This is a genomic window from Flagellimonas baculiformis (genome assembly GCF_033441575.1).
Lineage (GTDB): Bacteria > Bacteroidota > Bacteroidia > Flavobacteriales > Flavobacteriaceae > Flagellimonas > Flagellimonas baculiformis.
Genome location: NZ_JAUZVW010000013.1, coordinates 1 through 57,671, shown reverse-complemented (window position 1 = coordinate 57,671; position 57,671 = coordinate 1). Strand labels below are relative to the sequence as shown.

At 45.0% G+C, this 57,671-nt stretch carries 46 protein-coding genes (1 of these 46 running past the window's edge); 26 read left to right on the top strand and 20 right to left on the bottom strand.

The window, feature by feature from the left end; all coding sequences use genetic code 11:
• The 8 genes from SD450_RS16245 to SD450_RS16210 form a co-directional block, all read left to right on the top strand.
• Positions 1-1,179 carry the final stretch of a SusC/RagA family TonB-linked outer membrane protein gene (locus SD450_RS16245; protein ID WP_318345506.1) on the top strand. Its footprint begins 1,944 nt before the window's first position, so 1,179 of the gene's 3,123 nt are visible here — the last part of the coding sequence; the start codon falls outside the window, past its left edge; the stop codon is at positions 1,177-1,179.
• 10 nt (positions 1,180-1,189) lie between these two features.
• A complete protein-coding gene (locus SD450_RS16240) occupies positions 1,190-2,701 on the top strand; it encodes a RagB/SusD family nutrient uptake outer membrane protein (protein WP_318345505.1) in 1,512 nt (503 codons plus the stop codon).
• Positions 2,702-2,725: 24 nt separating this feature from the next.
• Positions 2,726-3,586: a hypothetical protein gene (locus SD450_RS16235; protein ID WP_318345504.1), complete on the top strand. Its 861-nt coding sequence runs from the start codon at positions 2,726-2,728 to the stop codon at positions 3,584-3,586.
• Positions 3,587-3,757: 171 nt separating this feature from the next.
• Positions 3,758-5,215: a glycoside hydrolase family 30 protein gene (locus SD450_RS16230; protein WP_318345503.1), complete on the top strand. Its 1,458-nt coding sequence runs from the start codon at positions 3,758-3,760 to the stop codon at positions 5,213-5,215.
• Positions 5,216-5,225: 10 nt separating this feature from the next.
• Positions 5,226-6,962, top strand: coding sequence for a cellulase family glycosylhydrolase (locus SD450_RS16225; protein WP_318345502.1), 1,737 nt, complete (start codon positions 5,226-5,228; stop codon positions 6,960-6,962).
• Between the two features lie 42 nt (positions 6,963-7,004).
• Positions 7,005-8,321, top strand: a complete 1,317-nt coding sequence (locus SD450_RS16220; RefSeq protein WP_318345501.1) for a glycoside hydrolase family 16 protein — start codon at positions 7,005-7,007, stop codon at positions 8,319-8,321.
• A 208-nt stretch (positions 8,322-8,529) separates the two neighbouring features.
• Positions 8,530-8,865 carry a hypothetical protein gene (locus SD450_RS16215; RefSeq protein ID WP_318345500.1) on the top strand — a complete coding sequence of 112 codons (336 nt, stop codon included), beginning with the start codon at positions 8,530-8,532 and terminating at the stop codon, positions 8,863-8,865.
• A 278-nt stretch (positions 8,866-9,143) separates the two neighbouring features.
• Positions 9,144-9,365: a hypothetical protein gene (locus SD450_RS16210; RefSeq protein ID WP_318345499.1), complete on the top strand. Its 222-nt coding sequence runs from the start codon at positions 9,144-9,146 to the stop codon at positions 9,363-9,365.
• Between the two features lie 326 nt (positions 9,366-9,691).
• Here SD450_RS16210 and SD450_RS16205 read toward each other — a convergent pair whose 3' ends face one another.
• The 20 genes from SD450_RS16205 to nirB form a co-directional block, all read right to left on the bottom strand.
• Positions 9,692-10,015: a hypothetical protein gene (locus tag SD450_RS16205; protein WP_318345498.1), complete on the bottom strand. Its 324-nt coding sequence runs from the start codon at positions 10,013-10,015 to the stop codon at positions 9,692-9,694.
• The gene (locus SD450_RS16200; RefSeq protein WP_318345497.1) at positions 9,996-10,457 is read right to left on the bottom strand and encodes a hemerythrin domain-containing protein; all 462 of its coding nucleotides are present in this window, start codon (positions 10,455-10,457) and stop codon (positions 9,996-9,998) included. Before SD450_RS16200 ends, SD450_RS16205 begins: the two co-directional genes overlap by 20 nt.
• A 5-nt stretch (positions 10,458-10,462) precedes the next feature.
• On the bottom strand, positions 10,463-11,191 hold the full coding sequence (gene ric / locus SD450_RS16195; RefSeq protein ID WP_318345496.1) for an iron-sulfur cluster repair di-iron protein: 729 nt from the start codon (positions 11,189-11,191) through the stop codon (positions 10,463-10,465).
• Between the two features lie 53 nt (positions 11,192-11,244).
• On the bottom strand, positions 11,245-11,679 hold the full coding sequence (locus SD450_RS16190) for an RrF2 family transcriptional regulator (protein ID WP_318345554.1): 435 nt from the start codon (positions 11,677-11,679) through the stop codon (positions 11,245-11,247).
• A gap of 118 nt (positions 11,680-11,797) precedes the next feature.
• Positions 11,798-13,012, bottom strand: coding sequence for a hypothetical protein (locus tag SD450_RS16185; protein WP_318345495.1), 1,215 nt, complete (start codon positions 13,010-13,012; stop codon positions 11,798-11,800).
• A 34-nt stretch (positions 13,013-13,046) separates the two neighbouring features.
• On the bottom strand, positions 13,047-13,829 hold the full coding sequence (locus SD450_RS16180; protein ID WP_318345494.1) for an ABC transporter permease: 783 nt from the start codon (positions 13,827-13,829) through the stop codon (positions 13,047-13,049).
• Complete coding sequence (locus SD450_RS16175) at positions 13,822-14,529, bottom strand: ABC transporter ATP-binding protein (protein ID WP_318345553.1); 708 nt, start codon at positions 14,527-14,529, stop codon at positions 13,822-13,824. The genes SD450_RS16180 and SD450_RS16175 overlap by 8 nt, the downstream gene beginning before the upstream one ends.
• A complete protein-coding gene (locus SD450_RS16170) occupies positions 14,529-15,728 on the bottom strand; it encodes a nitrous oxide reductase family maturation protein NosD (RefSeq protein WP_318345552.1) in 1,200 nt (399 codons plus the stop codon). Before SD450_RS16170 ends, SD450_RS16175 begins: the two co-directional genes overlap by 1 nt.
• Positions 15,729-15,877: 149 nt before the next feature.
• Positions 15,878-16,345, bottom strand: coding sequence for a pyridoxamine 5'-phosphate oxidase family protein (locus SD450_RS16165; protein ID WP_318345493.1), 468 nt, complete (start codon positions 16,343-16,345; stop codon positions 15,878-15,880).
• Positions 16,346-16,347: 2 nt separating this feature from the next.
• Positions 16,348-16,782: a nitrous oxide reductase accessory protein NosL gene (locus tag SD450_RS16160; RefSeq protein WP_318345492.1), complete on the bottom strand. Its 435-nt coding sequence runs from the start codon at positions 16,780-16,782 to the stop codon at positions 16,348-16,350.
• Positions 16,779-17,405, bottom strand: coding sequence for a hypothetical protein (locus tag SD450_RS16155; RefSeq protein WP_318345491.1), 627 nt, complete (start codon positions 17,403-17,405; stop codon positions 16,779-16,781). Before SD450_RS16155 ends, SD450_RS16160 begins: the two co-directional genes overlap by 4 nt.
• 126 nt (positions 17,406-17,531) lie before the next feature.
• On the bottom strand, positions 17,532-19,463 hold the full coding sequence (gene nosZ, locus SD450_RS16150; RefSeq protein ID WP_404828255.1) for a Sec-dependent nitrous-oxide reductase: 1,932 nt from the start codon (positions 19,461-19,463) through the stop codon (positions 17,532-17,534).
• 54 nt (positions 19,464-19,517) lie between these two features.
• Complete coding sequence (locus tag SD450_RS16145; RefSeq protein WP_318345489.1) at positions 19,518-20,099, bottom strand: fasciclin domain-containing protein; 582 nt, start codon at positions 20,097-20,099, stop codon at positions 19,518-19,520.
• A gap of 5 nt (positions 20,100-20,104) precedes the next feature.
• Positions 20,105-20,617: a c-type cytochrome gene (locus tag SD450_RS16140; RefSeq protein ID WP_318345488.1), complete on the bottom strand. Its 513-nt coding sequence runs from the start codon at positions 20,615-20,617 to the stop codon at positions 20,105-20,107.
• Positions 20,618-21,189: 572 nt separating this feature from the next.
• Positions 21,190-21,765: a molybdenum cofactor guanylyltransferase gene (mobA, locus tag SD450_RS16135; protein ID WP_318345487.1), complete on the bottom strand. Its 576-nt coding sequence runs from the start codon at positions 21,763-21,765 to the stop codon at positions 21,190-21,192.
• The gene (locus SD450_RS16130) at positions 21,759-22,136 is read right to left on the bottom strand and encodes a DUF7009 family protein (RefSeq protein ID WP_318345486.1); all 378 of its coding nucleotides are present in this window, start codon (positions 22,134-22,136) and stop codon (positions 21,759-21,761) included. The genes mobA and SD450_RS16130 overlap by 7 nt, the downstream gene beginning before the upstream one ends.
• Positions 22,126-23,979 (bottom strand): sensor histidine kinase, encoded by a 1,854-nt coding sequence (locus SD450_RS16125; RefSeq protein WP_318345485.1) that lies wholly within the window; start codon positions 23,977-23,979, stop codon positions 22,126-22,128. Before SD450_RS16125 ends, SD450_RS16130 begins: the two co-directional genes overlap by 11 nt.
• Before the next feature lie 27 nt (positions 23,980-24,006).
• Entirely contained in the window at positions 24,007-24,597 is a 591-nt protein-coding gene (locus tag SD450_RS16120) for a DUF4202 domain-containing protein (protein WP_318345484.1), read from the bottom strand.
• Positions 24,598-24,617: 20 nt separating this feature from the next.
• Positions 24,618-24,995 (bottom strand): nitrite reductase small subunit NirD, encoded by a 378-nt coding sequence (nirD, locus tag SD450_RS16115; protein WP_318345483.1) that lies wholly within the window; start codon positions 24,993-24,995, stop codon positions 24,618-24,620.
• 11 nt (positions 24,996-25,006) lie between these two features.
• Positions 25,007-27,526 carry a nitrite reductase large subunit NirB gene (gene nirB, locus SD450_RS16110; RefSeq protein ID WP_318345482.1) on the bottom strand — a complete coding sequence of 840 codons (2,520 nt, stop codon included), beginning with the start codon at positions 27,524-27,526 and terminating at the stop codon, positions 25,007-25,009.
• A gap of 135 nt (positions 27,527-27,661) precedes the next feature.
• On the opposite strand from nirB, the gene cobA reads away from it, so the two are divergent.
• The 18 genes from cobA to SD450_RS16020 all read left to right on the top strand — a co-directional run bounded on the left by cobA (position 27,662) and on the right by SD450_RS16020 (position 56,861).
• Positions 27,662-28,423 (top strand): uroporphyrinogen-III C-methyltransferase, encoded by a 762-nt coding sequence (gene cobA / locus SD450_RS16105; protein ID WP_318345481.1) that lies wholly within the window; start codon positions 27,662-27,664, stop codon positions 28,421-28,423.
• Between the two features lie 193 nt (positions 28,424-28,616).
• Complete coding sequence (locus tag SD450_RS16100) at positions 28,617-30,020, top strand: MFS transporter (protein WP_318345480.1); 1,404 nt, start codon at positions 28,617-28,619, stop codon at positions 30,018-30,020.
• Positions 30,021-30,050: 30 nt separating this feature from the next.
• Entirely contained in the window at positions 30,051-31,343 is a 1,293-nt protein-coding gene (locus SD450_RS16095) for an alginate export family protein (protein WP_318345479.1), read from the top strand.
• Between the two features lie 101 nt (positions 31,344-31,444).
• Entirely contained in the window at positions 31,445-32,134 is a 690-nt protein-coding gene (locus SD450_RS16090) for a response regulator transcription factor (protein WP_318345478.1), read from the top strand.
• A 133-nt stretch (positions 32,135-32,267) separates the two neighbouring features.
• Entirely contained in the window at positions 32,268-35,801 is a 3,534-nt protein-coding gene (locus tag SD450_RS16085; RefSeq protein WP_318345477.1) for a molybdopterin-dependent oxidoreductase, read from the top strand.
• Between the two features lie 4 nt (positions 35,802-35,805).
• The gene (locus tag SD450_RS16080) at positions 35,806-37,242 is read left to right on the top strand and encodes a rubredoxin (RefSeq protein WP_318345476.1); all 1,437 of its coding nucleotides are present in this window, start codon (positions 35,806-35,808) and stop codon (positions 37,240-37,242) included.
• Between the two features lie 363 nt (positions 37,243-37,605).
• Positions 37,606-39,834, top strand: a complete 2,229-nt coding sequence (locus tag SD450_RS16075; protein WP_318345475.1) for a GH92 family glycosyl hydrolase — start codon at positions 37,606-37,608, stop codon at positions 39,832-39,834.
• Positions 39,835-39,895: 61 nt separating this feature from the next.
• Positions 39,896-42,361, top strand: a complete 2,466-nt coding sequence (locus SD450_RS16070) for a sugar-binding domain-containing protein (protein WP_318345474.1) — start codon at positions 39,896-39,898, stop codon at positions 42,359-42,361.
• A 123-nt stretch (positions 42,362-42,484) separates the two neighbouring features.
• Positions 42,485-43,213 (top strand): GntR family transcriptional regulator, encoded by a 729-nt coding sequence (locus tag SD450_RS16065; protein WP_318345473.1) that lies wholly within the window; start codon positions 42,485-42,487, stop codon positions 43,211-43,213.
• Positions 43,214-43,424: 211 nt separating this feature from the next.
• Positions 43,425-45,161: a class I mannose-6-phosphate isomerase gene (locus tag SD450_RS16060; protein ID WP_318345472.1), complete on the top strand. Its 1,737-nt coding sequence runs from the start codon at positions 43,425-43,427 to the stop codon at positions 45,159-45,161.
• A gap of 84 nt (positions 45,162-45,245) precedes the next feature.
• The gene (locus SD450_RS16055; protein ID WP_318345471.1) at positions 45,246-48,152 is read left to right on the top strand and encodes a SusC/RagA family TonB-linked outer membrane protein; all 2,907 of its coding nucleotides are present in this window, start codon (positions 45,246-45,248) and stop codon (positions 48,150-48,152) included.
• Positions 48,153-48,161: 9 nt separating this feature from the next.
• Entirely contained in the window at positions 48,162-48,356 is a 195-nt protein-coding gene (locus SD450_RS16050; protein WP_318345470.1) for a hypothetical protein, read from the top strand.
• A gap of 10 nt (positions 48,357-48,366) precedes the next feature.
• Complete coding sequence (locus tag SD450_RS16045; protein WP_318345469.1) at positions 48,367-49,938, top strand: RagB/SusD family nutrient uptake outer membrane protein; 1,572 nt, start codon at positions 48,367-48,369, stop codon at positions 49,936-49,938.
• Complete coding sequence (locus SD450_RS16040) at positions 49,938-51,173, top strand: SusE domain-containing protein (RefSeq protein ID WP_318345468.1); 1,236 nt, start codon at positions 49,938-49,940, stop codon at positions 51,171-51,173. The genes SD450_RS16045 and SD450_RS16040 overlap by 1 nt, the downstream gene beginning before the upstream one ends.
• A 7-nt stretch (positions 51,174-51,180) precedes the next feature.
• Positions 51,181-52,392, top strand: coding sequence for a glycoside hydrolase family 76 protein (locus SD450_RS16035; RefSeq protein ID WP_318345467.1), 1,212 nt, complete (start codon positions 51,181-51,183; stop codon positions 52,390-52,392).
• Between the two features lie 51 nt (positions 52,393-52,443).
• Positions 52,444-53,355, top strand: coding sequence for an ROK family protein (locus SD450_RS16030; protein WP_318345466.1), 912 nt, complete (start codon positions 52,444-52,446; stop codon positions 53,353-53,355).
• On the top strand, positions 53,355-54,506 hold the full coding sequence (locus SD450_RS16025) for an MFS transporter (RefSeq protein WP_318345465.1): 1,152 nt from the start codon (positions 53,355-53,357) through the stop codon (positions 54,504-54,506). The genes SD450_RS16030 and SD450_RS16025 overlap by 1 nt, the downstream gene beginning before the upstream one ends.
• Positions 54,507-56,861, top strand: coding sequence for a GH92 family glycosyl hydrolase (locus SD450_RS16020; RefSeq protein WP_318345464.1), 2,355 nt, complete (start codon positions 54,507-54,509; stop codon positions 56,859-56,861).
• The last annotated feature ends 810 nt before the right edge of the window (positions 56,862-57,671 follow it).

The following is a 57,671-nucleotide window of genomic DNA, read 5'->3' as shown; positions in this document are numbered from 1 at the left end:
ATCCGTGGAAGCTATGGGGTTACGGGCAGTGACCAGATCGGGGATTTCAAATACCTCTCCACCATAGGTGACGGCCGTAATTACCCTGTGGGCAATACTGGATCTGTGGTCATAGGGAACAGTCCCGATGCACCTGCCAACCCCGATTTGAAATGGGAAGAGACCAGCCAGACCAATATCGGTTTGGATGCGACCCTTTTCAACGGATTGAACGTGACCTTTGATTGGTACTACAAAAAAACAACGGGTATTTTAAGGGACGTGCCCCTTCCAGGTTATGTCGGGGCCACCGGAAGTCCGGCAGGCAATGTGGCCGATATGGAAAACAAAGGTGTGGACCTTGGGCTGAGCTATAACCGTAGTTTTGGTGATTTTAGATTTTCATTGAGTGGCAATATGTCCACAGTGCACAATGAGGTCACCTTTTTAGGTGAAGGCGTCGAGTTTTTATCAGGCGGCACTACGGTGCAGGCCAGTACCTTTCCGATTACCCGCACCCAAGTGGGGCAACCTGTCAATTCATTTTATGGTTTTGTGACCGATGGTATCTTTCAGAATCAGGCAGAGATAGACGCCTATGTGAATTCTGAAGGGGCACCAATGCAGCCTGTCGCCAAACCAGGGGATTTTAGGTGGAAGGATGTCAATGGCGATGGTTCGATAACCGATGATGACAGGGATTTCCTAGGAAGCTCCATACCCAAGGTGACCTTTGGTATCAACCTTAATGTGAACTACAAGAATTTTGACCTGCTCGTATTTGCACAAGGCGCTGCGGGCAACAAGATTTTCCAGGCCTTGAGACGGTTGGATATTGGGAGTGCCAATTTCCAGACATCCGCTTTGGGCAGATGGTCCGGGGAAGGTTCGTCCAACTCTTTTCCAAGGCTTACGACCAATGACACCAATAAGAACTTTACCAACCCCTCCGATTTCTATTTGGAAGACGGGGATTACCTGAGGTTCAAGACCATACAGTTCGGGTACACCTTGCCACAAGAAGTTTTGGGCAAAGTGGGGATCTCCAAAATTCGGTTGTATGTGACAGGGGAAAACCTGGTCACGTTTACAAAATACACAGGATTTGACCCGGAAATAGGGGGCAATGTATTTGGCATAGATCGGGGCTATTACCCACAGGCCAGATCGGGAATGTTGGGCATTAATCTACAATTCTAAAAAAAAGAGTATGAAACTGAGAAACATAAATAAGTTGGTTTTTGGTTCAATCTTGGTTTTGGCATTCATTTCCTGTACCAAGGAGTTTTTGGATGTGGAACCCAAAGGGACCTATTTGGAAGAGAACTATTATAGCAATGAAAGTCAAGCCTACTCCGGTTTGATAGCCATCTACGACGTTTTGGGCAAGGAATCCAGGGGGTTTGAGAACATGGTGACGATGATGAATGCCGGCTCGGACGATCACCACGCCGGTGGTGGGGGGCCTGACGATGGAGCTGGAATCCATGCGTTTGCCAATTACACCATTACGGCCTCCAACATCCCTGCAAGTTATTGGAACGATTATTTCCAAGGCATATTCAGGGCCAATGTGTTGCTTTCCAAACTGCCCGAAATCCCAATGGGCGAAGGCAATAGGACGAGGTTTACTGCAGAGGCCAAAGCCCTTCGTGCCTATTTTTATTTTCAATTGGTACGGATGTTCGGAAACATCCCACTCATTGTGGAACCGCTTCCAACAGCGGAGATATACAATGTGGAGCAGGCGTCGAAAGAAGCCGTGTATGCACAGATTGAGACTGACTTGGAAGAAGCAAAGAACGGCCTTCCCGATATGGTGAACCTTTCCACAGAGGCAGGACGCTTCTCCAAAGGAGCGGCCCAGGCACTGTTGGGAAAAGTGTATCTCTACAATGGAAAGAATAGCCAAGCCGCTGCGGAACTGGCCGAAGTCAATGGAACACCGGGCGGAACCAGTAAATATGGGTACCGTTTGTTAGACGATTTTGCCGATCTGTGGGATTTCAGCAATACCTTCAATTCGGAATCTATTTTGGAGACCACCAATACCAATCAAAGTAACGCGGACTGGGGTTTTTGGGGCTCTGGCGCCGATGAGGGCAACAGTATCAATATCATGGTGGGGCCCCGTAGCTATGTAAGAAGTGCTACTTCCACCGCGCCCGACTTTGCACCGGGTTGGAGTTTCAATGTTTTTACCGAGGAATTCTACGATGTGATTGAGAATGACCCTAGGTTTGACGAGACCATCGCCAATCTAAAAGCATATGAGGAAGCAGGGGAAATAGAATACTTGAAAGGTGACCAGGACACAGGGTACTATTTGAAAAAGTTCATGCCGCTGAACAGCGATGCCACCACGGGCGGAGGGGTCAAGGAATTAAATTATCAGCAGCACGTCTATATGATCCGTTTGGCCGATACCTATCTCTTGGAAGCAGAGGCCTTGGGTGGTTCGGGTGCAAGGGCGCAGGCCCTACTGGATGCAGTACGGGCCAGAGTGGGGTTGACACCGGTTCCTGTGTCCATGCAGGCCATTTGGAATGAAAGGCGTATCGAGTTGGCTGGGGAAGGACATAGATGGTTCGATTTGGTCCGGACAGGGAATGCCGCCACTGCCTTGGCAGATAAAGGGTTTGTTGCAGGAAAAAACGAAGTGCTCCCAATCCCGCTGCGAGAAATGGAAAACACTTTGATTGTTCAAAATCCCAACTATTGATCAACCTAAAAAATGAATGCTGTTATGAGTTTAAAACATAAAATAACCAATAACTATAGATGGATCATCCTGCCCATATTTGGCATGATCATAGTGGCTTCCTGTACCCCAGAGGGTTCCTTTGGCAACAATGGATTGTCTGATACCAATGTGGATGCATCCTTCACGATAACCCCTGTGGAAGGGCAGGCGAACAGATATGTCCTGGAGGCTAACACCACCAATGTCATTGCCTCCAAATGGAACATCGGAGAGGGGATATACCAAGGTAAGTCCACAGAGGAAATCTTTTTACCTGATGCGGGGAGCTATACCATTACCCACATTGCCATAGGAAGGGGAGGTACAACCATAAGCAGTTCCCAAGAACTGGTTGTCGAAGAGTCCGATCCCAATGCAGGAAACCTGGTTGTCGGTGGAAAATTTGAAACCGAAGAGGATATTGCCCAATGGACCATTTTGAACATAAGTGCATCAGGGGCAAATTGGACCTTTGGCTCAGGTACCGCTACCATTACGGCAAGTGATTGGAACCAACAGGGCATCTTTCAGGCCATAGAAGTGCAAGGTGGTAAAAACTATGCAGTGGATATGACAGTGCAGGGAGAAGGATCGGTAGATACCTGGTTTGAGGTCTATGTATCGACAACAGGACCTGTTCAAGGATCCGATTATTCCGCCGATGGCACCAAGATAGGTTTGAACACTTGGAATGGTTGTGGCAATGCACCATTTAGTGGCAAACTTTCCCAACTTAGCTGTGCAGGTGAAGGGAATATTGTAAGTTTTGATACCGACACCACGGTCTATCTGGTCGTCAAGTGCGGAGGCGGAAATGTGGGAGCTATCACTATTGATAATGTAGAGCTTAGAGGAACCAATTAAGAACAAATTAGTTGATTTGAGTTAGTTTTTTTAATTCAAGGCCCATGGTCTTCTTGGCCATGGGCTATTTTTAGAGTATTGCCATCACTGACATACAATTGGTACATATGGTTTGCACATTGGTCAAGATAAAGAAAGAAGATAAAGATGATTAGAAAGAATATAGTTGTAATGGCAGTCTGGGCACTTCTGCTGCCTATGACCCACTGTTCCTCTTCAGGAGATAGTGGTAACGATGATGTGGGACAGACACCGGATAACAATCCTCCAAGTAACGATCCGCCAGCTACCACAAGTGATGTGGAGGCTTGGTTGACGCTCTCGAACCAGAGCGTGTTGTTGAAAAAACAAGACAAGATCCTGTCCTTTGGGACCACTTCGAACACGTTTCCCACCATTACAGTGGACGAATCCTTGACCTATCAGACCATAGATGGTTTTGGATTTACGTTGACGGGGGGCAGTGCAGCGGTCATCAATCAATTGAATACGGATAAGAAAGATGCACTTTTGCAGGAACTTTTTGGTACTTCGGAAGGTGATATAGGCATAAGTTATCTAAGGATAAGTATTGGTGCATCCGATCTCAATGAAGCCCCTTTCACCTATAATGATATGCCCGAAGGGGAAACCGATGAAGCTTTGGCCCATTTTAGTCTGGAACCGGATATGGACGGCGTCGTGGCCGTTCTCAAGGAGATTTTGGAAATCAACCCCAATTTGAAAATTATGGGTTCTCCCTGGTCCGCCCCGGTCTGGATGAAGGACAACGGTAGCTTTGTGGGAGGTAGCCTTCAACCACAATATTATGGAGTGTATGCCCAATATTTTGTAAAGTATCTCGAAGCTATGGAAGCCGAAGGAATAGTTTTGGATGCCATCACCATACAGAACGAACCCATGCATGACGGGAACAATCCTAGTATGGTCATGACCGCTGAAGAACAATCGGATTTTATCAAAAATCACCTAGGCCCTACCTTTTCCAGTGCAGGGATCACCACCAAGATCATCGTATGGGACCATAATTGCGACAATCCACAATACCCCATCACAGTACTCAGTGATCCGGACACGAATCCCTATGTGGATGGTTCCGCATTCCACCTGTACAATGGTGAGATTAGCGCACTCTCTACCGTACACAATGCGTTTCCTGAAAAGAATCTTTATTTTACAGAACAGTATACCTCTTCGAGCGGTTCTTTTGAAGGGGATTTGAAATGGCATTTAAAAAATGTGATCATTGGGTCCATGCGCAACTGGAGCAAGAATGCCTTGGAATGGAACTTGGCCAACAATGAAAACTTTGGTCCACACACCGAAGGTGGGTGCACCGTCTGCAAAGGAGGACTTACCATCAGTTCAGGTGGGAACATTACCCGCAACGTGGGCTACTATATTGTGGCCCATGCCTCAAAATTTGTTCCTTCAGGTTCGGTCCGGGTGGGCTCCAACATACAGGGCGACCTTCAAAATGTGGCCTTTAGGACTCCGGAGGGCCAGATGGTCCTTATCGTGGAAAACGATGGAGCGGCCATTACCTCATTCAATATCAAATACAAGAACCAATGGGTGACCGCCACGCTGGACAGTGGGGCCGTTGCCACGTATGTTTGGGAACAATAAAATCTATCGCATGAAAAAATCAATATATTTTTTAGCTCTTTTGATCAATGCCACCGTTTTTGGACAAGGGTTTTTGCACACCGATGGTCAGAAGATCGTGGATGCACAAGGGAACAATGTCCTTTTGAGAGGCCTCGGACTTGGTGGGTGGATGGTACAGGAGGGCTATATGTTGCAGACGGCCAGTTTTGCCGGACCACAACATGCCATCAAACAAAAGATCACGGAACTCATTGGTAAGGAAAACACCGAAGCCTTCTATGAGGCCTATCTGGCCAACGGGATCACCAAAAGGGACATTGATTCGCTAAAGGCATGGGGGTTCAATTCGGTGCGGTTGCCCATGCACTACAATCTCTACACCCCTCCCATTGAGGAAGAAAAGAATGGAGGGAATACTTGGTTGGAAAAGGGTTTTTCCATGACAGACGATCTTTTGGAATGGTGCGCGGATAACGAGATGTACCTTATTCTTGACCTTCATGCAGCACCAGGAGGACAGGGTCATGATGCCAATATTTCGGATTATGACGCTACCAAACCTTCCCTTTGGGAAAGCGAGGCCAATAAGCAGAAGATGATAGCCTTTTGGGAAAAGATGGCCGAACGGTATAAGGATCATCCGTGGATGGGCGGGTATGATATTGTCAATGAACCCAACTGGAACTTTGAAGGGGAAAACCCAAACGGTTGTGACGAAAAGAACAACGCACCCTTGCGCCAGTTGATGGTGGACATCACAACCGCCATCCGTAAGATCGATACCAACCACATCATCTATATCGAAGGGAATTGCTGGGGCAACAACTACAATGGCATTTTTCCGCTGTGGGACGATAATATGGTCATCAGTTTCCACAAATACTGGAACTTCAATACAACGGAATCCATCCAGCAAGTATTGGACTATCGCGAGAAGTACAACGCCCCGATTTGGTTGGGGGAAAGCGGCGAAAATTCCAATGTATGGTTCAAGGATGCACTGACCCTGATGGAATCCCACAATATCGGTTGGGCATTTTGGCCCATGAAAAAGGTGGACAATATAGCCGGGGTCACTTCGGTGACGAAAACGCCCGAATATGAAACGCTATTGGGCTATTGGCAAAACGGGGGGAAAAAGCCTACGGTCGCCTTTGCCCAAAAAACCTTGATGCAGTTGGCCGAAAACTACAAAATGGAAAATGTGACCATCAAGCCCGATGTGATTGACGCCATGTTCCGTCAAGTGCAGACTTTTGAGACCAAGGCTTACAAGGACCATTCGATTCCAGGACTTATCTATGCCACGGATTATGATATGGGGACCCAAAATTATGCATACAAAGATGCCGATTACATCAATTATCGGGTGAGTACCGGGGAGCAGGGGGCATGGAACAAAGGGCGTAAAATGCGGAATGACGGCGTGGATATCCAAAACTCTTCGGACAGCAAGAGCAATGGCTTTGAGGTTTTTAACATACAGGATGGGGAATGGCTTCTTTTTACTGTAAAGGTCGAAAAAACAGGAACCTATGCCATGGACGTGAGATACGCCAGCACAGAGGGCACGGGCAAACTTCATTTGAAAGTCGATGGTACTAGCTCTTCGGATTCTGCAGTCTTGCCCGCAACAGGAGGAACTGCTTCCTATAAAACAGCAACCCTTTCAGGAATTGACCTGAAAGAAGGAACCCACAAAATCAAAGTAATTTTTGAAAAGGGCGGGTTCAATCTCAACTATCTTGAGTTTCATATGCCATAAGCAGTTGAAAAACTTTATCCACATTCGCCGATACTTTTAAATATGATGAAGCGATTTCTATGTATTGGGATATTCATACTGCTCCAAGCCTGTAGTGGGGGAGATGGTGGTGAAACAGAAATGGAGATGTCTTCCCCTCCTTCCAATTTGACCGTTACGGTCGAAATAGTGGGGCAATCCAGTGAGAATCCCAATGGAGATGGAGAAGGGAGGGTGAATTTTACATTTCAGGCCACAAATTCCTCTTTGTTCAAGGTGCTTATTGAAGGCAATTTGGAAGAATTGACCTCAAACACACTGTCCCATACCTTTTCCAAAGAAGGCACCCATAGCTACACCATCATTGTGTCGGCCTATAACGGTGGCCAGTTTGTGAGCAAGACCGTGAACATAACGGTTTATGTCGAAGAACGTACAGGATTGGTTTGGTCCGATGAGTTCAACGATGGAAGCTTGGACCTTTCTAAATGGAACTATGAAACCGGGACTGGAATAAATGGGGACTGGGGAACGGGTCAATTGGACCGGGCCACGGATAGGGTGACGAATGTTAGTTTTGCAAATGGAATTGCAGATGCAGATGGAGGATGTCTGGTCATCACGACCCGGAAAGAGATGTATCAGGATAGGGACTACACCAGCGGGCGTATCAATACCAAAGATAAAGGGGCATGGGGTCCAGGGCACCGGATTGTGGCGAGGATATTTCCACAAGGGGTGAAGCACCAGGGGCAAGGATTTGCTTTTTGGATGATGCCCCAAGAAAAACCTGTGACGGTTGATGAGATCATGTGGCCCCAGGGAGGGGAAGTGGACATCATGGAGTATGTGGGCTCCATTCCCTATCATAACTTGGGAACCGTACATTATGCATGGGAATGGCAGAACAATGAGTACCAAGAATGGAACCACGGCCATTTGGGAGGCTATTATAGCTACGAAACCCAGCAAGCTCCTGACCCCGAAGAACCGGGATATGGCGGTTTTCCTCCTTTGGAAAACGATTCCAATGCCGGGAGTGGAGGATTTCATGAATATGGTATTGCCTGGTATGATGACCGGATTGAATTCTTTGTGGACGACCATACCTACCATATACATTATTTAAATGATGGAGGAGGCTATGCGGTAGACGGACAGGATGAGAAATCGGTAAGCCATATCGATGGGCGAAGAGTGACCGTTTCGGAATATTCCAATCATTTTGAAGAATGGCATCCATTCGAACATAAGATGTTCATTATCCTAAGTGCAGGAGTGGGTGGAAGTGACCGCACGTACGGCGGTCCAATCGTACCCGAAGCGCAATTCCCTTGTTCGGTATATATCGATTGGGTGAGGGTGTATGACCTGGAATAGAGTGTTCTTGGCGCAGATAGGTTGAATCAAGTTCCCATAGTCCTTTGGATCATTGCCCATTTCAATTGGGATTCCACAATTCCTTGGGTGATGTTGTCTTCCATTGCAGAAATGCTGTTTTTCCTATTTTTGGACAGCACATTTTTGCATGCACCGGCATTCTGTGTTGCAGTTGTAACACGACGAATAAACAATTCATCAAATACTTATGGTAACCAAAACATCAGGTCTGGAAAAATATTTTGCGGAATTTAGGGGGGATATTGTTGGAAACGAGTCCATGTTCGCTTCCCATGGTAGATCGATCATGATGATATATTCCGATTGGATAGCCAGTGGAAGGTTGTATGCTCCCATTGAAAAGGCGATGCAGAGCTTGGTCGGTCCCCATATAGCCAACACCCATTCCTTTTCAAGCCATTCCGGTGGCCGGATGTCGAGGAGCAAAGACCTAGGTTGCCCGAGAATGAGCACCCAGGTGGTATTCACGCTTATATGGAACATCACTCCAACCATGTTCTATGGCATTGGATGGAAACCATAGCGGATGTGGTCATTGTACCCTGTAACGAAACTTATGGTGTGAATCTGGGTCAACTTGAAAAGTTGCTGTTTGACTGGAAGAGTCAGATGGTTTAGACCATCAAAAACAGAAAATTTGAGCCATTCAATATTTGGATTTAGTAGTTTGAAATTCAGATTCTTATGTTAAGATGAAGGTTGTTCGATTTTATCCGAAGAGAGTGGTAAACTATCTCAGGTGTTTCCATACAAACACTTCGAGTGTCAATTAAAATTTATAAGAATAAGCTTCCCAAAACAATGCAATTACTGATACAGACATTCGCCAACCATAGCTGTAAGATAGATCTTGAACGGTATCCAAAAAAAACGACAAAGTTGAAGGTCATACACCCCGTGAAAATGAATACCAATAGCGATTGTTGCAGCAGGATGGGCCATGGACTTAAGATCAAGAACACAAGGGCCATAAAACAAATGCAGTTTTGGATAATGATGGCCAATATAGATAAAGCTTTGTAATTATGGTGAAAGTGTCGCCACACCTCTTCAAAATAAAAAGAGTCTTTCAGTTTTTTCCACCATGGTCTTCCAAGTTCGACAGTTTTGTAAATTGTTTCCATAGCGCAGTAGGTTAATGTTGATGTAAGATTGGAGGCGATGTTTTTGTGGGTGAAGGGGCTAGTTTTCCAAAATCTTCACTTTTGAAAATAGAATGTTGTTTTTCAAATGGATGTGTTCCAGCAGATAGTCCCCATATTCTTTTTTAAAGAACCACATCACCAGAGTACTTTAGGAGCAGATAAAACGCTTCTTCCTTTCAAACTTTCCTTGTGCCTGTCCTTTGATTAGATAAGATGGAAACAAAGGACCAACGTGTTGAAAACAAGGCTTAGGATCAAAAGATTAAATGTGGTCAATGGTTTTAATTGGGCCAGTACAGCTCCATTAAAGGCCATGCAGAAGATGGTGACAAAGAAGAGTAAGGTCATCTTTACTGCCATCTCCATTGGGCCCATCAAAAGTACCATGGCAGCTGCGGACCCTAGGCAGCTCTGCCCGATGATTGCAATGGTTGAATAGCCTAGTTGATCTTTTTTGAATTCGATGAGCAACCGGTTGTACAGACCTTTTGTTGTATTTGATTTGCGGTCAGTTCCAGAATGGGTCATGGGTATTGTCGTTGAATGTTTCATTGTTGTGGTGTTTTGCTATGATGTCCATTTGTGCCTCATTGGCCACTTCTTGGATATGGTTGAACAGTTGTCGTTCTTCAAATCGAATGTGTTGTTCCAGTTCTTCCTCAATTTGTACCAAGGTTTTTATGCTATTTTCTGGTGAAGTGAACAATCTGACCAATCTTCTATGGTCTGCCAGTGCCTTTTTTACCTCTGGATGGTCATTTCCGAGAATGGGGAAGATGTGACGTTCCTCAAACTCAAAATGGGAGACCAGATAAGTCTTATAAAACCAATCCACATAGGTTTTGATGCGTTCCGCTGCTATTTTTTTGGAAATCCCGGTCCGAATCTTCCAACAGAGGAGTAGGCCGTGATGATGTTCACGGCTTACTCCCTGAAGAGCCTTGTGTCGTCTGATAGGTGTACGGGCCATACCGTTTACGTGTTCAATGCTCTTTTTTCCAAGATCTCGGCCTTTGGAAACAGGATATTGTTCTCCAGGTGGATATGACCATGTAGGTCATCCTCGAATTCCTGGAGGAGCGAGAAGGCAACCCGATAGGTATTGCAGGCATCAGCTGGGGGTGTGTAGTCATTGCTCAACGCAGCAATCTTTCGGAACCGTTCGCCTTCATTGTCGTGCTCTTCCATCATCATTTGGATGGGATTCTTGACCGAGCCGAATTGGGGGTGTCCCAATTCCTTTTCATCCTGTGCCGCGCTGACCATTTTACGGATCCATGGGAACAGTACCAGTTCCTCTTTCTTCATATGCATGGCCAGTTCCCCTGCTGAAGTGGTGAAATGTTCAAAAATGCCAAAGAGTTCGGGATGTTTGTTGCCATGCACATGACAAAGCTTGTTGAGATACTGTTTTAAAATGGGAATTTGCTGTTCCACATAACGGTGGTGTTTTTTTTCGATATAATCGATCAACAGGTCAAGGGGCCATGTCTTGAAATCAGGTTGGTCACCCTTGTTGCTGTTCTGCACTGCATCAAGTTCTTCCAACAGGGTTTCCAGGTGCAGCCCTTTTTTCGCTACAACTTCCTGTAGGGTGCGGTCTCCTTTGCAGCAAAAATCTATTTTGTGTGATTTGAATACCTGGGCAGTCCGATAGTCCTCTGCCACCATTTGTCCAATTGTTTTTTCCTTTGTGTCGTTCATGTTTTATAATTTTATTATTCGGACAAAAATGTCCTTTATTGATCTAAATTTTTTTATCGTTTCAAATAGGTCAAGCCTACCTCTAGGCCAGTGGCAAGCTCATACAAGCTAGTGCTTTGTAACATTGTTCTTAAATCGGTGCGGATATCCACAAACTTATCGTGAAGGGGACATGGTCTATCGGCATTACATTCTTTGAGGCCCAATCCGCAACCCACATAGATCTTATCGCCATCAATGGCTTTGACAATTTTGCTCAATTTTACCGTGTCCATAGCCTCCCGATCAATTTCAAACCCTCCTGTGGGTCCCTTTACCGAATGGACAATATTGTTCCTTGTGAGTTGCTGAAGAATCTTTGCCGTGAAAGCGACAGGGGAATCTATTTCCTCGGCAATTTCGGTAACGCTGACACGTCTGTTGTCCAAGGATTGCAGCGCAATATATACTGCTGCCCGAATGCCATATTCACAAGCTTTTGAAAACATCATTAGCAATTTAAAGCCATACAAAGGTAAGGAATAAATAAATAAGATAAAAATGTCCTTTATTATTTATTCCTGAATAAATCAAAAAAATATCCGGTCAGGGTTTTACAAAGTCCGATCATGCAATTTTTGATTTTTTACTTAAGTTTTGGATCAATAAGATGAGCACACCAAAAAGAATCAAAAGGGAACAAATGGCCAAGAGCGACATATACCCACTAAAAACAGTCCATTTTTGCCAGGCCGCAACGCCTTTATAGAAAATAAGGCATTCCGTAAAAAGGAAACCCAAAAAATACAAGAGGTAGGATTTCTTCGATATCCGAAACAACCCAAAATGATCCATAAAAAAGAACAGCCCAACACTGATGACCCCCAAGAACGTCAAATGCAGATAGCCAATGGTAAAATCAAGATATGTGGCGGCCATTTGGGCAAAATAGGGGAGAGCGGTGATCAGTTGCAACAGCATTTTCAGCCCAGTAAGGATAACAACCGTCCGTAGCAATATATTTTGCAGATTTGAAAGGTGCAATTGGATTACCTTTCCCTTGGTGCGTGTCCACAAGTATATCAAGGCATAGAGCTGGGCAACGGCCCCAAGTCCACCCAGAAGGTAGAATGCCATAGAGGGTTCCGTCCATAGCGTTGACAGAAAAAAAGTAAGGACAATGCCCATATTGATGGTCTGGAAAAAGCGAACAAAGCTTTTCTTTGGAACTGTAAGATCCCGTTGCTCCAAAATGAATAGAAACAGCCCAAGCAAGGCCAACACCATCCAGCCATTGTATTGAAAATGTAAATAAAAGTAGATGGACAAGCGGTACCAAATGGATTGGGCTCCCAAAGTGCTCATGATAGCTCCCAATGCCCAAGGCCCCAAACTGGAGATGACCATATAGACCAAGGCCGCTTTCACGCATTGTAGGCTTCCTCTTTTTTTATATTTGGAATCAATGTTTTTCCAGAAATGATAGGTGTAAACATAGGATACAATCAAAAAGAGGGTGGAAAACAGAATCGAAAAGAGGGCATACCCTTGAAACGGGAAGGTGAGCAACATCCCGATCAAAGTGCCTTGTGTGCCCCAAAAGATATACGTGTACCTTTTGTTGGATGTTGTCTTGTCAACAAAGCAATAATGGAGCAACGTGGTCAAGGCCACATACACCCATCCCAAGAGGGCAATGTGTGAATGGGCGTGGATAATATACCTATAGTTGAAGCCGAAGGAGGGAATGGGGTAGAAGCGGAGCAACAGTCCCAATACGGCCGCAATGGCAAAATAGCCTAGGGCAATGCCAAGATGTCGTCGGTGAAGGTTGCCTTTCATGCTATAGCTTTTTTAGCAAATTATCAAATCCCCTTTAGAAATCCTTTCTTTTGGCTTTGTATTGCAAAACCAGAATGGGCAAAACTGTCCAAAGTAGTAGAATGGACATCGAAACAACGAAACCGAGATCCGTTCCAAAGAACTTTTTAAAAATGGCCCCGGTATATCCCAAGAGGGCAGAAATGTCCAATTTGAGCAATATGAGAATGCGGGAAAGGTCAATTGGGTTCAGCGCAGTGGCCACCAAGGAAAAAGTGTCCAGGGGATATTCCTCGAAAACGATGAGGGACATCAGGAATAGTCCGTCATAGACCACGGCCAAAAAGAGCCATAACAATACGGCATAACCAAATCCCTTGATCTTGTTTTCATTGGATATGGCGATCACAAAGGAAAGTCCCACAAAGATGAAGGTCAGGAACGCCCCGGTGACCAGTAACAGTGTAAAATCAAAAATGGCATTGCTTCTAAGTAGGCCGTACAGAACAAAGGGAATCCCTAATCCCAACACCAAACTCAATGTCAGCGAACCTGCCACACCAAAATACTGACCTAGGAAAATGGAACTTCTTTTGATGGGTTGTGCCAATAACAGTTCGGTAAATTCCCTGGAATTGTAATAGTACATCACCCCGAATATGGTCCCGATCAGGGGAATCAGGACGATGATGACGTTCATCAAAGTGATCACTGCCTTGGAAACATCATTGTTCAGAAACAACAAAACAAATCCCAGTGCCAGATAGAACAAAAAATAGACATAGCTCCAACGGCTGCGTATCAGGTCGTAAAAACTGTATTTCAGTATCTTAAGCATGGCTGTGGGTTGTTATGGCCGCAATGGCATGTTCAAAATCAGTTTGTTCGGTCTGCTCCAACAGTTGTGCAATACTTCCTTTAAAATAAATCTCCCCTTCCAGCAGGTACAGGATTTCATCGGCCATTTCCTCCACAAATTGCATGATGTGGGAGGTGATCAAAACGGTTTTTCCTCGGCCCTTCTCTTTTTGGATCAGTTCCTTCAGGCGGATCAATGCCTTGGGGTCCAACCCTGTGGTGGGCTCATCAAGAATGATCAAGGGGCTTTCGAACATAAAGGTCAAAAGGATGTTCACCTTTTGTTTGGTGCCTCCGGATAAGGTGGACAGTTTTTTGTTCAGGAAAGGTTCCAGGCCAAATACCGTTATAAGCTCTTCTTCCGCTGCAGGACTGTTCCGGAGGTCTTTGATCATGTTGATCAGTTCCTTGACCTTGATGTTGGGGGGAAAGTTGGCGATCTGCGGTAGGTAATCGATTTTTTTACGGTATTTCCATCCCTTATTTATAGGTTCCCCCAACACCGAAATCTTTCCTTTATTGGGAACCACCATGCCCAGGATACTCTTGATGAGAGTGGTTTTTCCCGAGCCATTGGGACCAAGTATGGCATAGATATGGCCTTCCTCAATGGTAAGGTCCACCCCTTTCAATACTTGATTTTTTCCAAATTTTTTATGCAGATTCTTTATTTCAATGATCATGACCGTAGTTTCATTAAAGGTTGGGCATCTTCTAAATTATCCGGCGTAAAAACAGGGGATACCCGTTCAGAGAAATCGATGATGTCCATGAACAGGCTTCGCAACAGTACAATGGTTTCCGGCGTGCGGTTCACCACGTAGGAAAATAATTTGACCGGACGATAGGGTACATCGCCAAAACCATCCTTGTCCAGATCGTAACCGGTATAGCTGCTCCAAAAGTTGCCTTCAAATACATTATCGTTCAATTTGCTGTTATAGGAGATGTCAAAGGAATTGTACAGGAAATTGTTGCCCTTGAAACTATTGGTATAACAGGCCCCGATCACACGAATGGCCCAGCCATTGTTGATAAAATTATTGTTGAGGTATTTGATCCGGTTCGATCCCTCGATATTGATGCCAATGGTATTTTCCTCAAAGGTGTTCCCACTGATCTCCGCATCGTTGATCTCCTTCAACAACATTCCATAGGCCGCAGTGCCCCAATTCTTTCGGAAAGTGTTGTCTTTCATGGTGATGAACTTGGAGAACATGACCGCAACCCCGGCCCCATTGTTTTCAAAGGTGTTGTTGGAATAGAGGTCATGGTTCGAAAACATGAAGTGGAGTCCATAACGAAGATTGTCCATGCTTATATTATCGGTGATGGTGATCCGATCCGAGAATTCCAAATAAATGCCGTCCCTGGTACCCTGTACATGGTTTTTACGCACATCGATATCCGTGGAATGCCACAGCTGGATGCCGTTGCCAGAATTGTATTCGTCCACGGCATTACCGATGATCCTGTTATGGTACACCTTGCCATGGGATGATTTTTCCAAATAGATGCCAAAGAACAATTGTTCCAGGACCATATTCTGGATACGGAAATTTTTGCTCTGTACGACCCTGATGGCCGCATTGTCCTTGGTATAGCTCACCCCTACATTGATAAGGAACAGCCCGTCCAGGGTAACGTTGTCCGATGTGACCCTGAAAATTTCCCCTTTCCTTTCCCCATCTACAATGGGGTAACCGATGCCCTTGATGACCAAAGGTTTGTCCACCAATAGTTCAAATTCTTTGTAGGTGCCTTTTTCAATCAAAAGAGTGTCATGGGGAGCAGCACGTAAAATGGTTTCTTTAATGGAGCTGTTTTCACAGGTGCCACAAACGGTCCAGATGTTTGCCGAACCTATTTGGAAGCCCATCAAAAAAGCAAATCCTAGAATACATTTTATATGTTGAAAAGCTAATTTCATACAATAATACTGCTTGCTGCACTACATTTAATTTATAAGACTACGACCAAAAATGTGGCGGCCCCGATGGTATGTCATACTCTTCGATCCCATCTAATTTAGGTGAAATTCTCTACTGACTTTCCTGTTATTTTGGTGACTGCAATGCGATATACCACAGGCATTTCCGCTTCTTGCAACCTACCGGAAAAATGACTCAAAAAATGGGGGCGTTCCGCATTTTTATGGTCTATGGTCCGTTCTACGCCTTCCGCAAATCGTTTCAAGGATTCTTTGGCGTGGTCCCCTTTGAGCTCTTGATAAGTGCCATGTACCTGTACCGATTGCCAATGACGAAACGACTCTATATTGTCAACTTGAAAAGAGACTTTATTGCATTTTCTCAGGGCGTTTATCCGATGCCCGTTGGATGCGAAACATAAAATACACTCCTGATCCGCATCAAAAAAATAAGTCGAAGGTATCACATGCGGTTCATTGTCAGCAATGTAGGCCAGTCGCCCCACATAATTGTCTGTCAACAGTGAGTTACATTTGATAGGTTCCAAATCTGCAATCATGCTCATGTTTAAAGTTTAAATCGTTTCTTAATTTCTGCCCATGTTAAAAGTTCACCACGTTGCCTATCCATGGTTTTCATGGCAGCTTCTTCTTGGGCAAATGCACTGAGATACTCGCCCATGGGGCTGGGAATGTTCTCACTGATCAAGTAGGTAGCCGTGGTGGCATCGACCAGTTCACCGGGCCGGTCAAAATCATTCACCAAGAAAAGGGCAATGGCAGCTTCGTTTTCATCTTTTAAATGGTTCATCATGCACTCGATGGCATCAAAATTATAGACCTTGCCTTTTTCTGTGACCAATTGGGCAGCATGTTGTTTGTCCACAATGGTCATGCTGCAATAGTGACAGCCCACGTGGCCATAATCAATGGGTTTAGGGCCTATGGAGCATCCGATGGCCACACAAAGAACAGCACAAAGGAGTAAGGTAAACTGTTTCATAATAATAGGGATTTTTGTTTTTTGAAATTTTTCCAACCTAGAAAGCCAGCAATCAAGGTGAGTATCATACCCACAAACATGAGCCAAGCCCCCAATGCCGGTACCGAGGTGACATCAAAGTTCAGCATTTTTACATGGCCCAATAAAGGTGGTTTATAGGTCATTGGTGTTCCATCGGGGTTGGTCAATTTCATAATGGCATTGGGGTCCAGGTCGGTACCATAGTCCACCAACCATTCATTGAAATCATACATGCCCAATATTCCCATGATGGACATAAGGACAAACCAACCCAAAAACCATTTATAACTTACTTTGTTGAAGTATCCCAACAATCCGATAAGTACACCAAGCGCCACCATAATCCCAATTATAGTTGGGAAAGTGCCAAATTCCCACATGTCCTCTGCCTTGGGGAGCGTGTGCATCCCAATATAGTGGTTCAGGCCATCAATGTTTTGGATATCAAATTCGTTGACCCCTTTAAGACCATCGATGTGGATGTTCAGACCCAAAGGGTCTGGATACTGTGGTGCTCCCAACATGATCTTCCAAAGCGGGAAAACGTACAATCCCAATAGGAATAATGGACCGAGGCTCATGAGTATACTGGCCTTTTTCATTTTTATGGATTTTCTGTGTTATAAATTGAGTATGGCTTTTGGTGGTTGGATGTTTTGGAATGGGATGAAAAGCGGGCCGGACCAGTTCGGACGGCCCGCTTTGTGGAATGGTCCCTCACCCTACATTTATTCTCCCAAAGACCATTTCAGTTCCACATTGGAATTGGCAGGGGAAACCCTCACATAGCCTTGCATCTCTTGGTGCAAAGCAGAGCAGAAATCGGTACAGTAGAAAGGCCATACCCCAACTTGCTTCGGTTCCCAGACCGATGTCTTGGTCTGTCCGGGCATGATCAGCAGCTCGGAGGTGTTCTGTCCTATCATTGCAAAACCGTGGGGAACATCAAAATCCTGCTCATGGTTGGTGATATGGAAATACACCTTGTCGCCCACTTTGATGCCTTCGATATTATCCGGGGTAAAGTGGCTTCGGATGGTGGACATGTACACATGGACCTCATTGCCTTCGCGTACCACTTTGGAACCAGTGGGCGAGGTTACGGCATAGGGGTGCTTGTTCTCATCCAAGCGATAGATTTTCTTTGATTTTGGTGCCAATAGCTCGGCAGGACAACCGGCTGCATAATGGGGCTCACCATGGGTCGGGAAATCATAGATCAGTTCCATTTTCTCACCGGAGATATCATAGATCTGTGCCGAGTGCTCCATTTCTGGACCAGTGGGCAGATACCTGTCCTTGGTAATTTTGTTCATGGCTACCACATATTTGCCAAAAGGTTTTCTAGAGTTGCCCCCGGGAATCATCAAGTGTCCCACGGAGTAGTAGGTCGGTTTTCTGTCGATGACCTCCCAGGTGCCCAGTTGCCATTTCACGACTTCGGAAGAGATAAAGAAAGTAGTGTATGCATTTCCTTTACCGTCAAACTCGGTATGAAGGGGGCCAAGGCCACCACTCTTTACCTGTCCTGCCAGCACATCCTCAAATTTGAGAATAGGAATGCCGTAGGCTTCCCCGTCAAATTTTTCACCTTCAATGGCGGCAATCATTTTATCAAAGGAATGCACGGTCAAGTCGGCAGACAGTTTACCATTACCGATAATGTATTGCCCTGTGGGGTCCACGTCGCAACCGTGTGGTGATTTGGGCGTTGGTAAGAAATAGACGGCGCCGGGAACCTTTAGAGGGTCAACGGTCAGCACCTCTTTTTTCATTGTGGTGGTTGCCATATGGGTACTTTCATCATACACATTGTGGGCATAATTGGCAGGCATTTTGGTACCGCCACCATTGTTTACGTATTCCTCGATTTTCTTCCAGTTGACCGCGGCGATGAAATCTTTGTCATTTTGTGAAGCGTTTACTTCTTGCAGTGTATGGGCCTCCTCTGTATTATAGGTGGTAAAAAAGAACCATCCGTGTGATTTTCCTCTACCAGGGTGGGATAGGTCATAGTTGAAACCGGGCATCAACAACTGGAATTTTAAATCAAGATGGCCATGTTCTGGATCTACACTGATAAAGGATAGGGAGCCCTTAAAATTGCTCTTGTATTCATTGATGGGCATATCCCTTTGTGGGATCGGGACTGAGAATCGGGTACCTGCCACCACATATTCCGTGTTTTCCGTGATGAAGGAAGAACTGTGGTTGCCGGCGCTATTGGGCACTTCAATAATCTCCTCGGTTTCAAAAGTGCTCAAATTGACCCGTGCTATCCTTGGGGTATTGTTGCCGTTAATGAATATCCAACGTCCATCCAGTTCCCCATTGGTCTGGGAAATATCAGGGTGGTGGGCATCGTCCCAAGGCACAAATCCATGCGAAGTATTCAGCATGGGCTTGGTCTCTTCGGAATAACCATAACCGGATGTTGGGAACTGGGAGAACACCGGGATCTCTTTGAACATCCTACCTGAGGGCAACCCATACACGGTAAGGTTTCCGCTATATCCTCCCGATAGGAAGGCATAGTATTCATCCTGTTCGCCAGGAGCGACATATACTTTTTCGGCGGCACTGGACGATAGGGCCCCGTTCGAACTTTGGTTTTGTTGGCCGCAGGAGACCAGCATCAGTGCTGCCCCCAAGGACATCATTAAATAATTATGGATTTTCATTGTATTAGGGTTTATTCGTTCAAATTGATTTTGTTATTGCGTAGGGGGTAGGATGACCTTGTCCACTACATGTACAATCCCGTTTCCTGCAAGTACACTGGCAATTATCCTGGCCCCACCTACAAAAACATCATCCCCTTTGACTTCCACAGGAACATTTTGGTCATTGGCCTGTCCCAACTTTTTGAAGTTTTTCAAGAATTCCTTGGAATAATTGCCAGCGGTCACATGATATTTGAGAATGTTGGCCAGGGCATCCTTGTTCTCTGGTTTCAGCAAATCTTCCACGGTACCTTCAGGCAATGCATCGAAAGCGGCATTAGTAGGTGCAAAAACCATTAGGGGACCTGCATTGACCAAGGCATTTTCCAATTCCGCAGCTTGTACCGTGGCCACCAAGGTGCTGTGGTCGGGTGACCCTATGGCAATCTGGAGTACATTGGGGGTAGAGGCATCATCTTCTATAAAGGCCTGCCCTTTGTTATTTTCCAAAATCGCTTCGGAATCATTTTGATTCGAAGTTGTGGCTTCGTTCTGGGTTCCGTTCTTGCAGCTCATGTTGAGTGCAAGGACAAGGAACAGTCCCATCATAATGAGTTTTGTGGTCGGTGTCATACGATTTATTGTAAGGTTCTAAAATATTCGAGAATGGCTCGGGCCTGCTCTTCGGTCAATCCTTGGTTGGACATGGGCGACCCATTGAATTCTTGGAGCAGGTCTTTGGCCAAAGGATCCTGCTGGACCATTTCCTGTGGGTTCAAGATCATGTTCATCACCCATTCTGGGGTCCTTCGTTCCAACACGCCGTTGGGGGCAGGGCCTATGAACTTTTTGCCGACCCTGTGGCAGGCCATGCACATTTGCTCATAGATTCCTTTGCCGTTTGCTGCCAACGTCTGGTCGATTTCAGGAGCGAGTGTCACTGATTTGACCGGACCCACACCCTTTGTGCTCATGTCCACACGCTCGGATGCCTTTGCCTCTGTGGTGGCGTTCGTCTCCACGGGTTGCTCCGTAGGGGCTTTTTTCCGCTGAAGGCTAAAACCTTCTTCTTTCTTCTCCTCTTTCTTGCCTCCACAGCCCATCAGGATGAGGGCAAGGAGCAGGAATATTCCTTTTATGGTTGTTTTCATGTCCTAACTGGTTAAAAATTATGCCTCAAAAGTAGGTAGTGGCCTCGATGCATAACATGATATAAATCATAAAAAGGATAAAAATATCCTTTAATCTTTGTTAGGGAAAAATGATGATACTTCCCACTTCAACCAATTATTATAGGAAAGGGTGATCGCTCGGTACTGAACTCCGATAAGGACCATAAGATCAAAGGAACAGTTCAGCATGAACATTTTCTTGTTGGTTGGAATCAATGGGATACAGTGTCATTTCCACCAAGGAACGATTGTAATATCCGTCGATTTTACCAAAGAAGCCATAATTGTCCAATGTCAATTTGGTAAGGAGTAAACACCATGGGAATCCCTCTGGACATATCTATTCGAATGGGTATATCAGGTTGTCTTGTCCTGAAAAGGCAATTTAAAAAGGTAGGGGATGGGTACTTGGAGTGTTTGTATGTCTGTTTGGGTGGATGAGGATGCCGTCAGTGAAGAGCAATATCTTAAAATCTTGACAATGAATTAAATTGTGGACAATCTAAACACGTGTTCAACCAACCATTAAAATATTTGGTCCTTATCAAGCTTCAGAGACCTTGAATATTTTTTAAATCCAGTTTTGTGTTGATGTTCAATACGGATTTGGCGTGCGATCCAGGCAGGGTGATAGTCTTGGTGTGCATGCCGTCGAGTGCCTTTTTTAGCCCGAACTGTTTCCTTTCCATGGCTTTGTTGAAATGAGACAGACAACTTTTATGATAGATGCCGATCAAGGGCATCACTACGTCTTCACATTGAACCACAAAAGCATCATGTTCCTTGTCCATCCCCAAGATCAGTTGTGTGATGGTTTCCTTGCTCAAAAACGGTGTGTCACAAGCCACGATTAGATTGTAAGTCGTCTTGGAATGGAAAAGGCCAGTATGGATACCCCCAATAGGGCCAAGTCCGGGGATCAGGTCAGGAAACCTATGTGTTCCCATCCCATCCAGTTTTTGATTATCGGATATGATATAGACCTCGTTGGTAAACTCTTGTACCGTTTCCAAAATATGGGAGATGAATGGTTTTCCATTCAGCTTCAAAAATGCTTTATCGGTACTCATGCGGGTGCTTTTTCCACCCGCCAACACAATGCCCGTTACATCAGGAATGTTTAACATGGGTCGGTACCGCTTTTAGGGTTGGGATAATTATCCGATTGATCTTCGGAGGTATTGTCCAAACAGGCGAAATCCTTTTCCAATAACAAGGAGAGTTCTTTTCCGTCACCTAATGGCATCACGTTTTGGTAGCCGACCCTATCCGAATCGGACCAGTTGGAACAGTCTTCCTTTGGAACAAAAAGAGTGATGGTACGATCATTAAATTCTGCCTCCATGGCTGCGATACCTTCCTTTGCTTGTAGCGCATAGGTGAATTCATTGGTCCCAAAGTGGGTCGTTTCGGTATAGATCCCTTTTTCGCAGAACGTCTTTACTTCCGTTTGGGTCAATCGGTATCGTATGGAATCCCCTTTTATCCTAATTTTCATTTTCAGTACTTTTTACATTTTTTTTCTTGCGCTCCAACAGCGTATAATTGATCGTCACCCGTGTACCTTCCCCTGGAGTGGAACTAATGAACAATCTTCCATTGATGTAGCTGATGCGTTCTTTCATAAAAAACACCCCCATGCCACCATCACTGCTGTTACTGGGTGGTTCGGCCAGAATAGACGGGTCAAATCCCTTGCCGTCATCATCGATTACCACGCTCAGTAAATTGTCCGTGAGGTTGATGGTCACCAAGATATAATTGGCATCGGCGTATTTGATGGCATTGTTCACCGCCTCTTGGGTGACCCTGTAGATATTGGTCTCGGCCAATGAATCAAAACGTATGTTTTCTTCGGCCTTGTTCTCGAACAAGATGTTCTTTCCGGTCAGCTTCCCCAACTCTGAGGTCATTTTCTGTAAAGCCGGAAAAACACCATGGTCTCCCAATTCGGGAGGGGTCAGGTTAAAAGTGGCGGTTCGGACCCCTTTGATCAGATCGGAAGTAAGGTTTTTCAAGTATTCTATTTTTTCCTTGGTCTTTTCCTTGTTCGTCAGGTTGATGGATTCAATATTGAACCGTAGAGCGGTCAACATTTGGCCAATCCCGTCATGGATGTCCTTGGCGATCCGTTTCCGTTCCTCCTCTTGGCTCTCCACGATCAGTCCAGCCTGCATCTGTTTTTGCTTCATGCGTTCCTCATAATTCTGCAGGGTCAGTTGCTCTACTTTTTTCTGATTCTGTATTCGTTCGGTGATGTCGGAACACAAAAGTAGAATGCTCTGTTTTTTGCTGGATGGGTGAATGGGAATAATGGAAATGTCCAACCACAACTTTTTTCCGCTTTTGGTGTTGATTTCAATTTCTTCCGATCGAATGCTTTTCCGGGGTTTGGTAAGAATCTCATTGAGGTATTGTTGCTGCCCCACGTCGGTGGTAAGTAATTCCGAAAGATGGGTATTTGGTGGAATCTTGGGTACTTCCAGAAGCGTCAGGAATTTTTTACTGATGAAAACCACCGAACCATCCCGTTGGGCACTTGCAAAAAGTGCGGCATTGTCAATCACAAAGTTCAATTCCTTCAATTCTTGGAGCGACTTTTCCTTTTCCTCAAAAATCTTCTTGATCTCCCTGGCATCCTGATCCGACTTTACCTTACTTTTTACCAAATCGCGGATGGTTTCCCTGATCTGGATGGAAAGCGGTCTGAAAATAAAGAGCACTTCCAAGACCAAAATGAGCAATGAAAAAGCCAAAAGAAGGTATTCCTTTATCTTTAAATTTTGGAGCTGTTCCTTGCTGATGGTATCGTATTCGTTCACAATGGCGTCCATCTTTTCCAGAAAAGGTCCTTCATTGGCCAACAAAATGTGCAACTGCCCTTGCTTTTCCAAGGAATCGGGCCTTGAAAGCAGGGACTCCACGGCATTGACCATGGCATCGTGGTAGGGGGAGAGCTCTTCAAAATGCTGCAGTATGGACCTGTTTTCTTCCTCTGGAAGCCCTATGCTGTCGTTCCCATTTTGAAGACCTTGATGTGATATTTTCCAAATATAGAGCGTGCTTCGCAGTTTTTTTGTGAGTTTTTCCTGTTCCAACGTGTCCAAATGGGCCGAATTTAATAAAAGGGCTTCCTTGACTAACTTTTGGCTATAGGCACGTTGTCTACCTGCCACATTGATGACACGTGAATCGTACAATTGCGAGTTTAGATGCTGCTGGATGAGGATTTGGGCAATAATGATGGTAAGGGCAATGGCGGAAAGCGCCAATACATACCATTTACGGATTCTCAAAAACGTTGATACGTCCAAAGTCTGCTGCTGATTGCTCCCCTTCATTTGCTCAGATATATCTCATTGATTGGGTTAACTGGCCAAAGCCTTGGATAGTAGGGCAGACCCCTTTTTGGAAAAAGTCAATTGCAATGCCGCATCTTGACCTTTTTGGGACATTTTTTTCCATGTTTTTTGCAAAATGGATATCATTTTGTCATCGTCATGTTTTACGAGGAAAGGTTCATAGTAGTATTGCAAAAAAACGAGGCAGATGACATCCTCCAAGGTCTGCGTCTCCTCATCCTTCTTCAGTTGTTTTTTGAGCAATAGAAAATGCACCCTTTCAATGGTTTTTTCATCGTAGCCTACTTCTTGGAGCAACGTACTGGCCTTTTCGGCATGGAACTTTTTAAGGTCCTGTCTCCACTTTAGATAGCCCGTTCGGTTCATTTCGTAGCTTTCCCGTGGAATCTCCCAACGACAGATATGCTGGCAACGGGCGGTTAGCTGTAAGGCCTCCGAGGCATTGGGCTCAAACTGGTTCAGGATATCCGTCATCCGTTGCGCGTACAAAAGTTCTTTGGCATATTCCTTTCCATCCACGACTTCTGTGTTGGGATCTTGTGCATTGGCCGCATCGAACAACTTGAATGCCTCCAAAAGTTTCTTGGACTCGCCCATAATTCGTGATTTTTCTAAAGCTATTCAGAAAAACCAATATACACAAAGCCATTTTCCACTTTTACGGGGAAAGTGGCAATCGAAGGTAAATCGCCATTGATGTTTTCACCGGTTTCCAGTGAAAATGTTTTTTTGTGCATGGGGCAGGCCACTTTGGCAATTCCGTCGGCATCACCGAGCATTCCCCGGCTCAGTACCATTTCCATTTTATGGGGACAGAGGTTTTGGCAGGCGTACCATTTTTTCTTTCGTTTGAAATGGTAAACTGCAATTTGTTTGTTTTGATATTTGACGCAAGCTCCACCGTTTTCAGGGATGTCCTGTTCGTGACAGGCTTTGTACCAAACGGTTACTTTTTCCAATGAAACAGGGGTGTAGGCTTGAAATAATGTTTCCATGATCTTGTATTTTAAGTGGTCCAAGGTTCTGGCATTTTTTGCTCCCTCATGGGCACAAAAACCAAAGTATCGTCCCTATCTTCCGCATTTACAAAATGCTTGAACCTTTTTTTGATCTCTTCGTTTTCCACGGCTTGTTTCCATTCGCACTCGTAGCGGTCCACAAGTGCCTGCATGTCGGTTTCCAGTTCGTCGGCGATGTTCAGACTATCCTCGACAACAATTTTTTTCAATTGTTCCATGCCGCCCTCCAATTTGTCCAACCAAGTTGCGGTCCGCATCAAGGGAGCCGCTGTGCGGATGTAATACATTAAAAAGCGATCCAGATATTTTAGGACCGTTTCATTGTCGATTTTCTCGGCCAACAATTGCGCATGCTTTGGCGTGGCTCCACCATTACCGCAGACATAAAGATTCCATCCACCTTCTACCGCGATTACCCCAAAATCCTTGCCACGGGCCTCCGCACATTCACGTATACATCCAGATACGCCCCCTTTAAGTTTATGTGGCGATCGCAGTCCTTTATAGCGTTCTTCCAGTGCTATGGCAAAACTCACACTTTCGTCCATTCCATACCGACACCAGGTGGAACCTACACAGCTCTTTACGGTTCGGAGCGCTTTGCCGTAGGCATGCCCGCTCTCAAAACCGGCATCTATCAGTTTTTTCCAAATGGCAGGAAGATCATTCAGTTCGGCACCGAACAGGTCGATTCGCTGTCCTCCCGTAATTTTGGTGTACAGGTTATATGCTTTGGCCACTTCACCTATGACAATCAGTTTTTCTGGGGTTATTTCACCACCGGGAATCCTAGGTACCACGGAATAGGTACCATTTCGTTGAATATTGGCCAAAAAACGGTCGTTGGAATCCTGAATAACATCCTCCTTATTGGCCGTATCGTTATAAATGCTGGCAAAAATGGAGGCCAGGGCAGGTTTGCACACTTCGCAGCCGTCACCTTTCGCACATTTGTCCAAAGCTTCATCATAGCCCTGAATTTGTTTGACCTTGATAATGCCATACAATTCTTGCCGGGTGTATTCGAAATGCTCGCAGATGACATCCTTGACTTCTTTTCCCATGGATTTCAGGGTCTCATTGACCAATTCCACGACCATGGGCTTGCATCCCCCACAACCTGTTGTGGACTTGGTGAACCCTACCACATCTTTTAAGGAGTGGCACTTTCCCTCCAAAAGGGAGTTGCAAATGGTTCCTTTGGAGACACTTTCGCAGGAGCATATTTGGGCAGTATCGGGTAAATCCATGGCACTGCCAAAGGCAGACCCCCCTTCACCACGCGCACCGACAATCAATTCTTCCGCATTTTCCGGAAGGGATATGTTGTTGCGGTACATTTGGTGCAACATGTTGTAATCTTCAGCATCCCCCACCAAAATGCCGCCCAATAAGGTCTTTCCATCATGGCTTACGTTGATACGTTTGTAGAGAAACTTGGTCTTGTTTTCAAAGATGATGGAAAGTCCTTTGTCCGCCGGCATATAGGGCGTTCCAAAACTGGCCACATCGACACCCATTAATTTGAGTTTGGTGGACATGTCAATTTCTTCCGGCATGATGACCTCCGTATTTCCTAAAATTTGGTTGACCGCCACATTGGCCATTTCATAGCCTGGCGCCACGAGACCATAAATCATTTGGTTGTATAGGGCCACTTCCCCAATGGCATAGATGTCAGGAGCTGAGGTTTGCATTCTATTGTTGACCACGATTCCTCCCCGGGTACCCATTTCCAGACCGCAGGTTTTTCCAAGTTCGTCCCTAGGGCGTATTCCTGCAGAAACAATGAGCATGTCCACATCCAATTGGTCATCCTCACCAAAATCCATTCCTTCGATCACTTTGTCGCCTAGAATTTGGTTGGTGGCCTTCCCCAAATGCACCTTCATGCCCATGGATTCCAATTTCAGTTGCAGTACGTTGCTGCTTCGGGCATCCAACTGTCTGGGCATCAATTTGGGAGCATATTCCACTACATGGGGTTCCAGACCCATGTCCAAGACCGCTTTTCCCGCTTCCAATCCCAAAAGCCCGCCGCCCAGGATTGCGGCTTTTCCATTAGGTTTTATGGCCTTTATTTGGGCGGCATAGGCCAGCATGCCCTCTAGGTCCTCAATGGTGCGATACACAAACACGCCTTCCTTTTCCACACCTTTAATGGGTGGGACAAAGGGGGCCGAGCCTGTGGCAAGGACCAAATAATCATAGGAATAGGATGCACCGGATATGGTATGGACCTCCTTGGTTTCAGGTTTGATGTCCGTAATCCGCTGGTTTGTGATCAGTTCAATCGTGTTGTCCTTGTACCAAGATGCTGGAGCCAATTCCAAGGCCTTTGCATCTTGATTTTCGAAGTATTCACTGAGGTGTACACGGTCGTATGCCGGTCTGGGCTCTTCCCCGAAGACCAAAAGCCTATATGGGATATTTGCTGGATGTGCCCTGAACTTTTCGCAGAACTTGTAACCTACCATGCCGTTACCCACTACAATTACAGTTTTCATATGCTCCTGAATTAAAGACAAACCAAAACTAAGTATTTTTACGTAAATATTTACTGAGCATTTGAGAATAATTACGTATTCTTGTTGCGGGATTCTTAAAAAAGATTCCTGTCATCATGGGTAATACAATTTGATATGAAAGCAAAAGTAAGTTTGGTAGGTGCGGGACCAGGTAGTCCAGACCTAATAACAGTAAGGGGTTTAGAGGTTTTGAAATCCGCGGATGTTGTTCTGTACGATGCTTTGACGAATGAAGCACTACTAAAGGCGGTTCCCGCCCATATACCAAAAATATACGTAGGGAAAAGATGTTCAAAACATAGTTTCACTCAAGATGAAATAAATCAATTGATTGTGGAAAGTGCTTTCCGGTATGGACATGTGGTGCGGTTAAAAGGAGGAGATCCTTTCGTTTTTGGAAGGGCTTCAGAAGAAATGGAATATATAGAGTCCTTTGGACTTGCGGTAGATGTTGTCCCAGGCATCACCAGTGCCATTTCGGTTCCGGCCAGTCAGGGAATTCCCGTGACCAAAAGAGGGGTTAGCAGTAGCTTTTGGGTATTGACGGCAACGACCCAAGACCATGACTTTTCCGAAGATTTGGATTTGGTGGCCCAATCATCTGCCACGCTGGTGATATTGATGGGAATACGGAAATTCAAGGATATAGTAGATAGAATAGGGATCTACCGAAATAAAATGACCCCCATTGCAGTGATTCAAAATGGAACCTTGCCCTCTGAGAAGTGCATCACTGGAACGTTGAACGACGTGGATTCCATGTTTGAGACGGTTTCGATTTCGGAACCTGGTATTATAATAATAGGTGATGTCGTTGCGGAACATCCCTCGTTTTTTGACGAGGCCATACAAAGGGTTGTGAGTATGCGCATTTAAAACAAAGCCAACTACTTGACAGGCAGTTTGGAATACCATTCCATTAGTTGATTCTTAAAAAGGGCATGCTAATTTTCAGTGTGCTTTATTTTTTATAGGACTCGGATGGGATTTTCGTAAAAATACGTAACTCTTGAATTAAATACGTATAAATACTTAGTTTTGATATAGAAAATTCATAAAAATACGTATCATGAAAGCCACGACTTTAAACCTCTTAGATCTAAAAAGTATTCCGATCAGAACATTCTGGATTACCTCAATAGCCTTTTTTATATGCTTTTTTGCATGGTTCGGGATTGTTCCCTTTATGCCCGATGTGGAAAAAGACCTGGGATTGACCCCCGCACAGAAATGGAACTCCATCATACTGGCCGTGACGGGAACCGTTTTTGCACGATTGCTTATTGGAAAGTTATGTGACAAGTATGGTCCTCGTTTGTGCTATACTTGGTTGTTGGTCATAGGAGCCATTCCGGTTATTTTGATTGGCTTTGTACAGACTCCTTTGCAATTTCTGATCTGTAGATTGTTCATAGGCTTTATCGGGGCCTCTTTCGTGATCACCCAATTCCACACCTCCATTATGTTTGCCCCTAATATTGTGGGCACTGCAAATGCTACCTCGGCAGGTTGGGGCAATTTGGGTGGTGGGGCCAATAGATTGGGTATGCCTCTCATTGCTGCCGCAGTGGTTAGTTTTGGCGTCGCCGATGAAGTCGCGTGGCGTTATTCCATGGTCATTGCGGGAATCATCTGTTTTTCCATGGGACTGGTGTATTACTTTTTTACAAAGGACACTCCGGAAGGCAATTTTTCGGAATTACGGGAAGCAGGCAGGATGCCCGTTTTGAAAAAAGATAAAGTATCCTTCGGACAGGCTATGAAGGATTACCGGGTATGGATTTTGTTTGTGGTCTATGCCGCCTGTTTCGGGATGGAGCTTACCGTGTATGGTACCATGGACGATTACCTGCAGAACACCTTTGGCTTGGAGCGGACCACAGCAGGAAACATTGTACTGTCGTTTGCCTTAATGAACATTTTTGCCCGCACATTGGGTGGGTTCTTTGGTGACCGCTTCGGAAAACTGAAAGGCCTGCGGGGAAGGGTCTTGTTTTTAACGGCAATACTTATGGCCGAAGGAATTATGTTGTCCATTTTTTCCACGACCACCAGTCTTGCGATTGGCATCCTGTTCTTGGTCGCCTTTAGCCTCACTGTGCAGATGGCCGAGGGAGCAACATTTTCCGTAGTCCCATTCATCAACAAGAAAGCCATTGGATCAATTTCTGGAATTGTTGGGGCAGGGGGCAATGTGGGTGCCTTTTTGGCCGCATTGTTTCTAAAGTCCAAATCCGCAGTGGCCGAGAGTGCAGCACTCAAAGCCAATGCATCCTTAGGGGAGGAAGCCATGAAAACGGCTCAGGCCATAGCGGCTTCCGATGCCGTTTCCAGCGGGTATTTTATCATTGGCGCCTTTGTGGTTCTTGCTGCGCTGTCATCATTGGCCATCAAGTTCTCTACTGAGGATGAAAAAGAAGTGCTCCAGGAAATGGGCGGTGAACTCAAATTTTCCACTGTGAAAGCCGATTGATATCGGTATAAACATTTTAAATAACCAACTATGAATGCTATCAAAAAGAATACACTGGCATTGCTGTGCCTATTGGTGGCCCAAATCTCCTTTGCCCAGCTCACAATCGACGGTCAATTTAGACCACGTACGGAATATAGAAATGGTTTTGGAAATCTCATATCGGATGCAGCCGAACCTGGGCTGGCGACATCCACAAGGGCCCGTTTGAACATTGATTATCAAACCGAGGGCTACCAATTTTATCTCAGTCTTCAGGATGTAATGGTTTGGGGGGAGAACAGGCAATTATTACCCGATGATGAGAATAATTCATTTGCGGTCTTTGAGGCATGGGCAAAACTGAACCTAGGTTCTGGGTGGTCCACGAAACTGGGGAGACAGGTGCTTTCCTACGATGATCAACGGATTTTGGGCGAGGTAGACTGGGCCCAGCAGGCACGCAACCACGATGCTGCCCTATTGCGGTACGCCAAAGGGAAGTTCATCATGGACTTGGCATTTGCCTTTAATCAGGACTTTGACAATCCCAACGGTTTCCAATCGGAGGGCAATACCTATAATACGGTTGGATTTTTCAGTTACAAAACCATGCAGATGCTCTATATGAAGCAGAAATGGGAAAACCTATCAGCAAGTTTGGTGGCATTGAACAATGGCTTTCAAAATTTTGATGATGCGGATAATGCGGATGGCCTGAGCAGCCTACAGACAATTGGTACCCACTTGGTTTACAGGACAGGCAATTTTGGTTTTGCGGCCAATGCGTTTCTCCAAACCGGGGAGCGGCAGGGCAGCCTGAAGGTAAAAGGTGCTTATTTGTTGGGATTGGATACAAATTATAAGGCTTCCAACGCCGTTGATCTTGGTGCAGGTATTGAGGTGATCAGTGGCAATGATGGGGAGACCGTCGAAGAAACCGGTGCTTTCTTCCCCTTGTATGGAACCAACCACAAATTCAACGGGCTTATGGACTATTTCTATGTGGGCAACCACGCCAATACAGTCGGTCTGTTTGATATTCATGCCAGTGTCAATGTTAAGCTTGGTGAAAAATCAAGTCTGTTGGGCAAAATATGGAACTTTCAAGGGCAACAAGACCTTCCCAGCGGAGAAAATGCATTGGGCACAGAGGTGGATTTGGTCTATTCCCAGAGTTTTAATGGGTATGCACTTAAAATAGGATATTCGCATATGTTTCCTGCGGATGGGATGTATGAACTTAAGGGTATAACCGAGGCCGATGCCGCAAGTACACAAAATTGGGCATGGGCCATGCTCATTATCAAACCTAAACTTTTTACCTCTGCCAAAACCGATTAGGAATCCATAGTATTGAATTTAGTTCGAGGGGCCGTTCCATTTTATATTGGGATGGCCCATTTCATTTCTACGTATTTCAATAATTCGATTATTTTTGTGCCATGCACGATTCGGCACTGAACAAAAGCATCTCCATTATATTGGCCGATGACCATTCCTTGGTCAGGGATGGAATACGGGCCTTGTTGGAAGAAGAACCAGATCTTGACGTAATTGGTGAGGTGTCGAATGGTTTGGAAGCCATAAAAATGGTCGGGGACAAAGCGCCCGATATTCTCGTCATTGATATCAGAATGCCTGAGTTGGGAGGTATTGAAACGGTTGAACGCCTAAACGCGGGTGATGGTTTGAAGACCAAATGCATCATCCTTTCCATGCACGACTCGGAGGAATATATTCTGAAATCAGTACAGGCCGGGGCAAGTGGTTATCTGCTGAAGGATACGGGTAAGACCGAATTTGTCAAGGCCATCCACGTAGTTCACGAAGGCGGCAAATATTTCAGTGGGGATATTTCCAATGTATTGGTGAACAATTTATTCAGTTCTGGGAAAAACTTGGGAGACAAAAATGCGTCCAAAGAACGTCAAAACAACCCATTTGATCTGACCAACAAAGAACTTAAAGTATTGGAACTGATACTGGCCGGATTCACCAACAAGGAAATCTCAGAGAAATTGCAGAACAGCAAGCGCACCATTGAGACCCATCGCTTCAACCTGATGAAGAAGATGAAAGTGAAGAATCTCATCGACCTTTCCAAGAAGGCGAACAAGCACAATCTGATCTAAGTCCACTATTGGTAACTTTTGTGGGCAATTATTGCCAATCCTTCGATTTTAGGCAAGACTTTTACCATTTCGACACTACGTATTAATACGTAAATTTTTAACTTCAACCATTGAAAACACAAGGCTATTTTCAATGCAAAAGAAGGATGCTTATAATACCATTTGTTCCTATTGTGGGGTGGGTTGCGGTATCACAGTGACCAAGGATGCCAAAGGAGTGTTAGCCGTTGAGGGAAATGAGGACTATCCTGTGAATAAGGGTATGCTGTGTTCCAAAGGAAAAACCCTGAACTATGTGGCCCAGGATACCACCGATAGAATTTTGTATCCTGAAATGCGATGGAGCCGCAACCACCCCATGCAACGGGTCACGTGGAACACTGCCCTAAAAAGGGCCGCTGCTGTTTTCAAGAGCATTATGGACCGTCATGGGCCGGATAGTGTGGGTCTGTATGTTTCCGGGCAGTGCCTTACCGAGGAATATTATTTGGCCAACAAGTTGACCAAGGGCTTTTTGGGAACCAACAATATAGATACCAATTCCCGACTTTGCATGAGTTCGGCGGTGGTAGGCTATAAAAAAACAGTGGGCAACGATGCTGTGCCCATAGCCTATGCGGACATTGAACTGGCAGACTGCTTTTTGATCGCTGGGGCCAATCCGGCATGGTGCCATCCCATTTTGTTCCGAAGGATCGAGAAACACAAGGAAGAGGACCCCAAGGTAAAGATCATTGTGGTGGATCCACGAAAGACCCAAACCTCTGCCTTGGCCGACCTGCATCTGCACATATTGCCGGGTACCGATGTCATCCTGTTCAATGCCATGGCGCGCTGGCTCATCGAAAAGAAAAAAATCAATACTGCATTTATTCAAAAGCACACCTCCAATTTTGCTGCTTGCAAGCAAATGGCCTTTGAGTTGAGCATCCGGCAGGCTGCTGAAAAGTGTGGCATATCTGCTGCTGAGATCAAAACCGCGGCCAAATATATTGCAGATGCCAAAGGGTTCATCAGCATGTGGACCATGGGATTGAACCAAAGTGTCATCGGTGTGGACAAAAATCTTTCCCTGTTGAACCTATCCCTTTTGACAGGGCAAATTGGGAAACCTGGGTCAGGTCCCTTTTCACTTACCGGACAACCCAACGCCATGGGAGGTAGGGAAGTAGGGGGAATGGCCAGTTTGTTGGCGGCCCATCGCGATCTGGGGAATCCCAAACACCGACAGGAAGTGCAGGAATTTTGGGGAGGGAAGGAAATCAAGGGCGAGCCCGGGCTTACCGCAACCGAAATGTTCGATGCGTTGGAATCCGGTAAGATGAAGGCGGTGTGGATCATTTGTACCAATCCCATTGTGAGTTTGCCCAACGCCAAAAAGATAGAACGCGCACTGGAAAAGGCACATTTTGTAATTGTCCAGGATATTTCTCACAGTTCGGAGACCACAAAATATGCCGATTTATTGCTGCCGGCGGCAGGATGGTTGGAAAAAGAAGGGACCATGACCAATTCGGAGCGAAGGATCAGTTATTTGCCCAAGGTCATTGACCCACCCGGAGAAGCCTTGCCCGATGCTGAAATTTTATGGCGTTTTGCCCAAGAGATGGATTATGGGGGATTTGATTATGCCAATACCTCAGAGGTCTATGACGAATATTGTTTGATGACCAAGGGGACCAACATCGATATTTCGGGACTGTCGCATGAACGGCTCAAAAGGGAAGGAAGCTTTCAGTGGCCGGTACCGACAGCAGAACATAGGGGCACACCACGATTGTTCCAAGACCAAAAGTATTTTACATCCAACGGGAAGGCACATTTTAATGCGCCCCGACAATTGTATAACAAATCAGAGGCTCCCACGCCAGAATTTCCCCTGGTGTTGAATACGGGTAGGGTACGGGACCAGTGGCACACCCGCACCAAGACAGGAAAGGTGAAACGCCTATTGACCCATATTCCTGCTCCTTTTCTTGAAATGAACAAGGTGGATGCCTACTTGCGGAACCTCAAGGAAGGAGACATTGCGGTGGTAAAAAGTAGGCGTGGCAGTGTCAGGGTCAAGGTGAAGATAAACTACGACATTCGGGAAAGGGTCGTTTTTTTGCCCATGCATTGGGGTAAAATCTTAAACGATGATTTCAGCAGGGCCAACAATCTGACCAATGATTTGGTTGATCCTATTTCTAAAGAACCTGATTTTAAGTACTGTGCAGTCCAGGTCGAAAAATATAAAAAGCCCAAGCAAAAAATCGTTGTGGTAGGGGCTGGGGCTGCTGCCTATCGTTTTATCCAAACCTATAGGGAAAAGAACAGGGAAGATGAACTTCACATCTTTTCCAAGGAAGAACATCCATTCTACAACCGGGTGTTGCTGCCCGAGTATGTCAATGAGGAATTGCCCTGGGAATCCCTGCTTAAATTAAAACAAGGGGAATTGAAAAAGCTCAAGGTGAATCTATACCCCAATAATGGAATTCAAAAAATCAATGCCCAAGAAAAAACAGTGGTAGATGATTTGGGTCAAACCCATACCTATGACCTGTTGATCATGGCTACAGGGAGTCGTGCCTTTGTGCCCAGTGAAGTGCGGATGGACCTTCCCGGCAGGTTTACCATGCGGGAGCGGGGAGATGCGGACCGACTCAAAAAATACTTGGCCGAGACCGGGCTCCCCCCGATGGAACAGCATGTGGTTGTGATAGGGGGTGGTCTGTTGGGGCTCGAGTTGGCAGCCGCATTGAAGAAAATCAATGTCAACATCAGTATCATCCAACGGGCCCCCAGGTTGATGGAACGCCAGTTGGACCCCATCTCCAGTAGGCTTTTGGCCGAAGATGTTTCCGAAAGGGGGATTCAATTGTACTTTGACAACGAGGTAAGCACGGTCTTTGAGGATAAGGAGTCGCGGTACTCGCTTTTGATCAACTTGAAGACAGGGCGCATCCTTCGGTGCAATGCCATTGTCTATGCCATTGGCACACGTCCCAATATCAGTTTGGCCCAAGATGCGGGTCTGGAAACGCGAAGAGGTGTCTTGGTCAATCCCTACCTCAAGACCAGTGATCCTTCCATATTTGCGCTGGGGGAGATTGCGGAATTCGAGAATGCCCTATACGGTATCACTTCCGCTGCGGAACAGCAGGCTGATGTGGCCGCACAGTATATTTTGGGAGATTTGGGCAGTATGTATAGCGGTTCCGTCTTGATGAACATCCTAAAGTTCGAGAATCTGGATCTGTGCAGTATCGGAATGGTGAACGCTCCCAAAAACGACCCCACATACGAGGAGATCCTACTGATGGATGTCAGCAAGCGATTTTACAAGAAGTGTATCGTTAAGGATGATACCTTAAAAGGGGCCATTCTTATGGGGGATAAAAATGAGTTTGCGGAATTCAAGCGACTTATTGAAGAAGAAATAGAACTTTCAGAGAAGAGGGACGAGTTGTTACGGGGAGCATCAAATTCAGAACCGCTGAAAGGAAATCTGGTCTGCTCCTGTAGCCAAGTCGGCGAAGGGAATATAAAAGATGCAATCGCCGGTGGATGTAGTGATTTTGCCCAACTGTGTTCCCAGACCGGGGCGGGTTTGGGTTGTGGTAGTTGTAAACCTGAGGTGAAGATGCTGTTGAACAGGCAGTTGAAAACCGTAAGAGTGTAGGGGTATGAATGATGATTTGCATAGAATATTGATCAAGGGTGGGATTACATCTCCCGGAGAACTTAAGGATATCATTGGTATGTTGGAAGCAGCTGGACTTTCCGAGGTTTATTTTGGATCACGCCAAGACCTGCTCTTCCCACTGGACACGGTGAAAAAGGACCAGTTGGAGAACATTTCCAAATACAATACAGATGTCATTGCGGATAGATCGTATCAAAATATTGTTTGCTCCTATGTCTCGGCAGATATTTTTGACACCACCCATTGGCTTAAGGGCTCCACCTATTTATATCTTTTGGAGCAGTTCGATTTTTTACCCAAGTTGAAGGTTAACATTACGGACCCCAAACAACGATTGGTGCCCATTTTTAACGGAAACCTCAATTTTGTGGCCTCGGACCAAGAGGACTATTGGTATTTGAACATTCTTTTGCCGCACTGGAAAAAAAGTGCCTATTATCCGGTCCTGATTTACAGTTGGGATATCGTTCCGGTATGCAAGGCCATTGAGGAGGTATACCATACCATGGACAATGTGGACCAGCTCTTTGCCATTTTAAACCAAAGCCTGAGTACCAACAATAGGACCATGGGAAAGGAACTCCAGGTTCCCTTTTTGACCTTTCCCTATTACGAGGGCATGAACAAAATGGGGTTGGACCAGTATTGGTTGGGCCTGTACTGGCGAAACAATCGGTATGACTTGAATTTTCTCAAGGAATTCTGCGGATTTTGTTTGGACAACAGCATTGGGAAAATATGCATCACTCCTTGGAAATCTTTCATCATCAAGGGAATTCCAAAGGAAAGCCGTCCAGAATTGGAACGTTTCCTTGGGCAAAGAGGTATCAATGTTCGGCATTCGCAATTGGAAATGAATTGGCATCTACCGGTCGATGACCTTGAGGCATTGGAGCTTAAAAAGTATTTGGTCAATTGCTTTGACCAGAATGATATCAGCACCTATGGACTCACTTTTGGCATCAGCAAGGATGTGGGGAAACAATCCCATTTCTCCTCTATAGTGATTGAAATCAACCCATCATCCCCTTTGGTTACAAAATTTAAAGTGAAGCCAACCTACAATGTGTGCCACTTTAAGGATTTTGACCCTAATACCAGAAAGTATTTGGTCTATGCGCAGGAAGTGGACAAAAAGGAGCTGCCCAAACTTTTGATAGAATTGAGCAAGCAATACTTTATGCAACTTGGTCAGGAAGGGAAAACCAAAGAAAATGTGCGCGAGGAATTGAAACACACACCGCACATTGTGCACCAGTGTCAAGATTGTCTGACCATTTATGACGAAGCCGTGGGTGAACCCCGATCCAAAATTGGCCCGGCCACAAAATTCAAGGATTTGCCAGAAGACTATGCCTGTATGGTTTGTGGGGCACATGTGTCCAATTTTGAATTGGTAGATCTTTCAATGGTTTAATGTGTGTCTTCAATCATAGTTGAATTGGGTACAGAAGACATTAAATTTTGGATATGGCAAGTATGAACGGACATCCATTTCCATCGAAAAACCGTAGAGGATGCCATGGTTTACATTATACTTCTGATAGTCTAGCTTTTACGAGCTGATCGTTTGGGCATTATACCTCTCTCCCTTTATCTTTTCCGATAAGATTTGATGCATATGTCAAAATTAATCAATATGTTCGTACATAATATCAATATCGGATTTGCTTAACAGGAAGCTACCCATCGTGAAGATGCAAACTGGACCTATGGCCATCTCCTTGGCCAAAGCATGAACAAAAAGATCACGGTTGGATTTCCCTGAAATCAAAAAATCATGAAAAACGTAAGCCTAACAAAAATAAAAGGAGCCAATGTTGTAAAGTTTGGCAAATCCATACTCCTGTTCAGTGTAGTGGTACTGTTTTGCTCCTGTAAAAAGGGCAGGACCACGCCCGATAACAAGACCGAAAACTTGGAAAAGACGCCATACGAATATGTGAATACATTTATGGGAACGGCTCCACTGCTTGACGAGAAGATCATTGGTTACAAGCCACCCAAAGACTGGAGGGTTTGGGCAGGATTGACCTATCCGGGGTCATCCCTGCCAAATGCAATGGTCCAAGTCAGTCCGATTACGGAATATGGCACGGGGGCCGGATACGAGTATGAGGATACGGAAATTTTGGGTTTTGCCCATACCAATAAAGGCCATTGGAATTTATGTAATCTGCCCGTATTGCCCCTTTCCTCCGGTGCCATGGCCCCTTATAAGGATACTTTTTCCCACGTTGACGAATCGGCATCCCCTGGTTACTATCAGGTCCGACTACAGAATTACGATATAAATGTACAGTTGACCTCGACGCTGCGGGCTGCCATGCATGAATATGAGTATGGGAAGCCAAAGGATAAAAGAATATTGTTTGATTTGGGCATGGCCAATAACCATGTCTCCGATTGGGACATTTCCAAAGTCTCATCCAACGAATTGAGCGGTTACCAGAAAGTGGGAAGGGATAAGATTCATTTCTTTGCTCGAATCGATACTGAAATTGATAGCATTGCTTTGTCCAACCCCGGGAAGTCCAAGGGGTATGCCATCGCACATTTAAGGGATGGTGATAAAAGCACGGTTACCATGAAAATGGGATTGTCCTACGTCAGTGCAGCTAATGCAAAGTTGAACTTGGAAGAAGAGATGGGATCCAAAACCTTCGAAGATGTGTTTGGCGAGGGTAAAAAGATATGGTCGGATTTTCTTGATCGGATTGAGGTTACGGGTGGATCGGAAAAGGAGCGGGAAATTTTCTATACCTCCCTGTACAAATCTTTTTTGTGGCCAGCTTTAAGAAGTGATGGCAATGGCGATTTTGTCGATGAGGCAGGCAATGTCCAGAACAAGGATTTTCACTACTACACCATACCTTCATTGTGGGATACCTATAGGAACAAAGTTGTATTGATGGAGATTTTGAGACCAGAAATCACTTCGGATGTCATTAAATCCCTATTGGATAGAGGAGAGGTTACCGGTTTTATTCCTACCTTTTTCCACGGCGACCATGCGGCATCGTTTATTGCCGGTTCTTATCTACGGGGCATAAAGGATTTCGATTTGGGGAAGGCATACGAGCTATTGCTCAATAACGCCTATAAGGAAGGTGGTCCCCGTCCCCATATCAAGGAGTATATGGATCTTGGGTATATTTCGGACCCTGACATAGAAGACCCGAACACCGAATCGAAAGGAAAGGCGGGAGTGTCCAAAACCCTCGAATTTGCCTATGACGATTATTCCCTTTCGCTTTTGGCCCAAGCAATGGGCGATACCGAACGCCAGAAGGATCTATATGACCGATCTAAAAACTTTAAAAATGTATTCGATAAAAAAACGAATTTCATGAGAGGTAGATTGGCCAATGGGGATTGGATCACTCCTTTCAATCCAGAATATCCCTATTACGAATATATGTACCGAGAGGCCAATGCTTGGCAGGTTTCCTTCTTTGCGACCCACGACATGCCAGCGCTTATTGATCTATATGGAGGGGAGGAGAAGTTTGAGGAGAAACTCGATTCACTCTTTACCCACAAATGGAACCCCAACTATATTGCACGCAATGTCTCCGGGTTTATGGGGCAATATTGTCATGGGAACCAACCCGGGCATGAAGCTCCATTTTCATATTACTTTATCGGAAAACCCGAAAAATCACAAGCAGTCATCGATAAGTTGTTGGCCAATTATTACGGAATTGGGGAAGAAGGTCTGGCACTTTCAGGGATGGACGATGCAGGCGAGATGTCTTCCTGGTATGTATTCAATGCATTGGGGTTGTATCCATTTTCCCCTTCGGATCCCGAATACTTGGTTACGGTCCCCATCTTTGATACGGTCACTTGGAATTTGGGGAATGATAGGACCTTAAAGCTCATCAAGGAGGGAACGTCAAGGGAGTTGAAGTCCATTGTGGTAAACGGTACTGAAACAAATGGTTACTTTGTAAATCATACCCTTTTTGAGAAGGGAGGGGAAATTTTGATACGAACAGGAAATTAAGATAAAAGAACAGCCATCTTAGGCTCAACCTTATATAGAACCAAAGCTTATTTGACCGATCATGAAATCATATCTCTTTCTAACAGGATTTTCCATTGTGCTCCTGTTTACTGCTTGCAATCCAAATACGAAGTCGGAAAAACAGGACAATGCCCCCCAAGCCGTTCTAAAGACCAGATGGACCGATTTGGTGGATCCAGATCAGGTGCTGCCCGAATATCCCCGCCCCATACAGCAACGCAAGGCATGGATGAACCTGAACGGATATTGGCAAGTTGATACCGCTGTTAAGGATTCCATTCCTTTTGGGACCGATCTATCAGATACTATACTGGTCCCTTTTGCGGTGGAGTCCTATCTCTCCGGTGTCATGAAAAAAACGGACGATCTTCTGTACCGAAAAACATTTACCATACCAAAGGATTGGGAAAAGAAGGATGTGGTATTGAACTTTGAGGGAGTGGATTATCATGCAAATGTTTATCTCAATGGGCAAAAAGTAGGGGAACATAAAGGGGCCTTTGACCATTTTTCATTTAACATTACCGAATACCTGACCACAGGTGAGCAGGAGTTGATGGTCAAGGTCCATGATGCTTCCAATGATGGATTGCAGCCTGTTGGGAAGCAGGTCAAAAAGCCCGAAGGTATTTTTTATACGTCCACCACGGGTATTTGGCAAACGGTATGGCTGGAACCAGTTTCCCCTAACCATATCCAAACTTTCAAGGTGCAGACGGATATCGATAAAGGACAAATTGATTTCATGGGGAATACTACCGAAGGAAATGGTATTCTAAAACTGGTTCTGAAGGATGGAAACCGAATCGTTGCCGAGACCGAGGGTTCGCCACTGGATACCATTACACTCGATGTTCCCCAGGCAAAGCTATGGAGTCCCGAGCAGCCCTTTCTTTATGACCTGGAAGTCCAGTTGGTGAATGAAGGTGCCATTTTGGATGAATTTTCCAGTTATGTGGCCATGAGAAAAATAAGCTTGGGGAAAGATGAAAAAAACAACACCAGAATCCTATTGAACAACAAACCCTATTTTCAAGTCGGGGTGCTGGATCAAGGATACTGGCCGGACGGCCTGATGACCCCACCTACGGATGAAGCTTATGTGTGGGATATTGAAACCTTTAAAAAAATGGGCTTCAATTTACTCCGCAAACATGCCAAAACCGAAAGCCAGCGTTGGTATTACCACTGCGATAAATTGGGCATGCTCGTCTGGCAGGATATGCCGCAAGTGTATCCACACGAAGATTTTGAAGAAAGACTCACACCGAAAGACAAGGAGCAATTTGAACGCGAACTCAAGGCCATGGTGGACGATCTGTACAATTACCCAAGTATAGTAATGTGGGTCGTTTTCAACGAAGGGTGGGGGCAGTACGATACGGAAAGACTTACCCATTGGGTGGAGGAAATGGATGAAACACGATTGGTGAGTAATGCCAGTGGCTGGACCGATCATAAGGTCGGGGACATCATAGATATGCACAGCTACCCCGGTCCTGATATTTATCCCGTTGAAGAAAAGCGGGCAACCGTATTAGGGGAGTTCGGAGGTCTTGGGTTGGCATTGCCCGGACATTTATGGCAGGAAGAAAACTGGGGGTATCGGGAAATGACCGATAGTTTGGAGTTTAAAAACTCCTACTTGGAACTATGGGACAATGTTTGGCAAATGAAACACAACGAAGCGGCCAGTGCTGTGGTATATACCCAGCTATCCGACGTGGAAGGTGAAGTAAATGGTCTGGTGACCTATGATCGGGAAATCATAAAATTGCCCATACCCTTTTTTCATGATGTGCATACCGACAATATGATCTCCCCGGTTACCATTTCATATGACCACTCGATTTTTCTGGACAAAGAAAAGGTCACATTGAACAACAGAAAAGGGGAAACAATTTATTACACCTTGGATGGTACGGAGCCTACCCAAAACTCCCAAAAATATACAGCTCCACTATGGATTGACGCGACTTCAACCTTGAAGGCCATATCTATGGATGGTGATAAGAAAAGCAAAGTGGCCCAGAAGAGGTTTGAAAAAATAGATTCCTTGAACCCGCCCCAATTTGTACTGGGAGAAGAATTTGAAGAGGGGTTGGCCTATTCGTATTACCAGGGCCAATGGGATAATCTTCCCGACTTTGGAGAACTCGAATCCTCGGGGTCTGGCATTACCAATACAATAGATTTGGGCAAAGCAACAAGGGGGAGTGATTACGGCCTCACATTCGAAGGGTACATTCGCCTCAAAGAGGACGGGGTCCATACATTTCATTTGACATCGGATGATGGCTCCAAACTGTGGATTGCCGATGAGTTGGTCATTGACCACGACGGCCATCACTCCATGGAAACGAAGACAATAGATTTACCGCTTCAAAAAGGGTATCATAAACTTTCACTCCATTTTTTTCAGGCAGGCGGTGGCTCTGGCCTGGACTTAAAGGTTATAGGCCCGGATGGAAGGGAGCTGCCAAAGAAAATCTATGTACACAAATAAGGAAGGCAACCCTAGCTGCCGCCCTTAAAGGAAATGTTGTTCCACATGCCAAAAAACATGGATATAATGCTATTTTTGATTCATGTGTAAACAGTTGAATGCCATATTATAATTTAGAGGCAGATGAAATTTGAAATAGACCATAAAAGCCCTGTTCCCCTCCATGCCCAAGTTGAGCAATTGCTCCGTGAACTTATTGAGCAGGAGGAATATCAGAAAGGGAAAATCCTTCCCAGCGAAGTGGAACTGAGCAAAAGATTGGCCATTTCCCGATCCACGGTGAGACAGGCGATAAAAAAGCTGGTTTTTGAAGGTCTTTTGGTACGGAAAAAAAAGGCAGGGACACGGGTGGCACCGCAGCCCGTAAGTTCACGCTCCAATAATTGGCTCAGCTTCTCACAGGAAATGAAGGTAAGGGGCATCCCCATCAGAAATTTCGAACTGCATTTGAGTTGGGTCCAACCCCCATCAAATGTGGTGGAGTTCTTCAATATACAGGAAGGAAAAAAAGTCCTTAAAATGGAGCGGGTGAGAGGGAAGCCCGATGAACCCTTTGTCTATTTTGTGTCCTATTTTCATCCCCGGATCGGGTTGACGGGAGAGGAGGATTTTAAAATGCCCCTCTACGAGATGTTGGAACAAGAGCATTCCACCATTGCTTCGCTCTCCAAGGAAGAGATCAGTGCCACGGCCTGCAACGAATTGGTTTCCCAAAAACTTGAGATTGAAAAAGGAACACCTGTGCTGCTAAGGAAACGATTTGTATTCGATCAGGGGGAAAGACCCATTGAGTATAATATCGGCTATTATAAATCGGATAGTTTTATCTATACGGTGGAAAGTAGCAGGTAAGCCTTTTGTTGATTTCCTAAAAAAAGCAACTAAATCCAGAGACTTTCCAAAATATGTAAACTTTTTTTTGTTTACATATTAGGATTTAAGTGAAATAAATTATTATGTTTGTACATAAGTACATTATATAATTATTGAAAATTTAATGATTCAGAAGGGAGAAAAAAGGGGGAACACTGTGCAGATAAATCGCAAAACCAATCAACACTTGTTGTCAGCTACCAAAGGTTTCAGGCCAGATAATATTGACCAATACAACATTTATCCGCAGTTTCATATGGAAAGCGGAAAGGTTCATGAAGGTTATGGAGGACTTGTTGACTATATCGTCGAGCATAAAACAGTATGCTTGGAAGGGTTTTCGGGAATTGCATGGGAAATTGTGTCGCATAAACTTATTGACAGGTTGGCGAGTAAAGCATTTACCGTCAATGCCGTCAGCATAGATACATGTTTAAAGAATGAGACCGAGATTGAATCCATGGTCAGACCTTTTTTGGGCGATGAGGATTCGGTTTGGGGAAGCAAATGCGATTTTTCCCTTGTGGATTATTTTGATGGGGAAAAATTAAAGGCACTTGCACCAGATGCTGAAAGTGAAATCAATATCGTGTACGGAATAGGATCCAGTCTGGTCCATTGGGACTGTCCGTTGGTGTATTTTGATCTCCCCAAAAATGAATTGCAATATCGTATGCGGGGTGGTTCTTCCACCAATTTGGGACTTTCACGCATTGATGTGGATTTTAAAATGTACAAACATTACTACTTTATTGATTGGGTGGTTTTGAACAATCATAAAAAGCGATTGGCCTCTCGGATAGATGTCATTGCAGATGCACAATTCCAGGATACCATTACCTGGGCACATATGGACGAGATCAAGAAGGCACTTCATGCCATGGCCACTTCTGTGTTTAGGGTTCGGCCGTGGTTTGAGCCCGGTGCTTGGGGTGGACAATGGATGAAGGAGCACATCCCTGGTCTGAACCCTGACGTCATCAATTATGCTTGGGCCTTTTCGCTGATTGTTCCAGAGAACGGGTTGCTTTTTGAAAGCGATGGGAACCTTCTGGAAGTTTCCTTTGATTTTCTGATGAACCATGAGTCGCAAAATGTCCTTGGCAGGCACGAACCCATTTTTGGATCCGAATTTCCCATCCGGTTCAACTTTTTGGACACGTATGAAGGGGGCAATTTGTCCATACAATGTCACCCAAGTTTAAAGTATATACAAGAGGTCTTTGGGGAGACCATAACCCAAGATGAATGTTATTATATCCTGGACTGTACGGATGATGCCCATGTCTATCTTGGTTTTCAGGAAAACATTGACCCGGAAAAGTTCAAAGAAGATTTAGTGCGCAGTCAAGAAGAGAATGTGGAATTGAACATGGAGGACTACGTGCAGAAACACCCGTCCAACAAGCACGACCTTTATCTCATCCCGAACGGTACCGTGCATAGTGCAGGGTCAGGGAACATGGTATTGGAAATCAGTGCCACCCCTTACATTTTCACATTTAAAATGTACGATTGGTTGCGATTGGATCTGAACGGCAAACCAAGACCCATCAATATAGAACATGCCTTCAAGAACCTGAATTTTGATCGAAGGGGACAAGTTGTTCCCGATGAACTTTTCTCCAAACCATTTATAGCAGAAGAAACTTCAGGCCACATCATTAGAAATTACCCTACCCACCCCGATCACTTCTATGATATTAGAAGACTTGAATTTGACCAGTTTGTGGAAAGAAGCACGGAGAATTCATGTCAAGTGATGATGCTTGTCGAAGGTGAAAAAATTCAATTGGAAACCGAAAATGGCCATGTGGAAACACTGGCCTATGCGGAAACCTTTGTAATACCCGCTGCCGCCAAAAAATTCAAATTGAAGAATCTGGGCCAGGGCCGCGCCAAAGTAATCAATGCATTTCTAAAATAAGTAAATGAAAACCAATCACAGACCCATCATGTAACACAACAAAAGCACGCACCTAACAACTAAAAATTAGCTAAATACAAACGAATGAAATCAATAATTAACTTTTTAACGAATGAATGCCATTCGAGGAAATCCTTCTCAGGAGTTTTTTCCGAAGGGTGTTCCACTGGCCCGATAGGGTCAGGTTTTTGGACCGACATCAGTTTAAAGAAGATGTTTACGACCATCCTTTTCCTGCTACTCACCATTAGTGCAGGATGGGCTCAGGACATTAACATAACCGGAAAGGTAAATGATGAAATTGGACCCATATTTGGGGCAAATGTCATTATAAAAGGAACCACAAACGGAACCAGTACAGGAATGGACGGGGAATTTTCCCTGACCGGGAGAAAAGGGGATGTCCTGGTCGTGTCCTACATAGGGTACAAATCCCAAGAAGTCATGGTGGATGGCGATGCTCCACTGACCATAACACTTGAATCGGATACCTCCAATTTGGATGAGGTAGTCGTTGTAGGATATGGTACGGAAAAAAGAGCTGATGTTACCGGGGCCATAAGTACAATCGATGAGCGTGCCATTCAAGGAAAGCCCGTGAGCAACTCGTATCAGGCCTTGCAAGGGGAGTCTCCTGGTTTGATTATACAAAATACCACTTCAAGACCGGGTTCTGTGCCCCAAATCAACATCAGGGGAGTAAGTACCATCAATGGAAATACCCCGCTGATCGTAGTGGATGGTGTGATTGGTTCCTTGAACAATGTGAACCCCAATAATATTGAGAGCATAAGTGTCCTTAAAGATGCGGCCTCTTCCGCCATTTATGGTTCGCGGGCTGCCAATGGTGTCATTCTGGTGACCACCAAAAAAGGGAAGTCCGGTAAGCCTGTGTTTCAATACCGAGGATCTTATGGGGTGCAGACACCCACCAACTTTCCAGAATTTGCCTCTTCTTGGGAGTATGCCACCTTACGCAATGAAGCTTTGGTGAATTCAGGCTTCCAACCCGCTTTCTCTCCGGAACAGATCTTGGCATACAAGGAGAACGGTCCCAATGTGTACTGGAACCGTGAGATATACAAGGACATGGCCTTGCAGAACAGCCATAACCTATCCATGAGCGGTGCCGAAAATGGGCTCAATTATTTGGTGTCGCTTGGCTATGTGGACCAAGAGAGTATGTTCAAGGGTCCGGATTATGGATACCAACGTTACAATGCCAGGATAAATCTGGAAAAGCAGGTGAATGAAAAATTAAAGTTGGGCGGGCGCATGTCCTTTGCCAGAAACGATATTAAGGATAATGCCTATTTCGAACAGTGGATCATAGAACCCACCATGCGTATTCCACCAATCTATGACATTGTGGACGAAAACGGTGATTACACCCTGGTGAGCGGGAGCAATAGCAACCCTTTGGCCCAGCTTGAGGTTGGGGGTACCACTGAATACCAGAACGATGAATTTCTGGGGAATTTCAGTATAGAATATGAACCTGTTGAGAACTTGATATTCAAAGGAGTATTGGGAGGTAATTTGACCAGCAATAAAACGCACCAGTTCCGAAAGGCGATAGATTTTGTGTATCCGGGCGGGGGCAACAACGAAAACTCCGTAACTGATAATTATAATAGGTCCTTGTACCTAAACCCTTTTTTGACGGCCAGTTACAGCAAGGATTTTTCGGATAAGCATAGCTTTAATGTGATGTTGGGGGCTTCCTCTGAAAGTTTCAAGAGCGAATTTTTTGGTGTTACCGGAATTGATATTCCCGGAAATGAATTTGGTGTGATCAGTAACGCCAGTGACATCCAGAGTGCCAATGGATCGGGAAATGAGTGGTCCATTCAATCATTTTTTGGGAAGATGGGCTATTCCTTTGATGACCGCTTCCAAATAAACGGAATTGTCAGATATGATGGGTCATCCAGATTTTCTTCCAAAAACCGTTGGGGCGTCTTTCCTTCCATCTCAGCAGGATGGACCCTGAGCAATGAAACGTTTATGGAGTCCATTGCCGATGTTGTCTCCTTCGCCAAAATTAGGGCCTCTTGGGGCCAGGTGGGGAACCAGGACATCAACGATCTCTATGGTTACCAAAGTTTGGTGAACATCAGTAGCAATGTGTACAGCTTTGGAGGTGTGGCCGCCTCGGGATCTTATTATTCCGTGAGCAACAGCAATAGGACATGGGAGACATCCACCATGAAAAACTTGGGTATCGACCTGTCATTGTTCAATAGAAAACTGGACCTGACCGTTGAGTTGTTCGATAACTTGACAGAGGACATATTGCTCCAGTTGCCGGTTCCTGCCACTTATGGCCTTGGACAACCCTTCCAGAACGCTGGATCTGTCCGAAACAGGGGATGGGAATTCAGTTTGGGCTATCAATTCCAGACAGGAGAGGTCGATCATTCCTTGAATATGAACGTTGCCGATAACAAAAACGAGATCGAAGACCTTCGGGGAAGGGAGTTCATCAATGGGTTTGATGTCAACACCATCTTACGTGAAGGCTATTCCATCAATTCCTATTATGCGCTGAAGAGCGATGGATTTTTCAACAGTGATGAAGAGATCGCCAATAGTGCCACTCCGATTTTTGTAAATGATGTGGACCCCGGTGACATCAAATATGTAGATCGCAATGGGGATGGCCAGATCGATTATGACAACGACCGTTTCATCCTGGGCAATGAATTTCCCAGATACACCTACGGGGCCACCTATGCCGCCAATTGGAAGGGGTTCGATTTTTCAATTTTTGTCCAAGGTGTGGGCCAACGAAAACAATGGTTGAGAGGAGAAGTTGTCGAGGCTTTCCACAACAGTAATGAAGGGCCGGTGTTCAACCGTCACCTTGACCGATGGACCCCACAGAACCTGGACGCTTCGTATCCCCGGCTTACCGTCGGTGCAGAGTCGGTGAACAACGCGGCAAAATCCGATTTTTACATTTTTGATGCCCATTACCTTAGGATCTAAAATGTGCAGTTGGGCTATACCATACCAGAAACTGCCGTAGAGCGAATGGGTCTGAGCAAAATCAGGTTGTACCTCACCGGTTTGAACATTGCCACGTTCAGTCCTTTGAATGCCATTGGCGTCGATCCGGAAAATACCGGACCAAGTGGAAGGGTTTACCCAGTGTCCAGAATATTTTCATTGGGATTGGACATTAATTTCTAAAAAAGACATCATGAAAAAAATAGTTTTATTCCTAAGTGTAATTTGGATATTTTCCGCATGCAGCTCAGATCTGGATCTGTCCCCGATCGATTCGCAGAGCGAATTGAATTATTGGGAAACCGAAGAGGATGCCCAAATTTTCCTGAACTCCATTTATGCTGATTTAATGTCGGCACAAGACTACCTATACTTCAATGCGCTTTCAGATGATGCCTACACGAAGGCCATGGAAGAGTACCGCAATATTGCAAGCGGGAGCTATGGCACCGCAAATGGTGTGGTGGCAAGTGTGTGGTCCGGCAGGTACGAGGCCATACGTAGGACCAACATATTCCTCAATAATATTGGTGACGTTGCGGAAATATCGGAAGACCAACGCGCATCCTTCACGGCTCAGGCAAGATTTGTTAGGGCCTGGCATTATTTCAACCTTATAGAACTCTATGGCGATGTCCCCTTTATAACGGATGAAATAAGCATAGAAGAGTCGCTTACCCTTGAACGGGACGATAGCGAAATGATTTTAGACTTCATTTATGATGAACTTTCGTCCGCAATCAATGGCCTACCAAGCAGCTACCCTGCAGATCAGTCCGGTAGGATCACCAAAGGTGCGGCAATAGCGTTCAAATCCAGGGTGCATCTGTACAATGGTGATTATGCGACTGCGGCCACGTTGGCAGAGGGACTATTGGGGGATTACTCCTTGTTTCCCAGCTATGCCGATCTTTTTAAAACGGAGAATGAATCGGCCAATGAAATTTTGTTGAGCCTTCAGTACATCCCAACATTTAGGGAGCACAACATCCAATATTCATTGATACCTCCAAGTCTGGGAGGCTATGCCAATTTTTCCCCCTTGCAGGAACTGGTGGATGCCTATCCGACCCTGAATGGATACGGCATTGATGAGCCTGGGGCGAATTATGATGAGAACAATCCGTATCAAAATCGTGATCCCAGATTGTCCGCGACTATTATCCATGATGAATACCCAATGAAGGATTTTGACGGCAATGACATCGTTATAGGGACTTCCCCTGGTGATGAGCCGGATGGACTGAACTATTCATCCAACAGCACACCTACGGGGTATTATGTGTACAAGTTCTATGATCCCATGGCCAGGAACCAAGTAAATTCCGGTCTTAACCTGATCTTGATTCGCTATGCAGAGGTACTGCTGAACTTGGCCGAGGCCAAAATAGAAATGGGAACATTTGCCCAGGCCGATTGGGACGCCACCATTGGGGCCATCAGGGCACGTGCCGGGCTTCAGGGGAATGCCCTAGTGTTTCCCGGTAATGACCAAAACCAACTCAGGGAAATTGTAAGGAACGAGAGAAGATTGGAACTGGCCTTTGAGGCCGGGCACCGCTTCTTTGATATCAGAAGATGGGAAATTGCCGAAGAGGTGCTCAACGGTTGGGCCCATGGTATTAAAACGGACGACAGCATAGTGGACGATGGATACATTAGAGTGGATGAGAGAAGTTTTGACCCTGCAAAGCATTATTTGTGGCCCATTCCTCTTAGTGAGAGAGATATTAACGACAATCTAACCCAAAACCCGAATTGGTAATGAAAACAATACTAAAGTCACTTTTGACATTGATGGTTTTATCCATGACATTGATTTCATGTGAAAACGACGATTACACATTGGATCCTGAAATTGCGCTAACGGGTTCTTTGGAAAGCCCAGGGAATAACGAGAATATACAGATAGACCTTGAGAATGGTGACAATGTCATCTTTTCTTGGACCGCGGCACAGGCCAATGATGGAGGTACCATATTGTACACCATAAAGTTTGATAGACCTGGTGGGGATTTTAGTGACCCATTGTACACTTCGCCTTCCGATAATGGAGGTGGTGCCACTACCTTCACCATGAGTACTTCGCGGTTGAACATCATTGCTGCCGAAGCAGGCATTCAACAATTGGAAACCGGGGATGTGGCATGGACGGTCGAAGCCTCGAGTAGTTACTTCAGGGAAAATTTCACCGAACCTTCCACGCTTAGTCTGAGCAGACCTGAAGGACTGGCCATATTTCCAGAGTATATGTACATTTACGGTTCCGCTACAGAAGCATCCAACATTCCCAATGCGGTGGCGTTCAAGCAGATTTCCAACCAATTGCCCAGCGATGACATCCAACCCGGTGTTTTTGAGTCGATAACGCATCTGGCGCCCGGGGAATTTTATATCGTGAATGGAAACAATGCTTCGGCTGAAGACTTGACCCATTATTACATCAATGCAGAAGGGAAGATCAGATCTGGTGACGATCCTACTTCTTTTGATATGGAAGAAGGGGTGTACCGAGTGCGGATGGATTTGGCCAAAGCGACTATTTCCTTCATGGAAATCTCCAACGTTCAATTGTATATTTTGGCCAATCAAATTGTTAAGGCCAATCTCAGCTACATTGGCGACCATACTTTTGAAGCGACCGGTGCCTATTTCGAATTTTTGACACCAGGAGCTCCCGAAGCCCCTGATTGGTTGGGCTGGGAAGAAGAGCGATATCGTTACCAATTCCAATTGGAAGATGGCCAGGTTTCCTATTTGGGAAGCATGCACAACGAAGCCATGAACGGATCGCTGGTGCCCGGATTGGATGGATACAATGCCAGGCCAAATGGAGGTGAACCGGAATACTACAACAATGTTTATTTCTTGGGGCCAGAGGCCGCCTATTGGCAAGGAGCATGGAAGTTTCCTGATGCATTGAACGGTGCCAACTTTACGGTCAGGATTGTTTTTGACCCCAAGGCAGACAATTATTACCAAGAATTAATTTTAGAATAAATCTTAGATGATAAGTGCCAAAATTTTAAACACCTGGTTCCTGTTGATTCTATTGGGAACTAGTTGTAGCAATGATCCCTCTGTTGAAGATCAGTTGGAAAATGGAAAAGGCGAAGTCGAGAACCCTGAACCGGAAGAAGAGGAGTCTTTGAGCCATAAAGAAAAGGCCAAGGCAGTTTATGACATGATCCAATCCCTTTATAAAGAAGGCGATTTGTATAAAGAAAATTTCCCGCCACAATCCGGAGATCCTTCTTATAGCTACTTATGGCCCTATGTGGGCATGCTCACGGCAGGCAATGTACTTTATGAACTGGGGTACGACAGGGCTATTTTGGACAAGGAGTTTTCCGGTCTTGAGGCATATTATGATGACAGGAGTGTTCTACCTACCTATCAAGCCGCGCCGGTTACCGAGGGACAGACCGATCATTACTACGATGATAGTGCTATTGTCGCCATGGAACTCATTAAGGCTTACGAGCTGACCGGTGAAGCTTTTTATTTGAACAGGGCCAAGACCGTTACGGAATTCATTATGTCGGGAGAAGATTCCCGAATGGGGGGAGGGCTGTACTGGTTTGAGGCAGAATCCACGGATTGTACCGGTGGGGCCAATTGTATGAAAGCGGCCAATACAAGTGCATATGCAGCCTATGTAACCAGCAAAATGTACCAGTTGACCAATGAGTCAAAGTATCGGACTTTTGCGGAACGGGTGTACGAGTGGAACTATAACACTTTAAGAGATCCCAGCGATAATCTATATTGGAACGACATCAATATTGGCACAGAGCAAATCAACACGACCAAGTGGACCTACAACGCAGCCTTGATGATCATGGCAGGGATAAATCTCTATGAAATATCCGATGACCAAGACTATTTGAACGAGGCCATTGCCACGGCACGGTCTGCCTACTCCAAGTTTACGAGCGTTGTGAATGGGCAAATATTTTATCAAACGCATGATTCTTGGTTCAATGTAGAGCTCTTGTCCGCATTTGTGCAATTATCCGAATACGATTCAAAAACAGATGAATATATTGACGTCTTTATCAAAAACATGGATCATGCTTGGAAAAATGCCCGAAATGCCGAAGGACAGTTTTTTGAAGATTGGTCAGGCAACAGCAAAGGCAGGTATTACTGGTTGCTACATCAAGCAGCCTTGATCGAGGCTTATGGAGTAGTGGCCTTGTATAAAAACGAGTCATAAATGGATTTTGATCGGAAAATAGTTTTTCCAATAATTTGAATAGAAAACTAGATGTTCAGTATAGGAGTTGATATAGGGGGAAGCCATATTTCGTCTTGTGCATATGACCATGAAAGCAAAACCTTGCGTGGGGAAACATTTTCATATAAGAAAATAGATCCCCATGGGAACAAGGAGGAGATTTTGAGTGGATGGGTCGATGCGTTGGAGGCATCCATCAAAAGTCTGGCCGAACCAATAAGCGGCATAGGTGTGGCCATGCCCGGCCCCTTTGATTATTATAATGGAATAAGCAAGATCACTGATGTTGAAAAGCTGCAATCCCTATACGATGTCAATCTTTGTTTGGAACTGGCCGTAAGGCTTAAAATGCAACCCTCCCAGATCCGGTTTATAAACGATGCGACCGCATTCTCCGTTGCCGAGGCATTGATCGGTAAAGCATCAAAATATAAAAAAGCAATTGCGATAACCTTGGGAACGGGATTGGGGTCCAGTTTTCTTTTAAACGGCAAGCCCATTATAAAAGATAAAAAAGTGCCCGACGGTGGGTTCCTGTACAACCAATATTACCAAAACGTGTTTGCCGACGATCTTTTCTCCACAAGGGGTATCATCAATGCTTTTGAAAAAGAGACCGGTAAGCGCCTTAACAATGTAAAGGAGCTTTGCGAATTGGTGGATGTGGATCCCAACGCCAATAAAGTCTTTCACGATTTTGGAACCCGACTGGCTGATTTTATCAACCCTTATGTTGAGGAATTTGAAGCCGATGTTTTGGTTTTTGGTGGTAACATCTCCAAAGCGTTTGCATTCTTTGGCCCAGCCATGGAGGAAGAACTGAAAGGGGTTGAGGAAATTTATGTATCGGAATTTGGGGAAAAGGCGGCTATTATCGGAAGTGCCCTTTTACTGGATGAGGCGTATTATGCTGAAATATCGGAAACCTTAAAATTGATGTAATGAACCAAAACAAGATGAATTTTAAGGTCGTTCTCCCCGTATTGTTATGTTATATCGTCATGGGGTTTGTGGACATTGTAGGGGTGTCCACCGGATTTGCTAAAAGGGATTTTGACCTCTCACCGGAAATGGCACAGTTGATACCCTCCATGGTCTTTGTATGGTTTTTTTTCCTATCCATACCCATAGGTGTGTTACAACATAATCTAGGGAAACGCAAAGTGCTGCTTTTTGGTATTCTTTTTACCGCCATTGGTATGTTTTTGCCTTTTGTACATTATTCATACGGGATTCTATTGACCTGTTTTGTGTTGCTGGGCATAGGCAATACCATCATTCAAGTTTCCTCAAATCCACTTTTGCAGGATGTTGTGGCCAAGGACCGTTTTTCGAGCTTTATGAGCCTGTCGCAATTTATAAAGGCCATAAGTTCCCTTGTAGGACCATTGATCGTAACTTTTGCCGTATCCCGGTATGGTGATTGGAAGCTGGTGTTCTTGGTGTATGGGATTACTTCTTCAATTGCCGGGCTTTGGCTGATGCTTACACCCATTAAAGAGTCCTCTTCGCACGAAAGGGCCTCATTCGGTTCAGCATTGGGGTTATTGAAAAATCCGTTTATTGCCGCCATGGTGTTGGCCATTTTCTTGATTGTTGGGCTTGATGTAGGTATGAATACCAATATCCAGAACCTACTCACAGCTCAATTTGGTTTGAGTCTGGAAAAGGCATCACTTGGAATAAGCATCTATTTCACGTCACTGATGATCACCCGATTTTTTGGAGCGCTCCTATTTTCCAAAATAGACAATCTGAAGTTTTTGTACTGGTCGTCCTTACTGACCATTGTATTGCTTGTGGCACTTGTCTTTTCTACAACCAGCCTGATGGCCCAAGTGTTGATCTTTCTTATCGGTCTGACTTCTGGAAACCTTTTCCCGTTGATTTTTTCCCTTACGGTAAACAGATTTCCCGAGCGTGCCAACGAAATTTCCGGATTGATGATCATGGCCGTTGTGGGGGGAGCGGTTATACCACCAGTTATGGGCTTGATTAATAAATCTTTTGGTGTCCAATTGAGTTTTGTTGTGCTTGTACTATCGGCACTATATGTTTTTGTAACGTATTATATTATTAAAAAAAGAGGTTAAATGATCTATAGGTTTTTTATTGTCTTTGCCATTCTGTTCGTTTCCTGCGAAACGTCGAAGAAAGCTGATCCAGCCAAGGATATGGATGAAGATTCACCACTGGACTTTGTGGACCCCAATATTGGAACCGCTCACAGCCGCTGGTTTTTCTATACACCGGCATCCATGCCCTTTGGTATGGCAAAATTGGGACCTTCCACCAACGGAAGCCTTGGTAACGAACAGGGTTGGGAAGCCACGGGCTATGATTCAAGGGATACTACCATCGAGGGTTTTGCCAACCTGCATGAGTTTCAAATTGGAGGATTTTTGTTCACTGCCATGACCGGGGATCTAAAAACGGTGCCAGGGGATATGGAAAATCCCGAAACAGGCTATCGTTCCCGTTTTGATCGAAAGGATGAGATTGCCCGCCCTGGGTATTACAAAGTAAAGCTTAAAGATTACGACGTAACGGCCGAGCTTACGGCAACAAAGCGCATCGGGTTCCATAGATATTCCTTTCCGAAAACGGACAGTGCCTATGTGATTTTGGACATCGGCAATGAACTTGGTGAAAGTGGCGATGTAAAAGATGCTGAAGTTGCGTACAATCCAGAAGACCAAACATTCACGGGATGGGTGACCACCTATCCGAAGTATGTCCAAAAATATCAGAAAGGGGCCGAGGTGAAAATGTTCGTGGCAGGCGAGCTAAGTAAAAAAGCAGAAGAGGCAGGGACATTTATAAACGATAAGCAATTCAAGGATGTGTTTACCCAAAAAGGTGAAGGCTCAGGAATCTACTTAAGATTCAAAACCGAAGAAAATGAAGCTATTGAGATCAAAGCTGGCTTTTCCTATACATCAGCAGAAAATGCTTTGGAAAACCTGAATGCTGAAGCGAAAAACCTAACATTTGATCAAGCATTGTCAACTGCAACCAAAACCTGGGAGGATGAACTCTCAAAAATTAAGATCACCGATACTTCAACGGTTAACAAGACCAAATTTTACACAGGTTTGTTCCATGCCTTGTTGGGTAGGGGACTGGCCAATGATGTAAACGGGCAGTATCCACAAAATGATGGGAGCATAGGTCAAATTCCACTGGATGCCAGTGGAAATCCAGAATTCAATTTTTACAATACCGATGCCATTTGGGGAGCCTTTTGGAACCTTACGCAGTTATGGACGCTTGCATGGCCGGAATATTATAACGATTTGGTACAGACACACCTTGCAGTATATAAAAATTCAGGTTGGATGGGGGATGGGCTGGCCAATTCCCGCTTCGTGTCCGGTGTGGGAACCAACTTTGTGAGTTTGATCATAGCTTCCGCGTATCAGGCAGGGATCAGGGATTATGATGTGGAACTGGCATTTAAGGCCGCTTATGAGAACGAGGTACGCTATAAGGATAGGATAGAAGGGGCCGGTAAAATGGATTTGAAAGATTTTGTGGAAAATGGGTATATCAACTATATCCCTGGCATGGAAACCACTACGGAAGGTTCTGGCTTTTCCGTGTCCCATACCCTCGAATATTGCTTCAGTTCCTATGCCGTGGCACAGTTTGCCAAAGCATTGGGAAAACAAAAGGAGTATGAGGAGTTGATGGAACTTTCAGAAAATTGGAAGAATCTATATGATGAAAAGACCGATTTTATCAGGCCAAAAGATGAATCGGGCAACTTTTTAAAAGATTTTGATCCCTTTGCCCCATGGATAGGGTATCAAGAAGGAAATGCTTGGCAATATACCTTTTATGTACCACATCAGCCCAAAGAACTTGTGGAGAAGATGGGCGAGGAAAAATTTGTCAAACGACTGGATTCCATTTTTACTGTGTCTGAGCAGACCAAGTTTGGAGGAGAAGATATTGATGCCTTTGCGGGATTGAACTATTTGTACAATCAAGGGAACCAGCCCAATCTTCATATTGCCTATCTCTTTAATTTTACGGACAAACCTTGGCTTACCCAGAAATGGGTGCGTGAAATTTGTGATGGGTTTTATGGAGTGGAACCCATTCATGGTTACGGCTACGGTCAAGATGAAGACCAAGGGCAGTTGGGTGCCTGGTACAATATGGCCGCAATGGGCTTGTTTGATGTGAAAGGTTTGGTGGATATCGATCCAACCTTTCAGTTGACCAGCCCTTTGTTCGAAAAAATAGAGATCGAATCCGGCTGGGGAAGCACCATTACCATAGCTGCGCAGGACAATCTTCCCGAAAATCATTACATACAATCCCTAAAAGTGAACGGGACGGAAACCCATTCTAATCAGATACCGTTGCGATTGCTCAAGGAGGGAGCCAAATTGGAATATGAATTGGGTCCTGAGCCGAACAAAAGTTGGTTTGAAAAATAATTGTTTTGAGTTAGTTTAGTTAGTTGAGGCATGGGCAATTGGGCTTGTGCCTTTTCTGATTTAAAAACTAACTTATTGATAGAGACTGTCACGGGCAATTCTATGCTGAGGATTTGCCCAATTCTCCAAATGCCATGAATCAACATTATTTGGGAAGGGATAAAAAATGTCTCACTCGAGGGTTTTTTTAACACCAATGAACCCACTAAATAACCCGAACTTGCACCAGATACCTGAAAAAATTATAGGGTTTCCGAAACCTATCCCGGACATTTCATCAAAAAGGGTCCATGTCAAGGATGTCAGGTACTCCTTTATCGATCATTCCTTTGCCGTTGAGTTCGAGTTTTTTCTGCTTACCTGTCCTCCAATCAATTAAAAATTAGTTGCTGTTCAACAAGGGATCATGAAACATCTGGAGCGGTTCAAAAAGTATGTATGGATTGCGTATAAACTTAGATATATATTCATTGACCCATTCCATCCATGGCAAGTTGAGGTTTTAAGACTATGACAGTGATTTCTTGTATGGCCAAGGCAGGTGAAACAAGGAAGCTATACATCGTTTCCTTGAAAGTGGTATACTACGGCAATATTGACCCATTGTTGGGTTTGTCATGAACGAATGTTTTTCCTATTCAGATATAGTTCTCTATGAAAATAAGGATAGGCTTATTTTCTATCCAACCTTCCCAAAAATTAAACTCTCAAACTCTTTCTTGGACAAGGGACAGCCTTTAGATTTGTTTTATAGATTATATCTATTGAGATTATGATGTTGAAAAGAGGGGGTCTGGGGGAGACTCATAA

What these genes read in the sequence shown, in the direction of transcription:
- SD450_RS16240 (WP_318345505.1), top strand. Translation starts at nt 1,190, where the DNA reads ATGAAACTGAGAAACATAAATAAGTTGGTTTTTGGTTCAATCTTGGTT.
- SD450_RS16235 (WP_318345504.1), top strand. Translation starts at nt 2,726, where the DNA reads ATGAGTTTAAAACATAAAATAACCAATAACTATAGATGGATCATCCTG.
- SD450_RS16230 (WP_318345503.1), top strand. Translation starts at nt 3,758, where the DNA reads ATGGCAGTCTGGGCACTTCTGCTGCCTATGACCCACTGTTCCTCTTCA.
- SD450_RS16225 (WP_318345502.1), top strand. Translation starts at nt 5,226, where the DNA reads ATGAAAAAATCAATATATTTTTTAGCTCTTTTGATCAATGCCACCGTT.
- SD450_RS16220 (WP_318345501.1), top strand. Translation starts at nt 7,005, where the DNA reads ATGATGAAGCGATTTCTATGTATTGGGATATTCATACTGCTCCAAGCC.
- SD450_RS16215 (WP_318345500.1), top strand. Translation starts at nt 8,530, where the DNA reads ATGGTAACCAAAACATCAGGTCTGGAAAAATATTTTGCGGAATTTAGG.
- SD450_RS16210 (WP_318345499.1), top strand. Translation starts at nt 9,144, where the DNA reads ATGCAATTACTGATACAGACATTCGCCAACCATAGCTGTAAGATAGAT.
- SD450_RS16205 (WP_318345498.1), bottom strand. Translation starts at nt 10,015, where the DNA reads ATGACCCATTCTGGAACTGACCGCAAATCAAATACAACAAAAGGTCTG.
- SD450_RS16200 (WP_318345497.1), bottom strand. Translation starts at nt 10,457, where the DNA reads ATGGCCCGTACACCTATCAGACGACACAAGGCTCTTCAGGGAGTAAGC.
- ric (WP_318345496.1), bottom strand. Translation starts at nt 11,191, where the DNA reads ATGAACGACACAAAGGAAAAAACAATTGGACAAATGGTGGCAGAGGAC.
- SD450_RS16190 (WP_318345554.1), bottom strand. Translation starts at nt 11,679, where the DNA reads ATGTTTTCAAAAGCTTGTGAATATGGCATTCGGGCAGCAGTATATATT.
- SD450_RS16185 (WP_318345495.1), bottom strand. Translation starts at nt 13,012, where the DNA reads ATGAAAGGCAACCTTCACCGACGACATCTTGGCATTGCCCTAGGCTAT.
- SD450_RS16180 (WP_318345494.1), bottom strand. Translation starts at nt 13,829, where the DNA reads ATGCTTAAGATACTGAAATACAGTTTTTACGACCTGATACGCAGCCGT.
- SD450_RS16170 (WP_318345552.1), bottom strand. Translation starts at nt 15,728, where the DNA reads ATGGGCTTCCAAATAGGTTCGGCAAACATCTGGACCGTTTGTGGCACC.
- SD450_RS16165 (WP_318345493.1), bottom strand. Translation starts at nt 16,345, where the DNA reads ATGAGCATGATTGCAGATTTGGAACCTATCAAATGTAACTCACTGTTG.
- SD450_RS16160 (WP_318345492.1), bottom strand. Translation starts at nt 16,782, where the DNA reads ATGAAACAGTTTACCTTACTCCTTTGTGCTGTTCTTTGTGTGGCCATC.
- SD450_RS16155 (WP_318345491.1), bottom strand. Translation starts at nt 17,405, where the DNA reads ATGAAAAAGGCCAGTATACTCATGAGCCTCGGTCCATTATTCCTATTG.
- nosZ (WP_404828255.1), bottom strand. Translation starts at nt 19,463, where the DNA reads ATGATGTCCTTGGGGGCAGCACTGATGCTGGTCTCCTGCGGCCAACAA.
- SD450_RS16145 (WP_318345489.1), bottom strand. Translation starts at nt 20,099, where the DNA reads ATGACACCGACCACAAAACTCATTATGATGGGACTGTTCCTTGTCCTT.
- SD450_RS16140 (WP_318345488.1), bottom strand. Translation starts at nt 20,617, where the DNA reads ATGAAAACAACCATAAAAGGAATATTCCTGCTCCTTGCCCTCATCCTG.
- mobA (WP_318345487.1), bottom strand. Translation starts at nt 21,765, where the DNA reads ATGTTAAACATTCCTGATGTAACGGGCATTGTGTTGGCGGGTGGAAAA.
- SD450_RS16130 (WP_318345486.1), bottom strand. Translation starts at nt 22,136, where the DNA reads ATGAAAATTAGGATAAAAGGGGATTCCATACGATACCGATTGACCCAA.
- SD450_RS16125 (WP_318345485.1), bottom strand. Translation starts at nt 23,979, where the DNA reads ATGAAGGGGAGCAATCAGCAGCAGACTTTGGACGTATCAACGTTTTTG.
- SD450_RS16120 (WP_318345484.1), bottom strand. Translation starts at nt 24,597, where the DNA reads ATGGGCGAGTCCAAGAAACTTTTGGAGGCATTCAAGTTGTTCGATGCG.
- nirD (WP_318345483.1), bottom strand. Translation starts at nt 24,995, where the DNA reads ATGGAAACATTATTTCAAGCCTACACCCCTGTTTCATTGGAAAAAGTA.
- nirB (WP_318345482.1), bottom strand. Translation starts at nt 27,526, where the DNA reads ATGAAAACTGTAATTGTAGTGGGTAACGGCATGGTAGGTTACAAGTTC.
- cobA (WP_318345481.1), top strand. Translation starts at nt 27,662, where the DNA reads ATGAAAGCAAAAGTAAGTTTGGTAGGTGCGGGACCAGGTAGTCCAGAC.
- SD450_RS16100 (WP_318345480.1), top strand. Translation starts at nt 28,617, where the DNA reads ATGAAAGCCACGACTTTAAACCTCTTAGATCTAAAAAGTATTCCGATC.
- SD450_RS16095 (WP_318345479.1), top strand. Translation starts at nt 30,051, where the DNA reads ATGAATGCTATCAAAAAGAATACACTGGCATTGCTGTGCCTATTGGTG.
- SD450_RS16090 (WP_318345478.1), top strand. Translation starts at nt 31,445, where the DNA reads ATGCACGATTCGGCACTGAACAAAAGCATCTCCATTATATTGGCCGAT.
- SD450_RS16085 (WP_318345477.1), top strand. Translation starts at nt 32,268, where the DNA reads ATGCAAAAGAAGGATGCTTATAATACCATTTGTTCCTATTGTGGGGTG.
- SD450_RS16080 (WP_318345476.1), top strand. Translation starts at nt 35,806, where the DNA reads ATGAATGATGATTTGCATAGAATATTGATCAAGGGTGGGATTACATCT.
- SD450_RS16075 (WP_318345475.1), top strand. Translation starts at nt 37,606, where the DNA reads ATGAAAAACGTAAGCCTAACAAAAATAAAAGGAGCCAATGTTGTAAAG.
- SD450_RS16070 (WP_318345474.1), top strand. Translation starts at nt 39,896, where the DNA reads ATGAAATCATATCTCTTTCTAACAGGATTTTCCATTGTGCTCCTGTTT.
- SD450_RS16065 (WP_318345473.1), top strand. Translation starts at nt 42,485, where the DNA reads ATGAAATTTGAAATAGACCATAAAAGCCCTGTTCCCCTCCATGCCCAA.
- SD450_RS16055 (WP_318345471.1), top strand. Translation starts at nt 45,246, where the DNA reads ATGAAATCAATAATTAACTTTTTAACGAATGAATGCCATTCGAGGAAA.
- SD450_RS16045 (WP_318345469.1), top strand. Translation starts at nt 48,367, where the DNA reads ATGAAAAAAATAGTTTTATTCCTAAGTGTAATTTGGATATTTTCCGCA.
- SD450_RS16040 (WP_318345468.1), top strand. Translation starts at nt 49,938, where the DNA reads ATGAAAACAATACTAAAGTCACTTTTGACATTGATGGTTTTATCCATG.
- SD450_RS16035 (WP_318345467.1), top strand. Translation starts at nt 51,181, where the DNA reads ATGATAAGTGCCAAAATTTTAAACACCTGGTTCCTGTTGATTCTATTG.
- SD450_RS16030 (WP_318345466.1), top strand. Translation starts at nt 52,444, where the DNA reads ATGTTCAGTATAGGAGTTGATATAGGGGGAAGCCATATTTCGTCTTGT.
- SD450_RS16025 (WP_318345465.1), top strand. Translation starts at nt 53,355, where the DNA reads ATGAACCAAAACAAGATGAATTTTAAGGTCGTTCTCCCCGTATTGTTA.
- SD450_RS16020 (WP_318345464.1), top strand. Translation starts at nt 54,507, where the DNA reads ATGATCTATAGGTTTTTTATTGTCTTTGCCATTCTGTTCGTTTCCTGC.